43 protein-coding genes, 1 tRNA gene, 1 rRNA gene and 2 pseudogenes are annotated in these 56304 nt (G+C 64.5%); 17 read left to right on the forward strand and 30 right to left on the reverse strand.

What is annotated here, in order from left to right; all coding sequences use genetic code 11:
• Positions 1-111: 111 nt before the first annotated feature.
• Positions 112-188, reverse strand: a tRNA-Arg gene (locus tag LU684_RS28220).
• A gap of 270 nt (positions 189-458) precedes the next feature.
• Here LU684_RS28220 and folD point away from each other — a divergent pair.
• Entirely contained in the window at positions 459-1313 is an 855-nt protein-coding gene (folD, locus tag LU684_RS28225) for a bifunctional methylenetetrahydrofolate dehydrogenase/methenyltetrahydrofolate cyclohydrolase FolD (protein WP_016485882.1), read from the forward strand.
• A gap of 115 nt (positions 1314-1428) precedes the next feature.
• Here the strand turns inward: folD and LU684_RS28230 are convergent, their stop codons facing one another.
• The 3 genes and pseudogenes from LU684_RS28230 to LU684_RS30890 form a co-directional block, all read right to left on the reverse strand.
• Positions 1429-3117: a putative bifunctional diguanylate cyclase/phosphodiesterase gene (locus tag LU684_RS28230; RefSeq protein WP_016485881.1), complete on the reverse strand. Its 1689-nt coding sequence runs from the start codon at positions 3115-3117 to the stop codon at positions 1429-1431.
• Between the two features lie 13 nt (positions 3118-3130).
• Positions 3131-3616, reverse strand: a pseudogene (locus LU684_RS30885) (methyl-accepting chemotaxis protein); the annotation flags it as partial.
• 798 nt (positions 3617-4414) lie between these two features.
• A pseudogene (locus tag LU684_RS30890) lies at positions 4415-4696 on the reverse strand (PAS domain-containing protein); the annotation flags it as partial.
• Positions 4697-5154: 458 nt separating this feature from the next.
• Between LU684_RS30890 and LU684_RS28240 the strand changes: the two are divergent.
• From LU684_RS28240 to LU684_RS28255, 4 genes are all read left to right on the forward strand, one after another.
• Positions 5155-6468, forward strand: a complete 1314-nt coding sequence (locus tag LU684_RS28240) for a C4-dicarboxylate transporter DctA (protein ID WP_016485879.1) — start codon at positions 5155-5157, stop codon at positions 6466-6468.
• 44 nt (positions 6469-6512) lie between these two features.
• Positions 6513-7217, forward strand: coding sequence for a FadR/GntR family transcriptional regulator (locus tag LU684_RS28245; protein WP_016485878.1), 705 nt, complete (start codon positions 6513-6515; stop codon positions 7215-7217).
• A gap of 16 nt (positions 7218-7233) precedes the next feature.
• The gene (locus LU684_RS28250) at positions 7234-7902 is read left to right on the forward strand and encodes a GntR family transcriptional regulator (RefSeq protein ID WP_016485877.1); all 669 of its coding nucleotides are present in this window, start codon (positions 7234-7236) and stop codon (positions 7900-7902) included.
• 122 nt (positions 7903-8024) lie between these two features.
• Positions 8025-9086, forward strand: coding sequence for a hypothetical protein (locus tag LU684_RS28255; RefSeq protein ID WP_016485876.1), 1062 nt, complete (start codon positions 8025-8027; stop codon positions 9084-9086).
• Positions 9087-9101: 15 nt separating this feature from the next.
• On the opposite strand, the gene LU684_RS28260 is transcribed toward LU684_RS28255, so the two are convergent.
• Positions 9102-9530, reverse strand: a complete 429-nt coding sequence (locus tag LU684_RS28260; RefSeq protein ID WP_016485875.1) for a PACE efflux transporter — start codon at positions 9528-9530, stop codon at positions 9102-9104.
• A 99-nt stretch (positions 9531-9629) separates the two neighbouring features.
• Between LU684_RS28260 and LU684_RS28265 the strand changes: the two genes are divergently transcribed.
• Both LU684_RS28265 and mcpA read left to right on the forward strand, forming a co-directional pair.
• Positions 9630-10508 carry a LysR family transcriptional regulator gene (locus LU684_RS28265; RefSeq protein ID WP_232895273.1) on the forward strand — a complete coding sequence of 293 codons (879 nt, stop codon included), beginning with the start codon at positions 9630-9632 and terminating at the stop codon, positions 10506-10508.
• 142 nt (positions 10509-10650) lie between these two features.
• Positions 10651-12537 (forward strand): methyl-accepting chemotaxis protein McpA, encoded by a 1887-nt coding sequence (gene mcpA / locus LU684_RS28270; protein ID WP_023047831.1) that lies wholly within the window; start codon positions 10651-10653, stop codon positions 12535-12537.
• Positions 12538-12621: 84 nt separating this feature from the next.
• On the opposite strand, the gene LU684_RS28275 is transcribed toward mcpA, so the two are convergent.
• Entirely contained in the window at positions 12622-12999 is a 378-nt protein-coding gene (locus LU684_RS28275; RefSeq protein WP_016485872.1) for a RidA family protein, read from the reverse strand.
• 297 nt (positions 13000-13296) lie between these two features.
• Between LU684_RS28275 and LU684_RS28280 the strand changes: the two genes are divergently transcribed.
• A complete protein-coding gene (locus LU684_RS28280; RefSeq protein WP_016485871.1) occupies positions 13297-14082 on the forward strand; it encodes a sulfite exporter TauE/SafE family protein in 786 nt (261 codons plus the stop codon).
• A 3-nt stretch (positions 14083-14085) separates the two neighbouring features.
• Here LU684_RS28280 and LU684_RS28285 read toward each other — a convergent pair whose 3' ends face one another.
• From LU684_RS28285 to LU684_RS28305, 5 genes are all read right to left on the reverse strand, one after another.
• On the reverse strand, positions 14086-14625 hold the full coding sequence (locus tag LU684_RS28285; RefSeq protein WP_209953162.1) for a histidine phosphatase family protein: 540 nt from the start codon (positions 14623-14625) through the stop codon (positions 14086-14088).
• A 111-nt stretch (positions 14626-14736) separates the two neighbouring features.
• Positions 14737-15075, reverse strand: coding sequence for a DUF3325 domain-containing protein (locus LU684_RS28290; protein ID WP_016485869.1), 339 nt, complete (start codon positions 15073-15075; stop codon positions 14737-14739).
• Entirely contained in the window at positions 15072-16592 is a 1521-nt protein-coding gene (locus LU684_RS28295; RefSeq protein ID WP_232895274.1) for a PepSY-associated TM helix domain-containing protein, read from the reverse strand. The genes LU684_RS28290 and LU684_RS28295 overlap by 4 nt, the downstream gene beginning before the upstream one ends.
• Complete coding sequence (locus LU684_RS28300) at positions 16589-16876, reverse strand: hypothetical protein (RefSeq protein ID WP_060518994.1); 288 nt, start codon at positions 16874-16876, stop codon at positions 16589-16591. The genes LU684_RS28295 and LU684_RS28300 overlap by 4 nt, the downstream gene beginning before the upstream one ends.
• A gap of 157 nt (positions 16877-17033) precedes the next feature.
• Positions 17034-19274 carry a TonB-dependent siderophore receptor gene (locus LU684_RS28305; protein ID WP_232895276.1) on the reverse strand — a complete coding sequence of 747 codons (2241 nt, stop codon included), beginning with the start codon at positions 19272-19274 and terminating at the stop codon, positions 17034-17036.
• Between the two features lie 289 nt (positions 19275-19563).
• On the opposite strand from LU684_RS28305, the gene LU684_RS28310 reads away from it, so the two are divergent.
• A complete protein-coding gene (locus LU684_RS28310) occupies positions 19564-20847 on the forward strand; it encodes an arsenic transporter (protein WP_232895277.1) in 1284 nt (427 codons plus the stop codon).
• A 72-nt stretch (positions 20848-20919) separates the two neighbouring features.
• Here LU684_RS28310 and LU684_RS28315 read toward each other — a convergent pair whose 3' ends face one another.
• The 7 genes from LU684_RS28315 to LU684_RS28345 form a co-directional block, all read right to left on the reverse strand.
• Positions 20920-21996: a 3-keto-5-aminohexanoate cleavage protein gene (locus LU684_RS28315; RefSeq protein ID WP_016485864.1), complete on the reverse strand. Its 1077-nt coding sequence runs from the start codon at positions 21994-21996 to the stop codon at positions 20920-20922.
• A gap of 62 nt (positions 21997-22058) precedes the next feature.
• Positions 22059-23699, reverse strand: coding sequence for a fatty acid--CoA ligase (locus LU684_RS28320; RefSeq protein ID WP_060518998.1), 1641 nt, complete (start codon positions 23697-23699; stop codon positions 22059-22061).
• Between the two features lie 43 nt (positions 23700-23742).
• A complete protein-coding gene (locus tag LU684_RS28325) occupies positions 23743-26268 on the reverse strand; it encodes an efflux RND transporter permease subunit (RefSeq protein WP_060519000.1) in 2526 nt (841 codons plus the stop codon).
• 30 nt (positions 26269-26298) lie between these two features.
• Positions 26299-27375, reverse strand: a complete 1077-nt coding sequence (locus LU684_RS28330) for a WD40/YVTN/BNR-like repeat-containing protein (protein WP_016485861.1) — start codon at positions 27373-27375, stop codon at positions 26299-26301.
• A 64-nt stretch (positions 27376-27439) separates the two neighbouring features.
• A complete protein-coding gene (locus tag LU684_RS28335) occupies positions 27440-28798 on the reverse strand; it encodes a DUF1329 domain-containing protein (RefSeq protein ID WP_232895278.1) in 1359 nt (452 codons plus the stop codon).
• 33 nt (positions 28799-28831) lie between these two features.
• Positions 28832-30697, reverse strand: coding sequence for a DUF1302 domain-containing protein (locus LU684_RS28340; protein WP_016485859.1), 1866 nt, complete (start codon positions 30695-30697; stop codon positions 28832-28834).
• An 82-nt stretch (positions 30698-30779) separates the two neighbouring features.
• Positions 30780-31346: an RBBP9/YdeN family alpha/beta hydrolase gene (locus LU684_RS28345; RefSeq protein WP_016485858.1), complete on the reverse strand. Its 567-nt coding sequence runs from the start codon at positions 31344-31346 to the stop codon at positions 30780-30782.
• A 245-nt stretch (positions 31347-31591) separates the two neighbouring features.
• Here LU684_RS28345 and LU684_RS28350 point away from each other — a divergent pair, with 245 nt between their 5' ends.
• Positions 31592-32647, forward strand: a complete 1056-nt coding sequence (locus LU684_RS28350) for an AraC family transcriptional regulator (protein ID WP_232895279.1) — start codon at positions 31592-31594, stop codon at positions 32645-32647.
• An 18-nt stretch (positions 32648-32665) separates the two neighbouring features.
• Here LU684_RS28350 and LU684_RS28355 read toward each other — a convergent pair whose 3' ends face one another.
• From LU684_RS28355 to LU684_RS28400, 10 genes are all read right to left on the reverse strand, one after another.
• Entirely contained in the window at positions 32666-33676 is a 1011-nt protein-coding gene (locus LU684_RS28355) for a YeiH family protein (RefSeq protein ID WP_016485856.1), read from the reverse strand.
• The gene (locus LU684_RS28360; RefSeq protein WP_016485855.1) at positions 33673-34335 is read right to left on the reverse strand and encodes a DsbA family oxidoreductase; all 663 of its coding nucleotides are present in this window, start codon (positions 34333-34335) and stop codon (positions 33673-33675) included. The genes LU684_RS28355 and LU684_RS28360 overlap by 4 nt, the downstream gene beginning before the upstream one ends.
• Positions 34332-35666: an MFS transporter gene (locus LU684_RS28365; RefSeq protein WP_016485854.1), complete on the reverse strand. Its 1335-nt coding sequence runs from the start codon at positions 35664-35666 to the stop codon at positions 34332-34334. Before LU684_RS28365 ends, LU684_RS28360 begins: the two co-directional genes overlap by 4 nt.
• Positions 35667-35763: 97 nt before the next feature.
• Positions 35764-36612 (reverse strand): TauD/TfdA dioxygenase family protein, encoded by an 849-nt coding sequence (locus LU684_RS28370; RefSeq protein WP_016485853.1) that lies wholly within the window; start codon positions 36610-36612, stop codon positions 35764-35766.
• Positions 36613-36625: 13 nt separating this feature from the next.
• A complete protein-coding gene (locus tag LU684_RS28375) occupies positions 36626-37606 on the reverse strand; it encodes a quinone oxidoreductase family protein (RefSeq protein WP_016485852.1) in 981 nt (326 codons plus the stop codon).
• Positions 37607-37763: 157 nt separating this feature from the next.
• Positions 37764-38522 carry an SDR family NAD(P)-dependent oxidoreductase gene (locus tag LU684_RS28380; protein ID WP_232895280.1) on the reverse strand — a complete coding sequence of 253 codons (759 nt, stop codon included), beginning with the start codon at positions 38520-38522 and terminating at the stop codon, positions 37764-37766.
• Complete coding sequence (locus LU684_RS28385) at positions 38519-39697, reverse strand: acyl-CoA dehydrogenase family protein (protein ID WP_016485850.1); 1179 nt, start codon at positions 39695-39697, stop codon at positions 38519-38521. The genes LU684_RS28380 and LU684_RS28385 overlap by 4 nt, the downstream gene beginning before the upstream one ends.
• Positions 39698-39726: 29 nt before the next feature.
• Entirely contained in the window at positions 39727-40446 is a 720-nt protein-coding gene (locus LU684_RS28390; protein WP_016485849.1) for a histidine phosphatase family protein, read from the reverse strand.
• Complete coding sequence (locus LU684_RS28395; protein ID WP_016485848.1) at positions 40439-40801, reverse strand: DUF6285 domain-containing protein; 363 nt, start codon at positions 40799-40801, stop codon at positions 40439-40441. The genes LU684_RS28390 and LU684_RS28395 overlap by 8 nt, the downstream gene beginning before the upstream one ends.
• Complete coding sequence (locus LU684_RS28400) at positions 40798-41847, reverse strand: phosphotransferase family protein (RefSeq protein ID WP_095114673.1); 1050 nt, start codon at positions 41845-41847, stop codon at positions 40798-40800. Before LU684_RS28400 ends, LU684_RS28395 begins: the two co-directional genes overlap by 4 nt.
• 275 nt (positions 41848-42122) lie before the next feature.
• Between LU684_RS28400 and LU684_RS30550 the strand changes: the two genes are divergently transcribed.
• The 7 genes from LU684_RS30550 (at position 42123) to LU684_RS28440 (ending at position 53910) form a co-directional block, all read left to right on the forward strand.
• Complete coding sequence (locus LU684_RS30550; RefSeq protein WP_016485846.1) at positions 42123-44780, forward strand: LuxR C-terminal-related transcriptional regulator; 2658 nt, start codon at positions 42123-42125, stop codon at positions 44778-44780.
• A 110-nt stretch (positions 44781-44890) separates the two neighbouring features.
• The gene (locus LU684_RS28415) at positions 44891-46678 is read left to right on the forward strand and encodes an acyl-CoA dehydrogenase C-terminal domain-containing protein (protein WP_232895281.1); all 1788 of its coding nucleotides are present in this window, start codon (positions 44891-44893) and stop codon (positions 46676-46678) included.
• 172 nt (positions 46679-46850) lie between these two features.
• The gene (locus LU684_RS28420; RefSeq protein ID WP_024717595.1) at positions 46851-48953 is read left to right on the forward strand and encodes a 3-hydroxyacyl-CoA dehydrogenase NAD-binding domain-containing protein; all 2103 of its coding nucleotides are present in this window, start codon (positions 46851-46853) and stop codon (positions 48951-48953) included.
• A 34-nt stretch (positions 48954-48987) separates the two neighbouring features.
• Positions 48988-50172, forward strand: coding sequence for an acetyl-CoA C-acyltransferase (locus LU684_RS28425; RefSeq protein ID WP_016485844.1), 1185 nt, complete (start codon positions 48988-48990; stop codon positions 50170-50172).
• Between the two features lie 15 nt (positions 50173-50187).
• Positions 50188-50961 (forward strand): SDR family NAD(P)-dependent oxidoreductase, encoded by a 774-nt coding sequence (locus LU684_RS28430; RefSeq protein WP_191087455.1) that lies wholly within the window; start codon positions 50188-50190, stop codon positions 50959-50961.
• Positions 50962-50991: 30 nt separating this feature from the next.
• Positions 50992-52632 carry a propionate catabolism operon regulatory protein PrpR gene (prpR, locus tag LU684_RS28435; RefSeq protein ID WP_016485842.1) on the forward strand — a complete coding sequence of 547 codons (1641 nt, stop codon included), beginning with the start codon at positions 50992-50994 and terminating at the stop codon, positions 52630-52632.
• A gap of 75 nt (positions 52633-52707) precedes the next feature.
• Positions 52708-53910, forward strand: coding sequence for an MFS transporter (locus LU684_RS28440; protein ID WP_232895282.1), 1203 nt, complete (start codon positions 52708-52710; stop codon positions 53908-53910).
• 10 nt (positions 53911-53920) lie between these two features.
• Here the strand turns inward: LU684_RS28440 and LU684_RS28445 are convergent, their stop codons facing one another.
• Together LU684_RS28445 and rrf are read right to left on the reverse strand one after the other, a co-directional pair.
• Positions 53921-55729, reverse strand: a complete 1809-nt coding sequence (locus LU684_RS28445; RefSeq protein ID WP_232895283.1) for an ABC transporter ATP-binding protein/permease — start codon at positions 55727-55729, stop codon at positions 53921-53923.
• A gap of 326 nt (positions 55730-56055) precedes the next feature.
• Positions 56056-56171: ribosomal RNA gene (rrf, locus tag LU684_RS28450) — 5S ribosomal RNA — on the reverse strand.
• Between the last annotated feature and the right edge of the window lie 133 nt (positions 56172-56304).

The raw sequence follows: 56304 nt of genomic DNA on the forward strand, positions 1-56304 counted from the left end.
GACGATGGGAATCGAACCCACGACAACTGGAATCACAATCCAGCGCTCTACCAACTGAGCTACGCCCACCATATTGCATTACAACTTTACTTGCTTGCCCAAGCTGCCTAATGGCGCACCCGGCAGGACTCGAACCTGCGACCATCCGCTTAGAAGGCGGATGCTCTATCCAGCTGAGCTACGGGCGCTTAAGCTTGAAGCCTAACCGAACAAGTCATTAACAGGTAACTGCTAAACCACTCATTCTGCCCGACTTAGCCAACCAGTGCTAGGCTGTGCCCGACAAGTGCGGCGAATCTTATAGGCGACCCCGAAAGTCGTCAACACCTTTTTCAAAAAAATTTAAATTATTTAAGGGGTTAGGGGATTTGCCCGACCACCCGCCTTTGCCCTTGGCGCGTGTCGTGCGAGAATACGCGTTCTTTATTGTTTCCTTCTCGATGGTTAATCACGCGTCTATGACTGCACACCTAATCGATGGCAAGGCGATCGCCGCCAGCCTGCGCAAGCAGATCGCTCAACGTGTCGTGGAGCGTCGCCAGCAAGGCCTGCGTACGCCGGGCCTGGCAGTGATCCTGGTCGGCACCGACCCCGCCTCGCAAGTCTATGTCTCGCACAAGCGCAAGGACTGCGAAGAGGTCGGTTTCATTTCGCAGGCATTCGACCTGCCCAGCGACACTTCGCAGCAGGCCCTGACCGAGCTGATCGATCGCCTCAACGACGACCCGGCCGTAGATGGCATCCTGCTGCAACTGCCGCTGCCGGAGCACCTGGACGCCTCGCTGCTGCTCGAGCGCATTCGCCCGGACAAGGACGTGGACGGCTTCCACCCGTACAACGTAGGCCGCCTGGCCCAACGCATCCCGCTGCTGCGCCCATGCACACCGAAAGGCATCATGACCCTGCTGGAAAGCACTGGTCAGGACCTGTACGGCATGGATGCGGTCATCGTCGGCGCCTCCAACATCGTGGGTCGCCCGATGGCCATGGAGCTGCTGCTGGCCGGCTGCACCGTGACCGTCTGCCACCGCTTCACCAAGGACCTGGCTGGCCATGTCGGGCGTGCCGACCTGGTGGTTGTGGCTGCCGGCAAGCCGGGCCTGGTCAAGGGGGAGTGGGTCAAGGAAGGCGCCATCGTCATTGACGTGGGCATCAACCGCCAGGAAGACGGCAAGCTGGTGGGCGACGTGGTCTACGAGACCGCCCTGCCGCGCGCTGGCTGGATCACCCCGGTGCCGGGTGGCGTCGGGCCGATGACCCGGGCCTGCCTGCTGGAAAACACGCTGTATGCGGCGGAAGAGCTGCATAAGTAACAGTACGTGATGTGAAAACGGCACCTCTGGCAGGTGCCGTTTTTTTTGCCCATAAGCAATGCGCTGGCAGCACGCTGGCAGGCCTGAGTCTTTACCACCCTCCGCGGGTGGCCGCTCAGGGCTGGCGCCACTGCACCGGCTGCCGGTAGGCCTGCGCCCAGGCTTGCACTTCGCCGGCCGGCATCGGCCTGGCAATGCAATAACCTTGCGCCAGCTCGCAGCCCAGGCCCATCAGCACCCTGCCGTGCTCCACACTCTCCAGCCCTTCGGCTACCACCTCGCGACCGAAGGCTCGCGCCAGGCCGATGACGGCGGCGGTCAGCGCAAGGTCGTCCTGGTCGTGCAGGATGTCGCGCACGAACGACTGATCGATCTTGATCGTCTGGGTGGGCAAGCGTTTCAGGTAACTCAACGACGAATAGCCGGTGCCGAAATCGTCCAGCGAAAAGCGCACGCCCAGTGCACGACAGGCATCCAGGCAGCGGCTGACGTGCTGCAGGTTGTCGATGGCCACTGACTCGACGATTTCCAGGTCAAGCCGGGACGGGTTCACCTCCGGGTACTCTGCCAACAGCTGCTGCAGCCGCTCGGTAAAGTCACTGCGCTGTAAATGCCGCGCCGCAATATTCACACTCAATGACCAAGGCTGCCCCTGCCGCCCCCAGGCCTGCAACTGACTCAGCGCCTGGCCGATCACCCACTCGCCGATTTCAACGATCAGGTCGGTCTGCTCAACCCAAGGCAAAAAGTCGCCGGGCGGCACCACGCCCCGGCCAGGCCGCTGCCAGCGCAGCAAGCCCTCGAAGCCCAGCACCTGACCACTGCGCAGGTTCACCTTGGGCTGGTAATACAGGCACAGCTCGCGGTCGGTCAGTGCCCGTCGCACCCGCGCCACCGTCTGGTGGGTAGCCTTGAGCTCCTGCTCCTGCGATACGTCGAACAGGTGATAGCGGTTGCGCCCGCGCTGCTTGGCCAGATACATGGCCTGGTCGGCGTGGCGTACCAGCGTATCGGCATCTTCGTCATCCTGCGGGTACAGGGTCACGCCAATACTGGCGCTGAGCGACAGCGTGTGTTCACGTACCACACAGGGCGCCGCCAATGCCCGCAACACCCGCCTCAGGGCTGCATGCAGCTGGCGCTCATCATCAACATGGCGCAGGATCAGCACAAACTCGTCACCCGACAACCGGGCCACGGCATCACCCCCTCGCAGGATACCCTTCAAGCGCTGCGCCACTTCCACCAGCAGCAGGTCGCCCACGGCATGCCCGTAACCGTCGTTGACCGCCTTGAAGCCATCCAGGTCGAGCATGCACACCGCCAGCGAGATGTCTTCGCGGCGTGAGTAGGCCAAGGCCTGGTTCAGCAGGTCGGAGAGGTAGGCACGGTTGGGCAGGCCCGTCAGCACATCGTGACCCACCCGCCACTGCAAGGTATGCAGCAACTGGCGCTTCTCGGTGACGTCAAAGCGGATCGACACATACTTGCGCACCTGGCCAGTCAGCGGATCGACCAGTGGCACCATGGTGCTGTCGACCCAATACAGCGAACCGTCTCTGGACCGGTTGCAGATCTCCCCCTTCCACACCCGCCCGGCGGCGAGGGCGCGCCACATGCCGACAAAGAATGCCGGCTCGTGCAGGCCGGAGTTGAGGATGCGGTGGTTGGCGCCCAGCAGCTCCTCACGGCTGTAGCCCGAGATGCTGCAGAACTGCTGGTTGACGTAGGTGATGTTCCCACGCAGGTCGGTTTCGGAAAAGATCGCGGCCGCATCTACGGCCGCGCGATAGTTATCATCCATAAAGCATCCTGCCTTAGCGGTTGAAGCGCTCCACCAGGGCGCGCAATCCGGCGCACACCTGTTCCAGTTCGGCGCCGCGCGAGGCGGCGGCGTTGGCGCTGTGAGCGCTATGCTGGGCAATTCCGGCTACGCCGTTGATCTGCCGCGAAACGTCTTCTGCCACCGCCGACTGCTGCTGCGAGGCGGTCGCCATCTGCTGGCTCATGTCACTGATACGCTGCACCGCGTCACGAATGCCATGCAATGCCTGCCGGGCTTCCTGGACCTGAGCAACACCTTGCTCGGCGCCAATGATGCCTTGGCTGGCAATGGCCACGGCCTCCTCGGCGCCAGTGCGCAAGGTGTCGATGATGGCCTGGATGTGCAGTGTTGACTGGCGGGTCTTGTCAGCCAGTGCACGTACCTCGTCGGCAACCACGGCGAAACCACGGCCTTGTTCGCCCGCACGCGCAGCTTCAATGGCTGCGTTGAGGGCCAGCAGGTTGGTCTGTTCGGCAATACCGCGGATCATCCCGGCAGCTTCGGCGATGGCACCGGTCTGACCGGCCAGGTGGCTGACCGCCTGGTTGATCTGGGTTACGGTGCTGGCCAAGGTGCGAATCGCCGCGCCACTGGCATCGGCCACCTGGCTACCCTGTTCGGCCAACTGGTGCGCAGTGCGGGCTTCGGCAGCAGTCAAGTGCACGTGGTTGGCCACTTCACCGATGGAGGCCGCCATCTGGTTCATCGCTGTGGCACTCAGATCGGTTTCTGCGCGCTGCTCCAGCGACGCCGCCTCAGTGCTGCGTGACAACTGCCCGGCATCGTGGGCCGCCACGGCCATTTGCCCGGCCAGGTCGCTCAACCGCGTCAACGCGGTTTTCAGGCGCGCTTCTTCGCTGATCAGCATCAGTTGCAGTTGCCCGGCAGCGCCAGGCAGGTCGCTGTAGGTCAAGGCCGCGACCGGGTCGGCGAAGGTACCTTCGGCCCCCTCGACCACCTGTTGCATCCGGCGTCCGATGGCGTTGTGCGCCCACAGCCCGTAGGCCAGGAACAACCCCACGGTCAGCCCCTGCCCCACCAGGCCAGGCCACAGCTGGTTGGCGCCCAGCGCCAGCAGCCCACCGGCCAGTGGCAAGGCCAAGGCCTGCACCAGCATGCTCAGCCGGCGCGGTACCGACAGTGCCGCCTGGCCGGCACGCATCCGCGCATACAGGGCCTCGGCGCGTGCCACCTGCTCACGCGTGGGGCACACCCTTACCGACTCATAGCCCACCACCCGCCCACCTTCGAGGATCGGCGTGACATAGGCGTTGACCCAGTAGTAGTCGCCGTTGCGGCAGCGATTCTTGACGATACCCATCCAGCTCTTGCCAGCCTTCAGGTAGCGCCACATCAGTTCGTACACCGCCGGCGGCATGTCCGGGTGGCGCACCAGGTTGTGCGGGCTGCCGATCAGTTCAGCGTCGCTGTAGCCGCTGATGGCGGCGAATTCGGGGTTGCAATAGGTGATCAGGCTGGCGGTATCGGTAGCGGAAATGAGCCGCTGATCAGAGGGAAAACGTTGCTCGACCGGGGTTACCGGCAAGTTGAGACGCACAGTGAGACTCCATTCATGGGGGGTGCCAGGCGGCTGCTACCGAGCGTTTTGCGGGATAAATAATCCCGCAAACACCTGCTTGGTGACTGCCCAGTCAGGCGCGGATTCTACGAGCCCCAACACATAAAGCAAATAAACCTTACGGATCATGGCGTTATCTATTATTCAAGGCCCTTGGCTGGGCTTGGCAAGCTGATTGCAAAGCCCTTGAGGCGCTGGTCAAGCCCTGCACAATTTCGTACGCGCCACCTGCATGGCGCGCACCGAACTAGAGCCTGGCAAGCCAGAGCGCCCCATAACTGGTCAGACCGGTAAGGCCAAAAACCCTTGCAATGTCGGATTTTTCGCGCTTTTATGGCTTCGCGCTGAACAAACCGGTAAGACCACAATAATTAAGTCCTGCGCTCTTTCGCCCCGTGCGGCTACCGAAGCAAGGACACCGATCAGAGACTCCCCCCATGCTCAAATGGTGCTCGCGTTCGATATTCCTGCAAGTCGTGCTCGGCCTTGCCCTCGGCATCGCCTGCGGTCTCAGTTTTCCCGACCTTTCCCTGCAACTCAAACCCCTCGGCGACGGGTTCATCAAGCTGATCAAGATGCTCATCGGCCTGATCGTGTTCTGTGTGGTGGTGAGCGGCATCTCGGGCGCGGGCGACCTGAAAAAGGTCGGACGCATCGGCCTGAAGTCGGTGATCTACTTTGAAGTGCTGACCACTCTGGCGCTGGTGATCGGTCTGGTGTTCGCTTTCAGCAGTGGCATCGGCAGCGGTGCCAACATCCACCTGGACCAGTTATCCAGTGCCGATGCCAATGGCCTGGCCGAGCGCGGCCAGCACATCCATGGCGCCACGGCGTTCTTCATGGACCTGATCCCCACCTCCGTGGTAGGTGCCTTCGCCGACAACAACATTCTTCAGGTACTGCTGTTCTCGGTGCTGTTCGGTAGTGCACTGAACCTGGTAGGTGACTCGGCCGCCGGTATCTCGCGGCTTATCAACGAGCTGAGCCATGTGATCTTCCGCATCATGGGCATGATCGTACGCCTGGCCCCCATCGGCGTATTCGGCGCCATCGCCTTTACCACCAGCAAGTACGGCCTGGAATCGCTGCAACACCTGGGCGGCTTGGTGGCATTGTTCTACCTGACCTGCGCCGGCTTCGTGCTGATTGTGCTGGGTACGGTGATGCGCCTGTCGGGGCTGAAACTGCTGCCGTTGATCAAGTACCTGCGAGAGGAGCTGACCATCGTCCTTGGTACCGCGTCTTCCGACGCTGTGCTGCCCCAGATCATGCGCAAGCTGGAGCACCTGGGCATTGGCAGTTCCACGGTCGGCCTTGTAATCCCCACCGGCTACTCGTTCAACCTCGACGGTTTCTCCATCTACCTGACCTTGGCCATCGTGTTCATCGCCAACGCGACCGGCACGCCGCTGGAAATGACCGACCTGCTGACCATCCTGCTGGTGTCGCTGGTGACTTCCAAGGGGGCTCATGGCATCCCAGGCTCGGCACTGGTGATCCTCGCCGCCACCCTGACTGCCGTGCCGGCAATCCCGGTGGTAGGCCTGGTGCTGGTGCTGGCGGTGGACTGGTTCATGGGCATCGGCCGGGCGCTGACCAACCTGATTGGCAACTGCGTGGCCACCGTGGCCATCGCCCGCTGGGAAAAGGATATTGACCTGGAACGCGCGCAGAACGTGCTCGACGGCAAGCTCGGCTTTACCCCAACCCCGCGCAAACAGCCCAATACGCACCATCAACAGGAATTTTGACCGAAAGTGGCCGGCGATGACGCCGGCCCTTGCAGGAGCGAACCGTGATCAGCTCATCGACCGTCGTCAACTCAGTGGTGGAAAAACTGCGCCAGGCCCTGGCCCGGGGCCAATGGCGCACCGGCGACATGCTGCCGGGCCAGCGCGAGCTGGCCGAACAGCTGGGCATCAGCCGGCCCAGCCTGCGCGAAGCGGTGACCGTACTGGAAACCTTGGGCCTGGTGCGCTCGCTGCCGGGCAAGGGCGTCCTGGTGCTGGATGCCGACGCCGTCACTCAGGAACAGGGCATGGACACCGGTGCTGCGGCCAGCCTGGCCGATGTGCTGGAGCTGCGCTACACCCTCGAGCCTTTCATCGTCGGGCTGGTGGCGCAGTCGGCCAATAGCCAGGACGTCGGCCAGTTGCGCCTCACCTTGATGGACATGCGTGAAGCGCTGGAGGCCGATGACAGCGAAGCCGGGGTAAAAGCCTACATCGCTTTCCATGAGGCGCTGTTCACCCTGACCACCAACCCGATCTTCCAGAGCGTGGTGCAACAGACCGGTAATGCCTTGAAGCAAAGTGCCGACATGCTGCGCAATTCGCCCGAACACCTGGCAGCACGGCTCAAGGAAAACGAAGCCGTGGTACGCGCCATTCGCGAACGCAACAGTGCCCAGGCCAGCGCCCAGATGCGCCAGCACATTCTGGCCGAAGGCCAACGCATGGGCATCCCGCTGAACATCCCGGACGAACACCCGCGCCCATGACCCCAGGAGAGCGACCATGAATGCCGCCCCCCACCTGCCAGCCCTGCTGGCTGCTGGCGAAACCCGTCTGTCGGCCGAGCAAATCTACCCTCGGCTGTTCGACGCCATTCTCGAACAGCGCCTGCCACCGGGCGCCCTGTTGCCCGAGCAGGCGCTGGGCCATGCCTTTGGCGTCAGCCGCACCGTGATACGCCGTGTGCTTGGGCGCCTGTCCGACCAGCAGGTGGTGGTGCAGCGGCCCAGCCACACCGCGCACCTGGCGGCGCCCGACCCGGACCAGGCGCGCCAGGTACTCAGTGCCAGACGCCTGGCCGAAACCACGCTGATCACCTTGGCCGCCCAACGCGCTCGGCCGGCGCAGGTGCGCCAGCTGCGGCAACTGGTGGAACGCGAACGCCAGCACCATGAAAGCGGCGAACGGTGCGCGGCAATCCGCCTGGGCGGCGAGTTTCACCTCAAACTGGCGCAGGTGGCAGCCAATGCGCCACTGGCGCGGTTTCTCAACGGCCTGGTTCCAATGACCTCGCTAATCATTGCCCGCTACGAATCGCCGTGCTGCGACCACTGCGCCTGGCAAGAACATGCGGCGATCATCGATGCCGTGGAGCAAGGCGATGCCGAGGCGGCGCTTGGGCTGATGCACAAGCACCTGGACCGCCTGGAACAAAAGCTCGACCTGAACTAGCCGCTCATGCTGACGCGGTCCCTGTAGGACCGCGATGACCGGGCGATGGGCTGCACAGCAACCCCACTCACCCGGCCCTATACTGCGAGAACCACCCCAGCCTCTACCAGGGAGGCGGCCGCGTGAGTTCTCGAATCCTTCTGTTGCTGTGCCTTCTGCTGGCCCTCACCGGTTGCGCGGGCAAGCGCCCACCAGCCCCGCCGCCCCCTGCGGTGCTCACCCCGGCCACCTGGCAACGCATCGATCAGGAACTGATCGACGCCTCGGTCGGCGCAGCCGGCTCGGCCAATGACTATGCACGGCGCTCCATGCGGGTGTGGCGGGAACAGGTACAACAGCGCACCGAAAGTGACTTCATCCCCTGGTTCACCGGCTACTGGACCCAACAGTGGCTGACCCTCAAGGTGGCCTGGTACAAACTCGACAGTGGCACAGGCCGGGAGCCGGCAGAAAAGCGCCTGGCCCTGTACCTGCAGGAGCAATACCACGTGCGGGTGATCGAGCCGGTGGCCGAACAGATCAACCCCGAGGGCATCCGTGACCGGGCCTGCGAGCTGTACCTGCAACTGTTCGGCCAGCAACTGCCAGCCATCATCAGCCGCTACAACGCGCCGCCCGAGCAGCTCAGCCAGCGCCTCAACCGCATCCCCGCCATCGCCCTGGGGCCACCGGATGCCCGCAATGCCAGCCTGTATCAACTGCTACGGGCCAAGCCGCTGGACCAGCAGCCGGCCTGGCAAGCCATGCGCCAGCACCTTCATCAACTGGCCAGCAAGGGCCCCGGGAGAACCGATGTCGGGCTTAATTCGGTGGCCACCCAGGCGAGCGACAAGCTCGGCGCTACCCTGGCCCCACGCGGCATCGCCAGCGCCGTCGCATCAGCAGTCGGCAAAGTGGCGGGAGCGATGATTTCAATCGCCGCGGCCGGCTACGGCATGATGACCCATGACCGCGAACAGCCGCAGATGGTCGAGCAGTTGCGGGTGATCCTCAACGTGGCACTGAACCAGGAATGGCAGGAGTTGATGGAGAACCGCCAGAGCGGGGCAATGGCGGGGGTGTATTACCTGTCGGGGCAGGTTGAGGACAGCTTGCTCGCCAGCGCACCACGTCCAGTTGAACAACCGGTGGAACAGCAGGTAAAGCAGCAGCAAGAACCTTTGATCATCCGCCTGCCGCCTTAGTGGGTACAGGCTGGATCAAGCAGCAGCCATGGCAGAACGTGGCAGCCCAAAGACCCGGTCGAACGCCCAGTTGTAGGCGAAGGTGTAGCACGGCACCAGAATGATGAACGCCATATCGACCAGCAACGCCTCCATCAGCGTCATGTCCAGCCACCAGGCAATCAGCGGGATCAGGTACACCACCAAGGTCAGCTGGAAACCGATGGCATGCGCCACTCGGCGCGCCACGCTGCGCCCGCGCCTGGCCTGGCGGCTCTCCCAGTACTCGAACAGGGTGTTGTAAATCAGGTTCCAGAGCATGGCGATGGTGGTGATCATGACCGCCAGTGGCCCGGTATGCGACGCCTGGGTGTCCGACAGGTAGGCCAGGCCGAGGGTCGACATGCACAGCCCAATCAGCTCATAGAAAGTCACGTAGACCAGTTTGCGTTTTAGTCCCTGCATCGGGATTACTCCAATGACAAAAGCGATGGGCGCGATCATGCGTCATCATGCTTGACAGCAAAAGTCAGCGGCTGTCAGATCTACTGACAGGAGGCTGCCATGAATTTTTCCAGCGACAACATCCAGCTGTTTCTTGCCGTACTCGACCGCGGCTCGTTTTCCGCCGCCGCACGCGCCCTCCAGCGGGTGCCTTCGGCCGTGAGCATGGCCATCGGCAATCTTGAGGCCGAGCTGGGCTACAGCCTGTTCGAGCGCGGCTCAAGTGAGGTTCGCCCTACCGCAAAGGCTTTGGCCCTGGAGCCACACGCCAGGCTGATTGCCGAACAACTGGGGCTGCTACAAGTGCATGCCCTGGAGCTGTCCCAAGGGTTGGAAAGCAGCCTGAGCGTGGCCGTTGTGCCAGACATCGACCACCGCCCGTTGCTGGCGGCCATCGCCAGCCTGGGCGAGCGCCACCCGTTGCTGGATAACGCCCTGCTCAGCGCCCCGCAGGAAGAAGCCCTGCACTTGCTGGACAGCGGGCGGGCCGACCTCTGCGTGGCCTTTGCCGGCCTGCAGGTCGATGCCCGCCGAAGCTTCCAGCACATCGGCGTGGAGTCGCTGGTGGCCACGCTGTCGCCCACCCACCCGGCCTTGCGCGAGGGGCGCATTCACTACCTCGAAGACCTGACCCGGGTGCGTCAGATTCTGGTGCGCAGCCGCGACCTGCCGCTGGCTGACCCGCGCCCGCTGATCGGCGCCACACACTGGTCCACCGACAGCTTCGACCTGGCGTTGCAAATGGTGGAAGCCGGCCTGGGCTGGGGCGACCTGCCACTGTCGCGGGTCGCGCCGCGGCTGGCCAACGGGCGCTTGGTACGCCTGGATTTTCGCAATACCCGCAACGAGTTGCAGTTGCCGGTACACATTTTGTGGCGCAAACAACAACCGCTGCAGCAGGCCGCACGGCTGTTGATCGAACAGCTGACGAATCAGTGACTGCCGTCTGTCGAAACGCCCAGAAGAAATTACTGTAAGTGCTTCAATCTTTTACCCCTTGAGCCGATATCTCGGTCGACAGGCACCGCATCGCGTCATGAGCGTGCTGCGCCCTCCCCTCATTGGCTCAAGGTCTCGAAACATGAACCTGAAATTTCGCCACAAGATCCTGCTCAGCGCCTGCGGCGTCGTGGTCCTGGCATTTGCCCTGTTCACGCTCTACAACGACTACCTGCAACGCAACACGATCCGCCAGAACATCGAAGCCTCGGTACAGCAATCCGGCGCACTGACTGCCAGCAGCGTGCAAAACTGGATGAGCGGGCGCATCCTGGTGCTGGAAAACCTGGCCCAGGATATCGGCCAGCAAGGCACCGGGGAGACCCTGGCCGGGCTGATCGAGCAGCCTTCCTACACGCGCAATTTCCTGTTCACCTACCTGGGCCAGGCCAACGGTGTGTTCACCCAGCGCCCGGATACCCAGATGCCTGCCGGTTACGACCCTCGCCAGCGCCCGTGGTACGGCGCCGCCGCCAGCGCCGGGCAGACTGTGCTGACAGCCCCCTACCAAGGCGCTGTCGGTGGCCTGATGGTGACCATCGCCACCCCGGTGAAGCGCAAGGGCGATGGTGAACTGATGGGTGTGGTCGGTGGCGACGTGACTTTGGACACGCTGGTCGAGATCATCAACTCGGTCGATTTCGGCGGCATCGGCCACGCCTTCCTGGCCGACGCCAACGGCCAGGTGATTGTCAGCCCCGACAAAGACCAGGTGATGAAGAACCTCAAGGACATCTATCCGGGCAGCAACCTGCGGGTTGCCGCCGGCATGCAGGATGTCATCCTCAACGGCCAGGACCGCATCATTTCCTTCGCCCCGGTGGCCGGCCTGCCGTCGGCACAGTGGTACATCGGCCTGTCCATCGATAAAGACAAGGCTTACGCGGCGCTCAGCCAATTCCGCACCTCGGCGATCATCGCCATGCTCATTGCCGTGGCTGCCATCGCCGGCCTGCTGGGCCTGCTGATCCCGGTGCTGATGCGCCCGCTGACCACCATGGGCCGCGCCATGCGCGACATCGCCGAAGGTGAAGGCGACCTGACCCGCCGCCTGACCGTGCAAAACAAGGACGAATTCGGCGAGCTGGCCACCTCGTTCAACCGCTTTGTCGAACGCATCCATGCCTCCATCAGCGAAGTGTCCTCGGCCACCCGCCTGGTGCATGACCTGTCGGAAAAAGTGGTCAGCGCGTCCAACGCGTCAATCAGCGGTTCTGAAGAACAGAGTATGCGCACCAACAGTGTGGCCGCGGCCATCAACGAACTGGGGGCTGCCACACAGGAAATCGCCCGTAACGCCGCCGATGCCTCGCAGCATGCCAGCGGCGCCAGCGAGCAGGCCCACGGCGGGCGTGCAGTGGTCGAGGAAGCGATCAGCGCCATGACCGCCCTGTCCCAGCGCATCAGCGAGTCCTGCGCGCAGATCGAAACGCTTAACGCCAGCACCGACGAAATCGGCAAGATCCTCGATGTGATCAAGGGCATCTCGCAGCAGACCAACCTGCTGGCACTGAACGCCGCGATCGAGGCCGCCCGTGCCGGTGAGGCCGGCCGTGGTTTTGCCGTGGTGGCCGACGAAGTGCGCAACCTGGCACACCGCACCCAGGAATCGGCAGAAGAGATCCACCGCATGATCACCAGCCTGCAGGTAGGCTCGCGCGAAGCGGTGCACACCATGAACACCAGCCAGGTTTCGAGCGAGCAGACCGTGCAGGTGGCCAACCAGGCCGGCGAACGCCTGGCCAGCGTGACCCAGCGTATTGGCGAAATCGATGGCATGAACCAGTCGGTGGCGACCGCCACCGAAGAGCAGACTGCCGTGGTCGAGAGCCTCAACCTGGACATCACCCAGATCAACGCCCTGAATCAGCAAGGCGTCGAGAACCTGAACGAGACACTGCTGCACTGCGATCAACTGGCTCAACAGGCTGGCCGCTTGAAGCAGCTGGTAGGCAGCTTCAGGATCTAAGCCCTGTCATAGACGGCAACAGCCACTGCCTGTTGCCGCCTCTTAGAAAACATGGGTTATTGATTTGCCAGGGACTCAGCCCGGTCAGGCTTCGCCGACAAACGCCTGCACTTCAATTTCCACATCCACCCCCAGCGCCAACGCCGAGGCCACAGTCGAACGCACTGGCAGCGCCGCGCCAAAAAACTCCTTGTAGACCTCGTTGAAACCGGCAAAGTGGCTCATGTCCGACAGCCATACCGTGGCCTTGACCACTTGATCGAAGCGCGCGCCGCAGGCCGCCAGGCTTTCGGCGATGCGCTCGCAGGCTGCGCGGGTCTGGGCCTGGATATCACCGCGCACTACTTCACCACTGGCGCTCATCGGCACCTGGCCGGAGAGGAACAGAAACCCCCCGGCCTTCACTGCACGGGAAAACGGAAACGGCAGGCTACTGGGGAAACGCTGGATGTCATTGCTCATGGGATGCTCCTTTCGAGGTTGCTGGAAACGGGTCGGCGAAGGTGGGGGCGCTGCGCCGGCAAGGTGACAGGCCGACCCTCACCATGCCGCACTGAATCGGCTCCGGTCCAAGCCCGGATTATCGCCCGCGAACGGGCGCCAGTTCTACGATTTTATCTGCAACCCCGGGCAAACGTTCGCCCGGGGCCTGAACACATGCCGGTTATAACCTAATAACGAACAAGTCTATTTGGCTATAAAAAAATCTATATGCTGGCTGCATCCGATAACGGGCAAAGATGGGCAGTCGAGTAGCGTATGGATGTAGGTTCTTTCGGTTTCACCATTGCGGGCCTGGTCGTGGGTTTCATCGTCGGCATGACCGGCGTCGGTGGCGGCTCGCTGATGACCCCGATCCTGTTGTGGTTTGGCATCAACCCGGCTACGGCCGTTGGTACGGACCTGCTCTATGCAGCCATCACCAAGGCCAGTGGCGTCTGGGTGCATGCGCGCCACAAGAACATCGACTGGAAGATCACCGGGCTGCTCAGCCTGGGCAGCGTGCCCGCCGCAGCACTGACCCTGTGGTTCCTCAGCACCCTGCACACCGACACCTCGGCGCTTAACGCCATCATCAAGCAAGGCCTGGCAGTGGTGCTGATCCTCACCGCGCTGGCCATTCTGTTCAAATCGCGTCTGCAGGCCTTTGCCAGCCGCCATGCCAGTGACCACTATCACCTCAGCGACCGCAGCCTGAACACCCTCACCGTAGTCACCGGCGTGGTGCTGGGGGTTATGGTCACCCTCACCTCCATCGGTGCTGGCGCCCTGGGCACCGTGGCGCTGTTCCTGCTGTACCCGTTTCTGGTCACCCGCCGCCTGGTCGGTACGGAAATCGCTCACGCGGTGCCGCTCACCCTGGTAGCAGGGCTGGGCCACGCGGGCATGGGCAACATGGACTGGTCGCTGTTGGGCTACCTGCTGCTGGGCTCGCTGCCGGGCATCTACCTGGGCAGCCACCTCACCGGACGGATCTCGGACCGCGTACTGCGCCCGTGCCTGGCGGCGATGCTGCTGCTGATCGGCTACAAGCTGGCGTTCTGACCCTCAGCCCAGGCGCAGGCGCCACTGCCCGGTAAAGCTCAACTCAAGGCGCGAAAGCGGCGGCACGTCGATACGCTGGCTAGCCTGCATCGGGCACCCCAACACCTCTACCAACACGGCGCGCATCACCATCGGGTGAGTCACTGCCAGCCACTCACCCGGCGTGTCGAAGGCCGCCAGCCAAGCGGCCACCCGCTGGCATACTCTCGCGAAAGATTCCCCCCCATGCACCGCACTGGCCGGGTCCTGCAGCCACTGCGCCAACGCCTGCGGTTGTTCGGTTTGCAACTGCTTCAGCGGCAAACCCTGCCAACGCCCCAGGTCGCAATCGGCCAATGCCGGCTCGATCTGCACCGGCCCCGACCACCACGCCGCCGTCTCGCAGGCTCGCCGTTCTGGCGCAGTCAGCATTTGCACGCCGGGCACGATGGCGTCGGGCTCTTGGGTCAACGGCAAGATGGCGTCATCTGCACGGTGCAGGCGCCCGGTCTTCTGGGCCTGGGTCAGGGCATGGCAGATCAGGGTCAGGCGGACGGCTTTCACCGGGGCTCTCTCGCAGCAGGCAGGGGCCCATGGTTTAGCATGCTGCGAGGCGTTTGGCTGCAACAATGTCGCCGCCCGCACAAACGCGTATCCCTTGTAGGCGCGCTCAGTTCATAGATAGGTAACCACCTGCGCCAAACCCCACACCGGCAGCGCCCCCACCAATCCCACCGCCAGCCGTGGCCAGTACGGCAGTAACATCACCAGCACCAACCCCGCCAGCGACAACACGCCGAACCAGGCCACCGGCCCCATGGCCCAGCCCCAGGCCTGGGCGCACAGCGTCAGGCTCGCCAGCAACGCCAACCAACCGGCACTGCGCAGGCTGATACTCCACACGCGCGGGCAGGTGCGGTTCCACACCTGTTTGTAATGCCGCTCCAGCCCCTGGCACAGCCCGAGCATACCGGCATAAGCGAACAGCACTGCGCCTGCAATCCACATCATCATGCCTCGGCCTCCTGTTGCCGGCCTGCCCGGGCCTTGCGCTGCACCGGTTGTACTTGCCGCACCCGCCAGGCCACCAGCCCAATCAACACGCCCAGCACCAACGCACAGGCCGCTACGCCCAGGCGCATGGCGTCTTCGAGCCCGCCAAACGCACCCAGGCCGATGCACAGCAATGCCGTCAGCAACAGTTGCTCGGCCCATGCACGGCGTGCCGGCCTGACACCCGCATGCAACAGCGCCAGCAGCCATACACCAAAGAACGCACGTACTTCCCAGCTCTCCCGCTGTAGCAGTTCCACCGGCAACAAGCGGCTGGCCCACAGCAGCCCGACGCATGCCAGTAGCAAACCGCTGATGAAGCTCACGTTGCACACCTCGGCCACCCGGTACCAGCGCCGCGCCGAAGCATCGGCAGTGGCACTGACATACTTGCGCCCGCGCTTTACGCAGAACAGCACCAGGCCGCTGGCGATCATCAGGCAGCTGACCAGCCCGCACACGAAGTACAACCAACGCATCGGGTAGCCGCCAAATTGGGCAAAGTGCAGCCCGACCATGACCCGCTGGGTCAAAGGCACCGCGCGCCACTCAGGTACGTCGCTGAGCAGTTGCCCGCTGACGCCATCGAAGACCATGGCCTGCCCCTTGGCCAGGGCAATCCGGTTGCCCAGCTCGGGGCGGATTTCAACGCGCGCCGCCGCCGTGTTCGGGTTGCGGATGTTCAAGCCGCCGATCGGCCCCAACCGCGCCTCGGCCTGGGCCAACAGCGGGGCTACATCCACCAGCGCGGCCGGCTGCCTGGCCAGGCCACGGGGCTGTTCCACGCGAGCATTGCCTTGGGCCTGGAAGTAGGCGCGTGCGTCGCCGGCAAAGAGCGCATCGACCCCGGCGGGGATGTAGATGAGCATGAAGATCACCAGGCCGGTGTAGGTGATCATAAGGTGGAACGGCAGCAACAGCACCGCGCTGGCGTTGTGGAAATCCAGCCACGAGCGCTGGCCCTTGTTCGGCCGGAAAGTAAAGAACTCCTTGAAGATCTTCTTGTGGATGACGATGCCGGTCACCAGTGCCGCAAGCATCACCAGCGCCAGCGCACCGACCACGAAAATACCCCAGTTGCGTGGCAGGTCGAGGGTGAAGTGGAAGCGGAAGAAGAAGTTGCCGCCGACACTGTCACGCACCTCGATGGCCTCGCCGGTGCGCGGGTCGAGCTGCACGCCACCGCCGTGGCGGCGCTCGCCCGTAGACACGCGCAAGCCAGGCGCGCGTTCGCTCGGCAGGCTGATGCCCCAGTTGCCTGCTTTTGGTTCATGGGCCTGCAGGTAGTCGATAGCGCGCCGGGCAGCGTCGGCCTGGGGCACCTGGGTGGCCGGGATTTCCGGCTGCATCCAGTGGTTGAGCTCCTTGTCGAACACCGCCAGGGTGCCGGTGACGAAGATGGCGAACAGCAGCCAGCCGAAGATCAGCCCGGCCCAGGTGTGCAGCCAGGCCATCGATTGGGTGAAGGTGTTCTTCATGCCAGCCGCTCCATTACCTGCGACCAGAAGCCGATCAGGGCAAGGGGCACGGCCAGTGCCAGCGGCGCCCAGGCGCGCAAAGCATCTCGGCAGGCGAAGGCCCAGAGGATGGCAACGGTGTAAAAAATGAACGCCGGCAGGGTCGCGACGATGACCGCATCGGCGGCAGATAGCGGCAGGATGCGGGCCAGGCAGGCACTGGCGGCGTAGCTGAGGGCGTAACCGCCGAGCAACGCGGCGGCGCTGCGAGAGAGTAGTTGTAGCCAGGCAGGGGCTTTGATCATCGGAGGGTTCCTTGAGGTCCGGTGATGAGGCCAGGGCTGTGCGCAGCCCAATCGCCGGCAAGCCAGCTCCCACAGGCCCCGCACAGCATCCGAGGGCTGTGCGGTACCTGCTGGAGCGGCCTTGTGTCGCGATCGGGCCGCGAAGCGGCCCCCGCTGTCAGAAGTTGATATTCAGCGCAGCAAACACCGCCCTGCCCGGCTGGTTATACGTGTTGGCCCCCGAACTGCTGGCGTTGCCGCCACGCAGGATCTGCTTGTCGAACACGTTGTTCACGCCCACCCGCACGTCGTAGTTGGCGTTGAACTTGTACCCGGCGCTCACATCCACCAGGCCATAGGCCTCGACGTCCTGCTGCGCGGCCTTGTCGTAGTCTTGCTGGGTGCGGTAGTTGTAGGTCGGCGATTTCTGCTTGCCAAAGTAGGTGCCCGCCACCTGGAACGACAGCTGCTCGGTGGCGCGCCAGTCCAGGGTGGTGTTGACGGTATATTCCGGGATCACCGACAGCGGTTCGCCAGTCTCGCGATTGTCGTTGTCGAGCATCCAGGTCAGGTTGGTGTTCCAGTCCAGGGTCGGCGTCAGCTCGATGAAGACGTTGCCTTCGATCCCTTCCACCCGCGCCTTGCCGGCGTTTTCCCACTGGGTCACGCGGCGGCCGCTGTTAATGGCATAGAGCACATCGGTACCGCCGATGATCTTGTTCTTGTAGTCATTGCGGAAGTAGGTGGCGCTGGTACGCCAGGTGCCGCGGTCGTACAGCAGGCCAATCTCCTTGTTGACGCTGATTTCCGGCTTGAGGTCGGCGTTACCCTGCAGGTAGCAACCACCGGAGTTGGTCTGCTCCACACTGCAACCTTGGCCGCGGCTGTAGAGCAGGTAATTGGGGTTGGACTGGTACAGGTTCGGCACCTTGTAGGCGCGAGCAATGCCGCCTTTGACCGACAGCGCCTCGGTGAGCTTGTGCGACAGGTTCAGGCTGGGGCTGAAGTTGTCGCCAAACATCTCGTGATGGTCAAAACGCAAGCCAGGCGTCACCGTCGTGTCGCCGATGACGATATTGTCCTCGACGAACAACGCGTAGCTTCTGGCGGTCATCTTCGATTCGCTGCGGTCGAAACCGCTGATCGCGTCATTGCCCGACCCACTCGGGTCGAAGCTCTGCGGACGGAACGAGCCCTGGTCGTTGAGCGACTCGTACAGGTACTCGCCCCCCAGGGTCAGCACATGCTCGGTGCTGCCCAGGGCGAACGGCAAGTTGACCTCACTGTTCAAGCGCGTGTTACGCAACCGCGACATCGCCGCGCCACTGTCGTTGATCGCCCCTTCCGGGCCACCGGCCAAACCCTCGTTGAGGCGCCAGTTGCGCACGTATTCGTAGGCCAGTGTGGTCTTGCTGGTACCCCAGGTGAAGTCGCCCAGGTGGGTCAGGTCGTAGGTGCTGCGCTGCATGACGTTGGTTTCGTGGCCATACAGGCTGGAAATCAGTGCGACGTCGCTGCCGCCGTTGCTGTTCATGGTGTCGCCCGCGTAGATATTGCCTTGGCGGCTGTAGCCGGCACTGGCTTCGAAGCGGTGCTCGTCGTTCAACTTCCAGCTGAGCAGGCCGTTGATGTCCTTGTTGCGCACCCCCTCGCGCCCGGCAACCAGTGCGCTGTTGGCGTGGCTGGCGTTGATATCGAGGTCGTCAGCGTCAGTCTTGGCCAAGCCGCCGAACAGCCGGAAACCAAGGTTATCGGTGAGGCCGCCACCGAGGTTGAAGTTGGCGCGGCGGCTGGCACCCTCGGCACCGTCTTCCGGCAACTGGGTGAACAGGCTGACGCTGCCCTTGAGCTCGTCGGTGGGGCGTTTGGTGATGATATTCACCACCCCGCCCATGGCGCCGGAGCCGTAGCGAGCGGCGGCTGGGCCACGCAAGATCTCGATACGCTCGACGGCCTCGGCGGGCACCCAGTTGGTTTCACCACGGGTATCACGGTCACCGTTCCAGCCATAACGCACAGCGTTGCGGGCGCTGGAGGGCTTGCCGTCGATGAGGATCAGGGTGTTTTCCGGGCCCATGCCGCGCAGGTCGATCTGGCGGTTGTTGCCGCGCGCGCCGCTGGCGCTGTTGCCGGTCAGGTTGACGCCGGGCTCGCGGCGGATGATATCGGACAGGTCATTGGACGGCGGGTGGCGCTTGATGTCGTTGGCGGTGATGATCGACGAACCCAAGGCCTGACGCGCCTCGCGCTCGGCGGTGATCAGGGTGTCCTGAATCACCAGCGCGTTGTCGGCAACCGGCACTTCCAGCACCTCACCCGTACGCTGCTCTTCAGCCTGGGCCGCGGTGGCCACCATGGCCGGTGACGCCAGCGCCACGAACGCCAGGGCCAGGCTGTTGGGTGAAGTTCTGCACTGCATGGGTACATCTCCTGCGATTCATGAGCGAAACGGCACATCCCTGTCGCAAACCGGGAGCCCTCGCCCACCGGCCTCGCAAACACAGTCTGGTGGCCAACAGGGGTGGTAAATATAGGGAATTGCAAATGAGAGTAAATCGTATTTACGAAGTTTACATGTTTGTAACCGAACTTTGCTGAAGCGCGCGGTAGAGCGCCGTATTCCCGCTCACACAGAATCCTGGCCATGCTGCAGTAATTGGCTGCTGCACTGGCTACACTGGCCTTCCTCTAACCCGAGCCATCTGTTCATGCTCCCAGCCACGCTGATTTTCCTGTTCACCCTGACCCTGGTCATCTGGCAACCCAAAGGCCTCGGCGTCGGCTGGAGTGCCACCTTCGGTGCGCTTCTGGCCCTGCTGTGCGGCGTGGTGTCACTGCACGATATCCCCACCGTCTGGGCAATCATCTGGAACGCCACCGCCACCTTCATCGCCCTGATCGTCATCAGCCTGTTGCTGGACGAAGCCGGTTTCTTCGCCTGGACGGCGCTGCATGTGGCGCGTTGGGCCCGAGGCGACGGGCGTCGCCTGTTTGCCTTCATGGTGCTGCTGGGGGCAGCGGTATCCGCGCTGTTCGCCAACGATGGCGCAGCCCTGATCCTCACCCCCATCGTCATGTCGATGCTGCTGGCGCTGCGCTTTTCCCCCACGGCAACCCTGGCCTTCGTGATGGGCGCCGGTTTTATCGCCGACACCGCCAGCCTGCCGCTGGTGGTATCGAACCTGGTCAACATCGTGTCGGCGGACTACTTCGGGCTCGGCTTCAACGCCTACGCCGCCGTGATGGTGCCGGTGAACCTGGTGGCGGTCGCGGCCACGCTGCTGGTGCTGTGGCTGTATTTTCGCCGCGACATCCCGCTGCGGTACGCCACCGACGACCTGCAAGTGCCTGCCCTGGCAGTGCGCGATCGCGCCACGTTCCGTGCGGGTTGGGTGGTACTGGTGGTGTTGCTGGCCGCGCTGTTCGTGCTGGAGCCGCTGGGCATCCCGGTCAGCGCCGTGGCCTCGGCCTGCGCCGCCGTGCTGTTTGCCGTGGCCGCCCGCGGCCACGTGATTTCAACCCGCCGCGTGCTGCGCGAAGCACCGTGGCAGATCGTGGTGTTCTCACTGGGGATGTACCTGGTGGTGTACGGGCTGCGCAATGCCGGCCTGACCGACGCCCTTGCCGGGGTACTGGACTGGCTCGCCGGGCATGGGCTGTGGGGGGCTACGCTGGGCACCGGGCTGATTGCAGCGCTGCTTTCGTCACTGATGAACAACCTGCCCAGTGTGCTGATCGGCGCCTTGTCGATCCATGCCAGCGAAGCTCAGGGCGTGGTGCGCGAGGCGATGATCTACGCCAATATCATCGGCTGCGACCTGGGGCCGAAGATCACCCCGATCGGCAGCCTGGCCACGTTGCTGTGGCTGCATGTGCTGGCGCGCAAAGGGGTGGTGATCGGCTGGGGGTATTACTTCAAGGTCGGCGTACTGCTGACCGTGCCGGTGCTGCTGGTGACCTTGGCGGCCCTGGCACTTTGGTTGAGTGTTTGAGGTTGCCGAGCAGCTGGCTCCAATCCCTGGAGCACAGCTTCAGCCAGCGCAAAACCTCTCGTCAACCAATGCTCAGTTGCCGTCAGCGGTTTCAGCCGTCTTGCGCAAGAAGCCCTGCTGGCCACCGTTGCGGTTTGGCGCGAACCCATTGGCCTGCAGGCTTTCTTCGACGGTGTCGTAGAACACGCCGATCTTGCTGATTTCGCGGGCTTGCCTGGCGGTGGCGATCGGCCGACCGAACTCGCGCGACATGCGCACCAGCTGCTCGATCTGCTGCACCGTGGACATCTTCTCGGTCTGCGCCTGGTTCCACAGGTTGTCCTCGATGCCGCAGCGCACGTGCAGGCCCATGGCGATGCCCATCATGTTGATCGGAAGCACGTTGCGCATCGAGCTTTCCACGGTGAGCACGGCGCCGTCCGGCACGGCCCGCACGATGTTGGCGAGGCTGTAGATGTTCGGCACGTCCATGCCGCCGCCGATGGCCACCCAGTTCATCACCAGCGGGCCTTTGTAGATGCCACGACGCATCAGGCGCTCGACCGACTCGAAACTGTTCAGGTTGTAGCACTGGAAGGCACTCTGGATACCCGCGGCGCTAAGGCGGCGCACGTGCTCCTCGACCCAGCCGGGCTGCGCGGGCACGGTCATTTCCTTGTAGGCCTCGTACACCGCCGGGTCTTCCATCGAAGTCCCGCGCACATCCTGATAGCCCCAGTGCTCGACCACGTTCATCTGCGAGGTGTTGACCGTCACCGTGACCTGATCGGGCTTGGGATCGAGCTCGGCCAGCATGTGGCGAGTATCGTCGCTCAGCCACTTGGCCGCAGCGCCTTCGGTCTCGGGGGCAAAGCTGATCGAGCCCCCCACCTGGATGATCATTTCCGGTACCGCTTCACGCACACCGGCAATCAACTCGTTGAACTTGGACAGGCGCTTGGAGCCCTTGCCATCCAGCTCGCGCACATGCAGGTGGAGCACCGTGGCACCGGCGTTGTAGCAATCCACGGCCTTCTGTACCTGCTCGGCCATGGTCACCGGGATGTCCTCGGGGAAGTCGGACGGCACCCAGGAAGGCGCATAGGGCGCTGCGGTGATGATCAACGGCTGCTGGTTCTCGGTGAACAGGTGGCCATCAAGGAAGTTCATGGGGTGTTCCTTATATTGGGATTGTTGGAAAGGTGTCGGTACAGACCGACGGCTATTGGGTTTCAGCAATGCATCTCGCGGATCAGCTTCTTGTTGATCTTGCCAACACTGGTCTTGGGGATGTCCGCCACGAAGTGCACCTGGCGCGGAATCGCCCACTTGTTGATCTGGCCACTGTCGACAAACTGCTTCAGGTGCGCTTCGAGCCCTACCTGATCGAGGCTGTCACCCGGCATGCACACCACCAGCGCAATCGGCCGCTCGCCCCAGTGCTCGTCGGGAATGCCCACCACCGCCACGGCATTGACCGCAGCGTGCTGGCTGATCAGGTTCTCCAGCGCCAGCGAGCTGATCCACTCACCCCCGGTCTTGATCACGTCCTTGATGCGGTCCTTGATCTCCAGCACCCCGTGGCGGTCGATCGAGCCCATGTCGCCGGTGTGCAGCCAACCGTCCTGCCACAGTTCGGCACCCTTTTCCGGCTCGTGCAGGTACCCCTGGGTCAGCCACGGCGAACGCACCACGATCTCGCCCAGCGACTCACCGTCGTGGGCCACCTCGACGCCCGCCGCATCAACGATGCGCAGGTCGACCATCGCCACCGGGGCGCCGGTCTTGATCCGCTGCGCCACCTGTTCGCACATGGGCAAGGCCAGGTCTTCGTCGTGCAGGTGGGTCAGGGTCAGCAGCGGGCAGGTTTCCGACATGCCGTAACCGCTGAAGATCAGCATGCCGCGCTCGCTGGCCTGACGCGCCAGGCCATGGGTAAGCGCGCTGCCGCCGAGCAGGATCTTCCAGCGGCTGAAATCGGTGTGCCGGCCTTGCTCGCTGTCGAGCATCATCTGCAGCAAGGTGGGTACGCAGTGGGAGAACGTCACCCCCTCATCGCGGTACAGGCGCACCAGCTTGTCCGGCTCGTAGCGGCCCGGATACACCTGCTTGATGCCCAGCATCGTGGCCGTGTAGGGCACGCCCCAGGCGTGCACATGGAACATCGGGGTGATCGGCATGTACACGTCGCTGGATCGCAGCAACGGCTGGCCGTCGTAGGCGGCGAAGGTGCCTAACTGGTTCAGGGTGTGCAGCACCAGCTGGCGGTGCGAGAAGTACACCCCCTTGGGGTTGCCGGTGGTGCCGGTGGTGTAGAACAGCGTGGCCACCGACTGCTCGTCGAAGTCCTCGAACTCGGCCTCGGGGCTGGCTGCATCCAGCAGCGCTTCGTACTCGCCGAGCACCGGCAGCGACGTGGCCGCAGCCTCCCGGTCCGTCAGTTGCAGGTAGCCTTTGACCTTGCCCAACTGGCCGTGCAGCTGCTCCAGCAGCGGCACGAAGTCGTCATGCACCAGCACCAGGTCATCCCCGGCGTGGTTCATGGTGTAGGCCACCTGCTCCGGCGACAGGCGAATGTTCACTGTGTGCAGCACCGCGCCAATCATCGGCACGGCGAAGAAGCATTCCAGCGAACGGTGGCTGTCCCAGTCCAGCAGCGCGACGGTGTCACCGGCCTGCACGCCGGCCGCGCGCAGCACGTTGGCCAGGCGCCGCACCCGCTGCTCGAGCTCGCGGTAGGTGTAGCGCAGCGTGTCGGCGTAGACGATCTGCTGGTCCGGCTGGTGTTGCACACCCGACATCAGCAGGCGTTTGATCAGCAAGGGGTAGGCATAGGCGCCGGCTGCCGGCGGCATTATTTTTGTCTTGGCCATGACGTTGGTTCCAGTTTCCATGTTCGAATCGACTAAGAGCTGACTACGCCTGCACCCGCGCTTGCGCGCGTGGTACCTGGGCACTGTCACGGGGCTGTGGTGCGGCTTCGCAATGCGCGGGGGCCGCCGCGACAAAGCGCTTGTCCGGCAGCAGGAAGTGCGACAGGGCCGGGATCAGCAGCAGTGCGCCGAGCATGTTCCAGAGGAACATGAAGGTCAGCAGGATGCCCATGTCGGCCTGGAACTTGATTGGCGACCATGCCCAGGCGACCACGCCGGCAGCCAGGGTGATACCCACCAGCCCGACCACCCGGCCGGTGAAGGCCACGGCGTTCTGGTACGCCTCGCCCAGGGTGCGGCCCTGCCGCTGGTAGTGCAGCTGCACACTGAGCAGGTACAGCGCGTAGTCCACGCCGATGCCGACGCCCAGGGCGATCACCGGCAAGGTGGCCACTTTCACGCCAATGCCCATGGCCACCATCAGCGCTTCGCACAGCACTGAAGTCAGCACCAGAGGCAGCAGCGCCACCAAGGTCGCGCGCCAGCTGCGGAAGGTGATCAGGCAGAACAGCGTGACCGCCAGGTAGACGAACAGCAGCATGGTGCGGTTGGCTTCGCGCACCACGATGTTGGTGGCAGCTTCGATACCGGCGCTGCCGGCGGCCAGCAGAAACTGCCGGTCGGGGCTGCTGTTTTCGCGGGCGAAGCGGTCGGCGATGGCCACCACGTCGTCCAGGGTCTGGGCCTTGTGGTCCTTGAGGTAGGCGATCACCGGCATCATCGAGCAATCGGTGTTGAACAGCTCCGGGGCGTTGACCGAAGCCTGCTGGGCGGCGTAGTTGAGCATGTCCTGGTTGCGCTGCAGGCTGCTCATCTTCGGGTTGCCTTCGAAGGCGCCTGCGGTGATCTGGCGCACGGCGTTGACCAGCGACACTGTGGTCTGCACCCCGGGGTACTGCTGCAACTGCCAGGCCAGGCGGTCGGCGAGGATCAGCGTCTTGTAGCTCAGGCAGCCTTCCGGCGGGGTCTTGATCATCACCGCGAACAGGTCGCTGGACAGCGCGTAGTGGCTGGTGATGTAGGCGTTGTCGCGGTTGTAGCGCGAATCGGCGCGCAGCTCCGGCGCGCCGCTGTCGAGGTCGCCGATCTTCAGCTGCAGGCTCACCCAGAAACCGCCCAGGCCCAGCAACGTGGCTACCAGCAACGCGCCGGTGGCCCACTTGCGCGTGGTAAAGCGGTCGAGGGCGTCCCACAACTTGCCAAAGCCCCGGTGCTCGGCGGCGCGCTGGTCGATACGCAAGGCACGCTCCGACGCCTTGCGGCCAACGCCAACGTAAGACAGCGACACTGGAATCAACAGCAACGAGGTGAAGATCAATACCGCCACGCCGATGCTGGCGGTGATCGCCAGGTCCTTGATCACCGGAATGTCGATCAGCATCAGCACGGCAAAGCCCACGGCGTCCGCCAGCAGCGCCGTAACCCCGGCCACGAACAGGCGGCGGAAGGTATAGCGCGCCGCCACCAGCTTGTGGGTGCCACGGCCGACGTCCTGCATGATGCCGTTCATCTTCTGCGCCGCGTGCGACACGCCGATGGCGAAGATCAGGAACGGCACCAGGATCGAGTACGGGTCGATGGCATAGCCGAGCCAACCGACAATGCCCAACTGCCACACCACCGCCGCCAGGGAGCAGAACACCACCAAGAGGGTACTGCGCACGCAGCGGGTGTACAGGAAGATAATCACCAGCGAGGTGACCACCGCCAGGGCGAAGAACATCATCACCTGGATCAGGCCGTCGATCAGGTCGCCCATCAGCTTGGCAAACCCGATGACCCGCACCTTGTACTTGCCCTCGCCTTCCTTGCCAGACGCGCGCGCCTTGCTGTCGCCGCCGTATTCGTACGTGTCGCGCAACTGCTGTTCGAGCATCTGCGAGAACTGCCGGTAGTCGATACCGCGCCCGGTAGCCAGGTCGTGGTCGAGCAGCGGCACCACCAGCATGCTGGACTTGAAGTCGCTCGCCACCAGGCTGCCGACAATACCGGCACGGTTGATGTTCTGGCGCAACTGCTCGATGTCGGCCGGTTTGCCCTGGTAGTCATCGGGCATCACCGCGCCACCCTGGAAGCCCTCCTCCGTGACCTCGGTCCAGCGCACGCCTGGGCTCCACAACGACTTCATCCAGGCACGATCGACGCCCTGGGCAAGGAACAGCTCGTCGTTGATCTTTTTCAGCACGTCCAGGTATTCGGGGTCGAAGATATCGCCCTGGGTGTTCTCCACCACCACCCGCACCGAGTTGCCCAGGCCGCGCAGCGACTTGCGGTTGTCGAGGTAGTTCTGGATGTAGGGCTGGCTCTGCGGGATCATTTTCTCGAAGCTGGGCCGCAGTTCCAGGCGAGTGACAGCCACATAGCCGAGCACCAGCGTGGCCAGCACCATGAACAGCATGAACAGCGGGCGATAGTTGAAGATCATGCGTTCGAGCAGGTTGCCGGAACGTGGATCGAAATCCCGCAGGTCGCGGATCACCGGCATGGTGTCTTGCTTGATGTTGGCCATCACGAGGCTCTCTTGGAATACTTGTGGGTCTTAGCGGGCTGGCAGCACGCGCACGCCGCGCTCACCTACCAGCACGGTGCCGTTGCCGCGGGTCTGCAGGGCAGCCGCCACAGGTGCCAGCGGCACCTGCGGTTGCAGGGCGAAGCTCTGACCGCCGTCGTGGCTGCGCAGCACATGCCCGGCCTGGCTGAACAGCCAGTAGTCACCCTGGCTGTCGAGGCTGGCGGCGGTGATGCTCTGGCCCAGCCCGGTGTCCACCTTGGTCCAGCTCTGGCCGCCGTCGAGGCTGCGCGCCACGTGGCCACGCAGGCCGTAGGCAAGCACTTCGCCGGGCTTGCCGAGAATGCCGAACCAGGTGCCCTGGTAAGGGCCAGGCAGGGCGACGAAGCGCTGCTGCCGGGCATTCCACTTAAGCAGCAGGCCCTGTTCGCCGGCCACGTAAAGGTCATCGCCGACCGCCCGGATGGCATTGAGGTGCAGGCCTTGCGGGTTGTCGGTGCGGTCCTGCATCGGCACCCAGCTTTCGCCACCGTCGTCGGTGCGCAGGATCAGGTTGAACACGCCCACCACATAGCCGTGCCGGGTGTCGGTGAACCACACACCCAGAAACGGCTTGTCGGCACCCTCCTGCTCCAGGCGCTGGCCTTCGGCGGCGAACTGCGGCCATTGCGCATCGTCGGGGTGGGCCTGTGCCAAGGCCTGGTAATGGGCCGTGACCAGTGCACCGATCTTCCGGCCATCGAGCTGCACGGCCCAGTTCACACCGCCATCACGACTGTGCAGCACCACGCCATCGTTGCCTGCCGCCCACCCTTCCTGGGGGGTTGGGAACGCCAGGGCATTGAGGTCGGCGCTGACTGGCACGCTGGCCTGGCGCCAGTCCTGGCCCTGATTGTCGGAATACACGATGTGCCCACGGGGCCCCACCGCGACCAGCCGCTCGCCGGCCCGCACCACATCGCGCAGGGCGCTGTGCACCGCTAGCGCGCTAGGCTCGGCCGGCAGGTCCAGCACATCGACATAGGCCGCCTGGGCCACACCGCAGCTGCCGCCCAGGGCGAGCGTGATTGCCAACGCCCACGGCGCATACTTGTTCAAAGAAGCCATGCCACATCCTCTGCAAAACCTGACGGCGGCCACTTGCGGGCCGCCGCCAGACGGGTCATCGGGGTCAGCGAATGCCGGCGCCGGCCAGTGCTTCCGGTGACCACTGCGCCTTGGACAGAGGGGCGATGTACTCGATACCGCCGTGCGGGCCGATCAGGCCGTTGACGTTGTAGGTGCCACCGACCAGGTCGTAGACCACGTGCGGGTTGTTGTTGGGAATCTGCACGTCGTAGCTCTGGGTGAAGAAGCTGAACGAGCCGCGATACAGCTGGCCACGGGCGTCGTACTGGTCAGAAGCCAGTGCAAACCAGCTGTCCTCGTCAAGGTAGAAGCGGCGCTTGGCATAGATGTGGCGGGCATTGCCCTTGAGGGTGCCTTCCACTACCCAGACACGGTGCTTTTCCCAGCGCACCTGGTCGGGCGAGAGGTGGTTCGGCGTGGTCAGGGCCTTCGGGTCGTGGATGTAGGTGAGCTTGTAGGTGTTGTACGGCACGTACATTTCTTTCTTGCCGAGCAGTTGCCAGTCGTATCGGTCCAGCGCACCGTTGAACACGTACACGTCGTCGAAGGTACCGGAGCCTGCGGTGCCTGGGTTGGGTGTGTCGTAGGCCAGGTTCGGCGCCAGCTTCACCCGGCGCTGCCCTGGCAGGTACTGCCAGGCGCGGCGCTCTTGTACCAGCGGGTTGGCGGCGTCCTTGAGCATCATCGACTCACCGGCGCGGCGCGCCGGGCCTTCGAAGTACAGCTTGGTCTGGAAGTAGATGTCCTTGGGTTCGATGACTTTGTTCATGTCTTCGTAGATCGGGTAGGCGTTGTACGCCAGGCCCGTGGTGGCCAGGGCCGCGACACCGGCGGAGTCGACGTTCCAGGAGTCATACTTGGCCTTCTGGGCCACACCCTGGTAGCGCAGCAGGTGGTTCCACATGGCCTCGGCGCCCGACTGCGGGATCGGGAACGGCACGCCGGGCAGCACATTTTCGATGGCCATGCCGTCCTGCAGGGACTTGGCATTGGCGGCATTTTTCAGGGTGTTGTCGAGCAGCACCTTGGGCAACGCCGCGGTGCGGTGGCTCGGGTACACATCGATGTGGAAGCTCGGGAAGCGCTTGGCCAGCTCCACGGTGGTAGCGGTCAGCGAATCCTTGTACTGGTCGACGTTCTTGCCGTCGATCACCAGCAGCGGTTTCTCCGAGGCGAAGGGGTCCGGGCGCAGGGTATCGCCCTGCTTGAAGCCGGCGGGCGGGGTGTTCAGGCCACCCTGGTAGGCCGGGATCGCGCCGTCGGTACTGGCGGCCTTGTCGGCGCCGACCATGGTCAGGTCCTTGCCCAGCCGGGCGACGTCCTGGGCCGGGGCGGCCGCATGGGCACTACCGGCAATAACGACCGCAAGCGAGGCCGACAGCAGGCTATTGAGATACTTCATCGCGTTTCTCCGCTTGTTGTTGTACTAGGAGCTTCAGAAGGTGGTCTTGAACGAGGCCGTGACCATGCCGCGATCTTTCAGCAGCGGTGCAAGCCCAGCCTGCGAAGTGATCTGCCCGGGGATGCACTGGTAGCGCCCGTTGGTGCCCGGGGTGTTGTTGTCGGTGCCGGTTTCGCAGGTATCGAACTTGCCGAAGGAGTCGACGTACTTCAGGTCGAACTTGTACTTCTGGTAGACGTCGGCGGCGATCCCGATCGAGTAGCTGCCGGCGTCTTCGTTACCGCCCAGCTGCACGGCCGAGTTGCCCTTGAGGCCAACGTTGTAGGACAGCGGCAGTGTGATATCGACCCCTGGCAGCGCCTGGAACCAGGTCGGGGTGAAGTTGACTGCCAGGGTGTAGGCGTTGGTGGTGACCTTGTCGACGCCTTCGTAGCTGGCGTCGCCCTTGAAGGTTTGCTCGCCCTTGTCGACGCTGACCAGATGGGTCATGGCGCCTTCCACGGCCAGCGACGAAGCGTTCCACAACGGCGTGGCGCCGAACGACACCAAGCCGTTGAGTACCACATGCAAGGTCTTGCCGCGGGCCAGCCCGGTTTCACCGTGGCCTGGCACTTCGCCGATCAGGTTGGTGCCGCCGGCGGTGCCGGCCAGGGCACCGTACAGCGGCCCGTTGATCGTGGTGAAGTTGCTGATCAGCGGCATGTTTTCGCGGTAGTTGACGTCCAGCCCCACGCTCACCGGACCGACGCTCTTGGCCAGGCTGATGCCGTAGATATCGATATCGTCGGCATAGGCCGTCATGTAGCTAGTGCCTTCCAGGCTGCCCGTGTGCAGGTTGGGGGCATTGATCAGCACCGCGGGGGTCGGGTCGGAGGTATTGCGGTAGTAGAAGCCCAGGGTGCCGTCGAGCCATTCCGGGCTCCACTTGGCCATTACACCGAAGTCGCCGCTGTTGTGCGGGCGGATGTCATGCCCGCGGGGTGCGCCATAGAAGGCACCGGCACCGCCGACTGCGTTGGGCACCGGCAGCCAGAAAATGTCGGCACCGTCGCCAAGCATGTCGTAGGCGCCCATGTAGGTGCCCCCTTCAGGCAGGCGCGAGTTTTCGAATTCGAGAAAGTACTGGGCCGCCAGGGTCAGTTCCGGGTTGATCGTGTAGCTCAGCGACAGCTGCTTGCGCGGCAGGAACAGTTCCTTGGTTTCGGTGCCGGGCACGTTGTACAGCTTGGCCAGGTCCAGTGCCGACTGGCCATAGTTGATGCCGTTGGCGGCGTTGAACAAGGTCTCGCCCCAGTACAGCGAGTGCCAGCCGAGCTTGCCGCTCACCATTGACTCGTCACCGATTTCGGTGCTGTAGAACACAAAGGCATCGAGGAATTCGCCAGACGGGCCGTTGTAGTACCGGTCGCTGTAATTGCTCAGGCCATGGCGCCTGGACGGGCCGCCCTGCAGCACAGTGCCAGCCGGCAGGCCACCGGCCGGGCGCGCCAGCACCAGGTTGCCGGCATTGCCCGCCTGGCCGGGAAACGGGTTGGAATTGGAGCCCACGTCGTCATAAGCGTGGTCGTACCAGCTCGCAGCACTGACACGCATGCCCATGTTGCCCTGGTACACCACGTCCAGTTCGGTCAGCAGGTCGACCCGCTGGGTCACCGCGCTGCCGACGCTGAAGTTCTTGTCACCGTCGTTGAGGTTGGCGGTGCGGGCGACCTTGGCGTTCTGGCCCTCGACGCGCTGGCCGTAGCTGAGCTTGGCGGTGTTGTCGAAGCGCACGTTCCAGTCAGGGTCGGCGAGGTCAAGCTGAAATGCCTGGGCAGCCGGCGCGCCGGCGACCAGCACCAGCGTGGCCAACAGATTGCGGCGGTGAAGGCAGAAGAGAACGTTCTTATTGTTGTTCATGCGGTATCTCTGCTTGGGATGTGCAAGGTGCCAGCAACGATCGGGCGCCGGCCTGACCCTGAGTGCGCGTGCCCCGGGCGGTTTAGCGATCGAGTTGCTGGATCAAGGCCTCGGCGTGTGGCCATGGGCCGAAGCCCGAGGCTGGGTTGAGGTGGCCAACGGCGCCGAGATCGACCAGCTCGCTGCCCCACTCGTCGGCCATGCGGGCGACGGCTTCGAAGCTCGCCAGGTGGTCGTTGCTGCTGGCCGCGACCAGGCTGGGGAATGGCAGCCGGCCGCTTGGCAGGGGTGCCCAGCCGTTGGCGCGCAGGCTGTCGGGGGTGGGATAATTGGCCGGCCAATCGGTATCCAGGTCCGGTGGGGCGGCCAGCAAGGCGCCCTTGATCGGGCGTTGGTAGCGGGCGGCCCAGTGCGCCACCATCAGCACACCGGCGCTGTGCGCGACCAGGATCACCGGGCCGTCAATGCTGGCCAGTTCGCGCTCGATCGCTTCGACGCGGGCGCTGCAACTGAGCTTGTCGGTTTCCAGCGGTGGTACCGAGCGCACCTTGCCCAGGCGCGCTTGCAGCAGGGTTTGCCAATGTTCGGGTACATGGTCGCGCAAGCCAGGCACGATCAGCACGGTTGCGGCGGTTTGCAGTTTTTCCACGTCAGGGCCCTTGCTCTGGTCAACTTGGTCGATTGCCGACTGCTTGAAGCCAGAGTAAAGAGTCGCCCTGCCAGCCGCTTTACATTGCGCGTCACGAACTTTTCAGTTGATGACACGGCTGCCGTGCCGCCCGGCCCCGGGCTCCGCTGCTCGGAAATGGCTTTGCATCTGACGACACAACCGCTATATAAAGACCACCCGCCAGCGCAGCGGAAGCTCATCAAGATCACGTGGAAAACAATAAAATGACCGTGCTCGCCCGTGCTGCAACCCTCACCAATTACCTGGAAGTTTCACGCCATCTGGGCCTCAACGGCCATGGCCTGCTGGCTCAGGCCGGCCTCAGTGCATCGCTGCTGGAAACCCCCGATCAACGCATCCCGGTGGCCGCTGCCATCAACGTGCTGGAGGAGTCGGCGCGGCTGAGCGGCTGCGAAGGCTTCGGCCTGCGCATGGCCGAACTCCGCCAGTTGTCGGACTTTGGCCAGGTCAGCCTGCTGATCAGCCATCAGCACTCGCTGCGCGACGCCCTGCAGGTGATCGTGCAGTACCGCCACCTGCTCAACAACGCACTGGCCATCCACATCGAGGAAATCGGCAAGACGGTGATCATCCGCCAGGAGGTCATCACTGACCAGCCGATGCACAGCCGCCAGGCTATCGAGCTGGCCATCGGCGTGATGCACCGCTTCTGCTCGGCGCTACTGGGCTCGCACTGGCACCCGATCAGCGCCAACTTCACCCACGCCGCCCCCGCTGACTTGGCCATCCACCGGCGCATCTTCGGCTGCAAACTGGAGTTCAACACCGACTTCAATGGCATCGTCTGCTCGGCATCCGACCTGGACACCGCCAACCCCCAGGCCAACGAAGGCATGGCGCGGCTGGCGCAACGTTATGTGGGGTTGCTGCAGGACGAAAACCTGCCATCACTGACGCTGGAAGTGCGCAAGGCGATCTTCCTGCTGATGCCCATGGGCCGCGCCACCATCGAGCACATCGCCCAGACCCAGGGCATGAACGTGCGCAGCTTGCAGCGGCGCCTGGAAGAAGAAGGCGCGACCTTCAGCGAGCTGGTCAACGGCGTACGCCGCGACCTGGTGGTGCGCTACCTGGAAAGCCCTGGCTATTCGCTGGGGCGCATCGCCGACATGCTCGGTTATTCCATGCACAGCTCGTTCACCCGCTGGTTCATCAACCAGTTCGGCCAGCCGCCAGCCACCTGGCGTGCGCAGCATGAGCCGCACACACAAACCAGACGCAACCGCAGCGCCGCCCAGGCGACCACCAGCGCACGCTGACGGCCCTGGGCCTCTGGGCTACAGGCCGACGTGCATCAGGCCCAGCACCAGCAGCACCAGGAACACCGTCTCGCCCACCATCAGCAAAATCGGCTTGATGCCTACGGCGGCCAGCTCCTTGAGCTGGGTTTTCATGCCCAGGGCTGCGATCGATACCACCAGGCACCCACGCGACAGTTCGTTGATACTGCCCTGCACCGCCAGCGGCACCCAGCCGGTGCTGTTGACGCAGGCAAGGATCATGAAGCCGACCGCGAACCATGGCAGCAACGGCGGGCGCTTGCCGGTACTGTCGATACCCTGGCGACGCGCGATCATGGCCGCGACGACGATCACCGGCACCAGCATGGCCACGCGCATCAGCTTGACCACCGTGGCGGTATCACCGGTTTCGGTGGACATGCTGTAGCCGGCCCCCACCACCTGCGCGACATCATGGATGGTGGCGCCGAGGAACACGCCGGCGGCTTGCGGCGACAGGCCCAGGGCATTGGCGATCATCGGGTAGAGGATCATCGCCAGGGTCGACAGCGCCGACACGCCGATCACCGTGAACAGCGTCGCCCGTTCCTTCTGCGGGTGGCTGGGCAGCGCAGCAGCCAGCGCCAGCGCCGCCGAAGCACCGCAGATCGCCGTGGCGCCGCCTGTCAGCATGCCGAACAGGCGCTGGAAGCCCATGGCCTTGGCCGCCACCATCGACACGCCGATGGTCACCACCACCAGGATCACCACCAGCGCCACCGCCTTCCAGCCAAGGCCAGCCATCTGCTCCAGGGTGATGCGCATCCCCAGCAGCGCGACGCCCAGGCGCAGCACGCTGCGCGCGGTAAACTCGATGCCGGCCTTGCACTTGCCGTCCGCGCTCAGAAAGTTCAGCGCCAGCCCCAGCAACAGGGCGAACAGCATCACCGGCGCGCCGTAGTGTTCGGCCAGGAAACTCGCCGCACCCGCGGCGATCAGGCTGACGATCAGGCCCGGGGCCAGGTCGCGCACCCGGTTGTTGACCCAGGCAAACGCCAGCGTGCTCATGCCTCCCTCTCCGCCAGGCCCGACACCGCCAGATGCATGGCCTCCAGCAAGGCCTCGGCCGGCTGCGCACCAACCACTTGCAGCCGGTCATCGAAAACGAAGCACGGCACGCCACGGCCGGCGATGTCGGCGCCGGCACTGACGAACGGCAGGCCATCGCCACGCACGCTGCCGGCCAGGGCCTCGGGGGCAAAGCCGCACTGCTCGGCGATGCACAACAGCGTAGCGCGGTCGCCCAGGTCTTCACCCTGCTTGAAATACGCAGCCAGTAACCGCTCCAGCAGTGCCTCTACCTGTGCTTCATTGCCCAGCTCACTGGCGTGAAGCAACAAGCGATGGGCGTCGGCGGTATTGGGCATGCGCTCGATGCGGCTGAATTCGATCTGCTCGCCGACGGCGCTGGCCGCTTCGCGCACCTGGGCCTGACGTTGCCGCACGGCCTGATCGCTGCCCAGGCGTCGCCGGTAAAACTCGGCGAACGGCTGGCCGTCAAATGGCAGCTCAGGCAACAGTTGCACGCCCTGCCAGGCCAGGTTGACCTCGACCTCTGGCTGCGCTGCCTTGAACTGCACCAGGGCGGCTTGCAATTGCCGGCGGCCTATCAAGCACCACGGGCAGATAAAATCGAAGTACACATCAATCGACAACAAACGCTTCACGAACGGGCCTCCAGTTCTGGCTGGACAGGTGCCTGGGCGGTTTCACCGAGCTGCAGGCGCGCCATGTCCAGGTGATAGTGACGCTTGGCATAAATGAACACCGCTGCTGCGCCGATGCTGATCAACGGCACCAGCTGGAATGCCGACTGCAAGCCGATCAGGTCAGACACCTTGCCGGTGATCAGCGGGCCGGTGGCCAACCCGAGCAGGTTGTTGCACAAGGTCAGCGTGGCAAACGCGGTGCCGTGCACCGTGTAGTGGGTGAGGTTGGCGACCATGGCGCTGGACGGGCCATTGGTGCCGGCGGCGATCATCATGCCCAGGCAAATCAGCACCAGTTGCGGCATGCCCGGCGGCAAGGCAAAGGCCACTGACAGCAGCACACAACTGCCCAGGCAGTAGGCGATGGCCAGGCTGATTTTGTGGTCCGGGCGCTTGCGCCCCATGCGGTCGCAAAGCATGCCGCACAGCACGATGCCCACCCCGCTGCACAGCACGATAATCGCAGCCACGGCGCCGGCGCGGTCAGTGCTCATGGCGTAGTAGCGGTTCAGGTAGCTGGGGAACCACACGATCACCGTGCCACCGACGAACAACTGCAAACCGCTGCCGACATAGGCGCTGATGACCGAGCGGCTTGAATACAGGGTACGCAGTGGCCGCATTGCCTTGAGCGCAGCCTTGTCGGGCGTTGCCGCCAGGCCTTTGGGGGCAATGCGCGCCTCGCGCACGATGAGCGGATACAGCAGCGCCAGCGCCAAACCAAAGAAGGCCATGCCGGCGAATGCCCAGCGCCACCCCAGGTGCTGGGCCATCACACCGCCCAGGCCCATGCCCAGTACCGAACCGAACATGCCACCGGCCATGAACGAGCCGGCCAGGGTGGCGCGCATCTCACGCGGGAACACCGCCACCACCACGGCAATACCGACGCTGCCGTAGGCCGCCTCGCCGACACCAACCAGAAAGCGTGCGATGAACATCTGCTGGTAGTTTTCCGCCAGGGCGCAACCCAAGGTCGCCAGGCTCCACATCACGGCCATGAACGTCAGGCTCTTGATCCGGCCAATGCGGTCGGCCAGCAACGACAGGGGGAAGGTCAGCAAACCGACCATCAGCGCGACGATGCCGCTGAGCAGCCCCAGCTGGCTGTCGCTGAGCTGCCATTCCTGCTTGAGCAGCGGGAATACGGCGTTGAGCACTTGCCGCGACATGTAGTCGGAAATCAGCAGGCCGAAGGTCAGGGCGAAAACGATCCAGGCGTAGCGCCGTGGAATGCCGAGCGAAGTATCAGTGCCTGGTTCTGCCGCACTGGCGTGATAGGTGGCCATGCTGCCTCCTCGGATATCTGAGTTTTATTGTTGTTATTGCTTACAGGCTATCGCGTAGCGATTGGGGCCGCATTGCGGCCCCAACGTGTCTGGCGGGTCAGAAAGTCGCATCCCCCATGATCCCGGCGCGCTCCATCTTGCGGTGGCAGGCGGGGTAATCCATGACGGCGTAATGCTGGGTACTGCGGTTGTCCCAGATGGCAATGCTGTTGGGCTTCCAGCGCCAGCGCACCTGGTACTCGGGGATGTAGGCCTGGCTGATCAGGTAGCGCAGCAATTCGCCCGCGCCGGGGTTGGCGTCCTGGCCGAAACGCACGCGCTCGGGGGTGTGGTAGTTGCTGAAATGGGTGGCGAAGGCGTTGACGAACAGCACCTTCTCGCCGGTTTCCGGGTGGGTACGCACCACCGGATGCTCGGCATCGGGAAAGAGGGCCTTGAGGGCAAGGCGCTTTTCGATCGGCATGGCGGCGCCGAAGCTGGCCTCGATGCTGTGCCGGGCACGCAGGCCCTCGATGCGCGCCTTGATCTCGGTAGGCAGGTTGTCGTAGGCCAGCACCATGTTGGTCCACAGGGTGTCGCCGCCCACCGCAGGGCTTTCCACGCAGCGCAGCACGCACCCCATCGGCGGTGCTTCACGCCAGGTGGCATCGGTGTGCCAGGCATTTTCATAGCGGTCTACCGGCGTTTCCGGCGATTTGTAGATCCGCACCAGGCCGGGGTGGTCCGGGTCGCTGCCGACCACGGGGTGGTCCTCCAGCTCGCCAAAGCGGCGGGCGAACGCCACGTGGTCGGCGCGGCTGATGTCCTGGTCGCGCAGGAACAGCACCCGGTGCTTGAGCAACTGGGCACGGACCTCTGCAAACAGGCCGTCATCATGAATCGCATCGGCCAGCCTGACGCCAAGCAGTTCAGCACCGATGGCGCAGGTCAATTGTTCGACTTGCATGGCAGTGCCCTCCTCAGATGACGAAGATCGACGAACCGGTGGTCTTGCGCGACTCCAGATCACGGTGCGCCTGAACTGCGTCCTGCAAGGCGTAGTGCTGGTTGATCTCGATCTTGATGCGGCCACTGGCCACATGGCCGAACAGCTCGCCTGCCAGGGCGGCTTTCTCAGCCGGGTCGGCGATATAGTCGGCCAGTGCCGGGCGGGTCAGGAACAACGAGCCCTTCATCGCCAGGATCTGCGGGTCGAACGGTTCGATGGTGCCAGAAGCGGTGCCCACGCAGACCATCAGGCCACGGCGCTTGAGCGAGTCCAGCGAGCCCATGAAGGTAGTGCGCCCGACGCTGTCGAACACCACGTTGACGCCAACCCCATCGGTCAGCTCGCGCACGCGCTTGGCCACGTCTTCGTGGCTGTAGTTGATGGTGTGGTCGCAACCATGGGCACGCGCCAATTCGGCCTTGGCGTCGGTGGACACGGTACCGATCACGGTCAGCCCCAGCAGCTTGGCCCACTGCGAGACGATCAAGCCGACACCACCCGCAGCGGCGTGCAGCAGGATGCTGTCACCCGGTTTGAAGTCGTACAGGCGACGCATCAGGTACGAGGCCGTGAGGCCGCGCATGGTCATGGCCGCGGCCGTTTCGAACGCGATGGTTTCCGGCAGCTTGATCAGCGGCGCGGCAGGGATCAGGCGCTCGGTGCTGTAGGCGCCGAGGGTATTCATGAAGCCGGTGTAGGTCACCCGGTCGCCGACCGCTACGTCGCTGACCCCCTCGCCCACCGCCTGGACCACGCCGGACGCTTCCACGCCCATGCCGTTGGCCAGCGGGATCGGGTAGGTGCCGTTGCGGAAATAGGTGTCGGCGTAGTTCAAGCCGACCGCCACGTGCCGCAGGCGCACCTGCCCAGGGCCCGGTTCGCCGACTTCGACGTCTTCGTAGCGCAGGACCTCAGGCCCTCCGGTTTCGTAGAAACGTACCGCTTTGGCCATGCCAATCTCCCTTCTTGTAGTTTTTGTTGAACAGCAACATGCGTCTTGAAGGGCAATTTAGGCCGTTGCGCAATACGCCGCTTATCATCGGACGACAACGGTTTTTCAGTTCATGACAGCGCCCCCGGTTTCAGTGCCGGGGCGCGGCTGGCATGGCTCAGAACGCCGAAATACCGCCATCCACGGCGATCGCCTGGCCGGTCATGTAGCTGTTTTCACGGGCGCACAGCATCAGCATGGCCGCCACGATTTCGTCGGGGGTACCCAGGCGCTTCATCGGCGAGCCCTGGGCGAGAAACGCCTGTTCCTCGCCCACATCGCTCCCGGTAACCATGGGCGTGGCGCTGTAGAACGGGCACAGCGCATTGACGCGGATGCCTCGGCGGGCGTATTCGACCGCTGCGGTTCGGGTCAGCCCGACCACCGCATGCTTGGCCGCCGCATAGGCGGCCAGCTTGGGCGCACCGCCGAGCCCGGCCATGGAGGCGATGTTGAGGATCACCCCGCCGCCTTGCGGCAACATCTGGCGCAGCTGTTGTTGCATGCAGAAGAAGACGCCCTTGGTGTTGACCGCGTGGCTGCGGTCCAGCTCTTCTTCGGTGGTGTCGACGAAGCGCTTCATCGGCATAAGTATCCCGGCGTTGTTCACCCCCACATCGAGGCGGCCGAAGGTGGCCATGGCCGCGTCCACCAGCGCCTTGACCTGCACCTCACGGGTCACGTCGCACGGCACCGCCAGCACTGTGGCGCCGGCCTCGCGCAAGGTGCCGGCCACCCGCTCCAGGCCCGTCACGTTGCGGTCGCCGAGCACCAGGTGGGCGCCCAACCCGGCCAGGCGCTCGGCCAACAATGCGCCAAAACCGCTGGCGGCGCCGGTGATCATCACCACCTGGTTGCGATAGCTGTCCAGGTTCATCCGGCCACCCCCGGCGCGGTACGGGCGAGGATCTTCTTCGCCAGGCTCATGCGGTGCACTTCGTTGGGGCCGTCATAGATGCGGAAACTGCGCGCATCGCGGAAAATCCGCTCGACGATCGACTCGCCGGTAACGCCCTGCCCGCCGAGCACCTGCACACAACGGTCGATCACCCGCCAGATGGCCTCGGAGCTGAGCACCTTGGCCATGCTCGACTCGAAGTTGCCGCGCTCGCCCTGGTCCAGTACCCAGGCGCAGTGCCAGATCGACAGGCGCGTGGTGTGCAGGTCCATATCGTTGTCGGCGAGCATGAAGCCTACGCCCTGATGCTCGCCCAGCGGCTTGCCGAACGATACCCGGTGGTTGGCGTAGCGGCAGGCTTCGTCATGGGCACGACGGGCCTGGCCGAGCCAGCGCATGCAATGAGTCAGGCGCGCCGGGGCCAGGCGCACCTGGGCGTAACGGAAACCTTTGCCCACTTCGCCCAGCACATCGCTGGCGGGAATGCGCAGGTTGTCGAAGCGCAGCACCGCGTGGCCGCCGGCGAAACAGCTGTCGAGCGAGTCCATCATGCGCTCGAGGATGAAACCGGGGCGGTCGGTGTCGGTGAGGAACATGGTCGCGCTGCCGTCTTCCATGCGCGCCATGATGATTGCCACTTGCGCGCCTTCGGCACCGGTGATGAACCACTTCTGGCCGTTGATGATGTAGTCGTCGCCGTCGCGTACGGCCTGGGTGGTGAGCATCGAAGGATCGGAGCCGGCGCCCGGGCTTGGCTCGGTCATGGCGAAGCAGGAGCGGATCCGGCCCTGCACCAGCGGCTTGAGCCAGCGGTCTTTTTGCGCAGGCGTTGCCACTTGTTCCATCAGGTGTATGTTGCCTTCGTCGGGGGCATGGATGTTCAGGGCTACCGGCCCAAGCGGCGAATAGCCGGCCTCTTCAAAGATGATCGCCTTCTCGATGTGGCTCAGTCCCAGCCCGCCCATCTCACGCGAGGCATGCGGAGTCAGCAGGCCGTGTTCACGGGCGCGCTCGATCAGCACCTGGCGCAGCTCGGGCGACGGACCGTGGGGGGTCTGGCGCCGGTCGCGCTCCAGGGGGATGACGACGTCAGCGACGAACTGCCGTACTTTGGCTTGCAGGGCAGTCAACTCGGCAGACAGGGCGAAATGCATGGCGGTATTCCTTAGCAGGGTCATCAGGGTCAGGCGAGCAGGCGACGTGGGTCGATGGAGGCGTGCACATGCTCCATGACGGTCTGGTCGATCGTTGCCTTGGCAGGGTCGTAGGCTGAGTAGTTGAGGGTGCGGATGTAGGCACGCAGCGCCTGCGGGCCCGCCATGTCGATGTCGACGATGTTCAGGCAGGCCGGGTCTTGCTCGAAGGCAGCCAAGGCACCAAGGCCGGCGCCGCAGGCCCAGGCCAGAAGAATGCGGTTGACCGCATCGTGGCTGACCAGCAGCAGCGCGTTCCAGTCAGGTGCTTCCAGCAACTGCTGGAAGCTGCCCAGCACGCGTTGCTGGAACGCGGCCCAAGGCTCACCGCGCAAGAAGGCTGCGTCGGGGTGATCGGCGAGCTGGTAGGCCTGGGCCACTTCACGGTGCAGGTATTCACGGGGGATTTCCCGCAAGCGGCCGGCACGGATCTCACGAAACCCGGCGTGCTCTTCCACAGGCTGGACGCGGCCGCCCAGGAGCTGGTCGAGGGTTTGCCGGGTGCGCGGGTAGTCTGAGCACACGGCGCGGTCGAATGGCGTGTGCGCCAGCACCTGCCCCAGCGCCTGGGCCTGGGCTACGCCGTTGGCCGACAACGCCACGCTGCGCGGGTCGAGGGGACGGCCGCTGGTGTCGAAGTAGTCGACATGGCCATGGCGGACCAGGTAGCAGCGGCGGCGGCGCACCGGCTGGGCAGGCTGTTCAGTCATGGGCCAATACCTTGGGGTTGGTGATGCTCAGTTGTGCACGGTTGATGGTGCGCAGTGCCGCCAGCAGGTGGGCGCGGGGCTCGCCGGCCTGGTCGAAGGCACCCAAGCGAATACGCTGGGCGAGTTCGCTGCGGGCTTGCTCGAGCGAGGCCTGGCCTTGCACCAACCCGGCCATAGCCTGGCGTTCGATGTCGGCACAGGCCGCACCCTGGGCAGCCTCGCGGCTGGCGATCAGCAAGGCGCTGGCCACCATCCGCGCCTCGTAGTGCAAGTGTGCCGGCAATGCGGGCAACAACTGTCTGAGCAGGGCGTCACGCGCCGTCAGCAGCAAGTCCTGGGCATCGGGCGGGTTCATGCGCGGCCTCCTTGGGTGAGCAACAGCAGTTCCTGTTCGAGCTCGCTGACCATGCGCCCGGTCAGCGCCAGTTCCAGCGAGCGTTGCTGGCCTGAGGCATGGCGTTCGGCCTGCTGCAGGGCGATCACCGCCCAGCGCAGGTGGGCCATGACCTGCCAGAAACGCAGCGTTTCGCTGTCCAGGTCGAGTGGCGAGACGCTGCGGTAGCCGGCGAGCAGGTCGTCCAGGCGGCCGATGCCGCCCGCCGCCAGGTCCGGCCGGGCAAACCGCCAGCAGCGTGCGGTGAACCAGCCCAGGTCTTCGCGGGGGTCGCCCCAACCGGCAAATTCCCAGTCCAGCACGCCGCAGAGCTCACCTTCCTCGACCATGTAGTTGCCTGTGCGGTAGTCGCGGTGGATCAGGCAAGTGGCAAGGGGGGCAGGCTTGTTCAGCTCGCACCAGCGCAGGCCCCATTCGATGATCGGGTGGCTACCCGGCAAGGCATCGAGGAACAGGCGGTACTGGTCGACGCTGGCCTGCACGGCATCGGCCACCGGTGCAGGCAGGAACGCCAGCGCCGATTGCGGCGGGCGCAGCTGGTGCAAGCGTGCGAGGTTGGCCCCAAGCGCCCGGCACAGCCCCGGGTCGCCCTCGGGGGCGCCTTGGCTGCTGGTCAAGTGGTGGCCGCCAGCGTGGCCGGCCAGGGCCTGCATGATGAAGAAATCGCGCCCGATCACTTGTGGCATCTGGCACAGCCACAGTGGCTCGGGCACCTTCACACCCACTTGGTGAGCGGCGCTGAGCACGGCGAACTCCTGCGCGCGGCTCATGCTGGCGGCCACGGCGGAAGCCGCATCGGTACGCAGTACCCAACGTTGCGGCACACCGGCAACCTCGGCCTTGATCAACCAGTTCTCCTGGATGGCGCCACCCGACAATCGCTCGCTATGGGTAATGCGCACCGGCTGGCCGTGAAGGCGCTCCTGTAAATAGGCAGACAGCACCTCATGGGCGTCTGCGACGTCGATGCGAGCACTGGATTGCTGCGCTAAATGACTGCTTGGCATGGTCGGTCCAACTCACTGTTCACGAGTGCCGTGGCTCTAAGCAAGATGGTTGCCAGCTTCCTATGAATTAAATATTCGCTTAAAAATCAATAAGTTGTATCTAATCTTTCAGCGCACTCAACGCCATTCAAATCAAACTTGAACAGCGCCATTGCACAGCTGAAACCGCCGTTCAATTCTGCACAGCAAGCCACTGCCCTCCCCCAGCAGAATTTCCCCGCGCCGGGCGTGCGCTCGGCTAGGATGTCTGGCCAAACCGATGGAACCTGCTAGCCATGCATCTTCCCGCGCTCAAACCGAACCAGCTTCGCCCGCCCGCCGAGCCGACCAGGGGGGTGGTGCGAGCGCGGCTGCTCGACCAGTTGGCCAACGCCCTGGACGAAGGCAGCGTCGTGCTCCTGCAAGCACCGCTGGGCTATGGCAAGAGCACACTGCTTGGCCAGTTCACCCGCAGCCTGGCCGGGCCTTGGGCATGGCTGCGCCTGACCCGCGCCGAGAACCAGCCACTGGCCCTGCTGCTGCACCTGCACGCTGCGCTGCAACTGCCTGCGCAACAACGCGATACACCGCAGGCCGAGCACCTGTGGAGCCTGATTCTGGCCGACCTGGAGGCCCGCCAGGCGCCGCTGACGCTGCTGCTCGACGACCTGCACCTGCTCAACGCCGCGCCCGCCTGGCAGTACCTGGACACGCTGCTGCATGACCCGCCGCCTGCGCTGCGCCTGGTCGCCGCCAGCGAAGGACCGCCCCCGCTGCCGCTGGCCCACTTGCGCCGCGAGGGTCGGTTGATTGTGCTGGGCGCCCGTGACCTGGCCCTGGACAGCGAAGAGACGCGCCAGTTGGCACAGGCCCGGGACGTCAACCTGGGCAGCGATGCGCTGTACCAGCTGCGCGCCGGCAGCGAAGGCTGGCTTAGCGGTGTGCTGTTCTGGTTCGAGGCCTACCGCGAGGCGCTGCACAGCACCGGCCAGGCCCCCGCTGACCTGCGCCCGATCACCCGCCAGGCCTATGCCCATGCCCGGCAGTTTCTTGAGGAAGAACGGCTGCAGCGCTTGCCCGTGCCGTTGCGGATATTTCTGGAACACACCGCCGTGGCCCAGGTGTTTGATGCAGGCCTTGCCAGCGAACTGGCCGCCGATGCCGACGTGCCCGCCGCGCTGCGCCAGCTGCAGCGCCTGGACCTGATCATCGAAGTCCCCCAGGGCAGCCACGCCGAGTACCGCTACCACCCTGCCCTGCGCAACAGCCTCTACCAACGCCTGGAACAACGCGACCCCCAACGCCTGCGCCAGCTGCACCGCCAGGCTGCCAGCTGGCTGCTAGCCCAGCGCCGCTACACCGAGGCGATCTACCAGTTCGGCCGGGCACGCGACCTGGATGCCGTGCTCAACATCGTCGACCGGCACGGTTTCGAGCTGCTGCGCGAGGGCAAGGTCAACACCCTGGTCGATGTGCTCGACGAGGTCGCTGGCCACGCTGGCAACGACAGCTTCACCTTGGCGGTGACCGAGGCCTCCACGGTGATGGTCACCAACGATATCGCCCAGGCCTGCCAGTGCCTGCACCAGCTACACGCCTTGCAGCGCCGCCAGGCAGTGCCGCGCCACCCCGAGCGGGTGCAGCAGACGGTAATGTTCTTGCGCAGCCGCCTGGCCTACCTGGGCGGCAACCTGGGGCACGCCCTGGCCCTCGCGGCGCGGGCACTGCAGCGGTTTCCCCAGCACAACGCAGCGCGCTCGGTGCTGTATTTCGACCGCGCCAACTGCCTGGCGGCGCTCGGCCAACTGGAGCAGGCCCACACCGAAGGCAGCCGCGCCCTACGCGAGCTGCAGGGCTTTGGCCTGAGCGGCTACACCAACCTGCTGCAACTGTTGCTGGCGCAGATCGAACTGGCCCAGGGTGCCAACGATGCTGCCTGGGCGCGCCTGCAAGGCATGGCCGAGCTGCCTGCCGCCGGCAGTTCGGGGCGCTTCTATGAACTGTTCCGCCACCTGGGCAAAGGCCTGGCACTGCTGCAAGCCAACCGCCTGGCCCAGGCACGCCAAGCCCTGGCCCAGGCCGAGGTGCTGGCACTGGGCTTCCCCCACAGCGCTGCGCTGCCCTGGGTGTTTCACCACCAGGCATGCCTGCACTGGGCGCTGGGCGAGACCGGCCAGGCCAGGGCACGCTGGGCAGAGGTACGCCGGCTGGCCCGCCAAAACCGTTTGCTTACCCTCTACCGCCAGGCCGGCGCCTGGCTCGCGCGCCTGGCCTTGCGCGACAATGACCAGGACTACCTGCCCGACTGGCTCGACCAATGGCACTGGTGCCGGCGCCAATATGGCGAGCAACTCTTACCGGAAGAGTGGCTTGCCTATGCCTGGGTGCAACGCCACCTCGGCCAGCGCGACAAGGCCTGGCAGATCCAGCAGAGCTTGCAGGCTCAAGCGCAGGCCCAAGGCAACCGCCGCCTGCTGGTCGACGCACTGCTGCTCCACGCTGCCCTGCTACAGGACCGTGGCGCCCGCGACGACGCCCTGCTCAGCCTCGAACAGGCGCTGCAACTGGCCTGCACCTACGGCTTCGGCCAACTGCTGCAGTATGAAGGTGACGTCTGCCTGGAGGCCCTGCGCCAACTGCTGCTGCCCCAGGTGCGCCAACGCCTGGGCCTGCAGGCCCCAGCGCCCTTGCGCGAGCACCTGAATGCCCTGTTCCGGCCATTGCTGGCAAACAAGGAAAACGTGGAAAGCGCCCTGATCGTGCCGCTCTCGCGCCGTGAGCTGGAAGTGCTGCAGCGCATGGCCCGCGGGCAGAGCAACGGGCAGATCGCCGAGGCGATGTTCATCAGCCTTAGCACGGTCAAGACCCACATCAACAACCTGTTCCGCAAGCTCGACGTGGCCGACCGCGACAGCGCCCTGTGTTCGGCGCGCGAACTGCAACTGCTGGGCTGACCTCCACCTGGCCCTCGCCGCGATTCCACCCGCCATTCCACCCCGGGGTGGACGCGGTGCCCGGGCCTGCCTGTTACAACATGCCGAGTCCACCCAGCCAGGAGTTCGGCATGCCCAGCTACACCGCCCCATTGCGCGATATCACCTTTGTTGCCCAAGAGCTGCTCGGCCTGAGCCGCCACTACCAACAACTGACTGGCTGTGAAGCCCCGGACGCGGCTACCTTCGCCGCCATCGTCGAAGAAGGTGCCAAATTCGCCGAACAGCAGCTGGCCCCGCTCAACGCCGTGGGCGACCAGCACGGCTGCCAGTGGCAGGACGGCAAGGTCACCACCCCGCCCGGCTTTGCCGATGCCTACAAACGCTTCGCCGACAACGGCTGGCTGGGCCTGGACAAGAACCCGGCCTTCGGTGGCCAGGGCCTGCCGCCGTCGCTGGGGTTCGTCAACTACGAGATGGTGTGCAGCGTCAACCACGCCTGGGGCATGTACGGCAACCTCGCCGGAGGCGCCATCAGCACCCTCAGCGAGCACGCTGACGAAGCCCTGCAGCAGCGCTTGCTGCCACCGATGATCGCCGGCCGCTGGGGCGGCACCATGTGCCTGACCGAAGCCCACTGTGGTTCGGACCTCGGCCTGCTGCGTACCAGCGCCAAGCCTCAAACCGACGGCACCTACCAGGTCAGCGGCAGCAAGATGTTCATCTCCGCCGGTGAGCACGACATGACCGAAAATATTATCCACCTGGTGCTGGCGCGCATCGAAGGCGCGCCGGCGGGGGTCAAAGGCATTTCGCTGTTCGCCGTGCCGAAGATCCAGGTCGATGCCCAAGGCCAGCTTGGCGCGCCCAACGGTGTGAGCTGCGGCTCCATCGAGCACAAGATGGGCATCCACGGCAACGCTACCTGCGTGCTCAACTTCGACAGCGCCACAGGCTACCTGCTGGGCGAGGCCAACCGTGGCCTGAACGCCATGTTCACCTACATCAACGAGTCGCGCCTGGCGGTGTCCCAGCAGGCCCAGGCTCACGCCGAAGCGTCGTTCCAGGGTGCCTTGGCCTATGCCCGGGACCGCGTGCAGATGCGCGCCACACCCCGCCTGCGCAGTGACCAGCCAGCCGACCCGATCATCGGCCATGCCGATGTACGGCGCATGCTGCTGACCCAAAAAGCCTTTGCCGAAGGTGGCCGCATGCTTGCCTACACCTGCGCCAAGGGCGTCGACCAGTTGCACCACGGCGCCAGCGCCGGCGTGCGCGAGGCGGCGGCACGCCGCCTCGCGCTGCTCACGCCGATTGCCAAAGGCTTCCTCACCGAAACCGGCAACGAGGCCGCGCAACTGGGTATTCAGGTATTCGGTGGCCACGGCTACATCCGCGAGTGGGGCATGGAGCAGATTGCACGCGACGTGCGCATCACCGCGATTTACGAAGGTACCAACACCATCCAGGGCCTCGACCTGCTGACCCGCAAGGTGCTCGCCGATGGTGGCGAAGCCCTGGGCGAACTGCTCAGTGAAATCGAAGACTTCACCCAGAGCACAAGTGCCCCGACCCACCTGGCCCAGGCCCTGCTCAAGCAAGTGATTGCCTGGCGCGAAGTCAGTGCCTGGCTGAGTGACGCCAGCGCAGGCGATGCCAACCTGATCGGCGCCAGCGCCTACGACTACCTGATGCTCAGCGGTTACACCCTGCTCGGCTACCTCTGGCTGCGCGCTGCGTGCGTGGCCGAACGGGCACTGGCTGCCGGCAGCGACGAGGCGGCCTTCTACCAAGGCAAGCGCGAGACCGCACGCTTCTACCTGCAACGCCTGCTGCCACGCGCCAACCTGCACGAAACGCTGATTCGCACCGGTAGCAACAACCTGATGGACATCAGCGAGGCCGCATTCGCCCGCTGATATCAGCGCGCCGGTCAAAACCCCGGCAAGCGGCGCTTTACCCTGTGGGAGCGGGCTTGCCCGCGAAGAAAACACCGCGGTGCATGGCACCGGCTTCGCCGGTGTTCGCGGGCGAGCCCGCTCCCACCGGGTCGGGCGTGCGCCCACGGCCCACTAACAGGAAGGTTACCCCATGCAACTCATCGACTATCGCCGCGAAAACCAACTGGCCCTGATCGGCCTGCGCCACGCGCCGGTCAACGCCCTTGGCCATGACTTGCGCCAGGCACTGATGCAGGCCTGCAGCCGGGCCGCTGCTGACCCCGAAGTGCAGGCCATTATCCTGCACGGTGAGCAACTGCCGTTCAGTGCCGGTGCCGACATCAGCGAGTTCGGCAGCCCACGCACCTGGGAGGCGCCGGCACTGCCCGAACTCCTCGATGCCCTGACCCGCATCGAAAAACCCCTGATTGCCGCCATCGACGGGGTGGCCCTGGGCGGCGGCCTGGAACTGGCCCTGGCTTGCAGCCATCGTCTGGCTACCGCCACCGCACGCCTGGGGCTTCCCGAAGTCCGCCTGGGCCTGCTGCCCGGTGCTGGCGGCACCCAGCGCCTGCCGCGCCTTATCGGCGTGGCCCCGGCGTTGGAGATGATGCTCAGCGGCGACCCGATCGATGGCCGCCAGGGCCTTGCCCTGGGTCTGATCGATCGCCTGGTCGAAAGCCGACAGGACTTACTCGAAGCAGCCTGCACTTTGGCTCGCGAGCAACTGGCCCAACCGGCCCTGCCAAGCGCCCCTGCAACACCTTTGGCCGACGGCCTGGAAAGCGACTTCTTCGCCAGCCGCGAGGCACAGCTGATCGCCCGCAAGCCCGGCCAGACTGCGCCCCTGCGCGTGCTCGCCGCGGTCCGCGCCGCCTGCGAGATGCCCCTGGCCGAGGGCCTGGCCCGCGAGCAGGTACTGTTCCGCGAAGCCCTGCAAGACCCACAGGCCACCGCCCTGCGCCACCAGTTCTTCGCCGAGCGCGAGGCGCTGCGCGTACCCGGCATCGACGCCAGCACGGCGCTGCGCGGCATTGACCGGGTAGCGGTGATCGGCGCCGGCACCATGGGCGCCGGCATCGCCATGAACTTTATCAACGCCGGTATCCCGGTACGCCTGCTGGAGCTCAAGCCCGAAGCGCTGGACCGGGGCCTGGCGCAGATCCGCAAGACCTACGAAGGCAGCATCAAGCGCGGCAAGCTTGGCGCCGAGCAGCTCGATCAACGTATGAACCTGCTGCAAGGCACCCTCGACTACGCCGACCTGGCCGACGCCGACCTGGTGATCGAGGCGGTGTTCGAGGACCTGTCGATCAAGCAGCAGGTGTTCCGCACCCTGGACCGGGTGTGCAAGTCGGGCGCGATTCTCGCCAGCAACACCTCGACCCTTGACGTCGACCGCATCGCCGCCTGTACCCGCCGACCGCAGGACGTGGTCGGCCTGCATTTCTTCAGCCCGGCGAACGTCATGCGCCTGCTCGAAGTGGTGCGCGGCCGGCTGACGGCGCCCGACGTGCTGGCCACCACGTTGCAGGTCGCCAAGCGCATCGGCAAATTGCCGGTGGTGTCGGGCGTGTGCTTTGGCTTCATCGGCAACCGCATGCTCGAACCCTATGCCCGCGAAGCCCACCGCCTGGTGCTTGAAGGCGCCTCGCCAGCCCAGGTGGACAAGGTCCTCACCGGCCTGGGCCTGGCCATGGGCGTGTTCGCCATGTACGACCTGGCCGGCATTGATGTCGGCTACCTGGTGCGCCAGGCACGGCGCAGTGAAATCGCCCACGACCCGAGCTACTTCCGCCTGGCCGACGAACTCTACAGCCTGGGCCGCTACGGCCAGAAGAGCGGGCGCGGGTTCTACCGCTACGAAGGCCGCGAACGCATCGAAGACCCGGAAGTGGAGCAGATTGCGGTGCAACTGGCGGCCAGGCTGGGCATCACCCGGCGCACCATCAGCGACGCCGAAATCCACGACCGCTGCCTGTTCATGCTGATCAACGAGGGCCTGCAGGTGCTCGATGAAGGCATTGCCCTGCGCAGTGGCGACATCGACCTGGTGTGGACCAACGGCTACGGCTTCCCGGCCTGGCGTGGGGGCCCACTGCACTATGCCCGCGAGCTCGGCCTGGACAACGTGCTGGCGGGCATCGAGCAACAGCGCGAAGCGCTCGGCGCCTATGGCCACATGTGGCTACAGCCAGCCCCGTTGCTGCGGCGCCTGGCTTCCAGTGCGAAGTTGCGCACGGCCAGCCTATGAGCCGTTCTCCCCTGTTCATCAAGGAACCCCGGACATGAAAGAAGCCGTCATTCTCTCCACCGCCCGTACCCCGATCGGCAAGGCCTTTCGCGGCGCGCTGAACAACACCCGCTCGCCGAGCCTGGCCGCGCAGGCCATCCAGGCGGCGGTGGTCCGCGCCAGCATCGCCGGTGATGAAATCGAAGACCTGATAATGGGTACCGCGATGCCCTCCGGCACCGCTGGCTGGAACCTGGGCCGCATGAGCGCGCTGGCTGCCGGCCTGCCGGTGTCGGTCAGCGGCCAGACCCTGGACCGCCAGTGCGCCTCCGGGCTGATGGCAATCGCCACCGCCGCCAAACAGATCATGGTCGATGGCATGCAGGTGACCGTCGGCGCCGGCCAGGAAAACATCAGCGCGGTACAGGCGCGTAACCTGGAATGGGCATTGGCCGAGCAGGACAGCCGCGTGATTCAACGTGTCCCACATGCCTACATGCCGATGCTGCAGACTGCCGAGCACGTGGCCAAGCGCTATGGCATCAGCCGCGACGCCCAGGACGCCTACGCCCTACAGTCACAGCTGCGCACCGCCGCCGCCCAGCGCAACGGGTTGTTCGAGACCGAAATCGTGCCCGTGACAGCGCAGCAGTTGATCAAAGACAAGCAGACCGGCGAGGTCAGTTACCGCGAGGTGACCCTGACGCAGGACGAAGGCAACCGCCCGCAGACACGCCTGGAGGACCTGACCGGCTTGAAACCCGTGCTCGAAGGCGGCTGCATCACCGCCGGCAATGCCAGCCAGCTGTCCGACGGTGCCAGCGCCTGCGTACTGATGAACGCGCGCCTGGCCGAGCAGCGCAACCTTGAGCCGCTGGGCCTTTACCGGGGCATCGCGGTGGCCGGCCTGGCCCCGGAAGAGATGGGCATTGGCCCGGTATACGCCGTGCCGCGCCTGCTCAAGCAGCATGGGCTGAAGGTGGGCGACATCGGCCTGTGGGAACTCAACGAAGCGTTCGCCTGCCAGGTGCTGTATTGCCGCGACAAGCTGGGTATCGACCCCGCGCGGCTGAACGTCAACGGCGGCGCCATCGCCATCGGCCATCCCTATGGCATGAGCGGTGCGCGGATGGTCGGGCATGCCTTGCTCGAAGGCAAACGGCGCGGGGAGCGGTTCGTGGTTGTGACCATGTGCGTGGGCGGTGGCATGGGTGCCGCCGGCCTGTTCGAAGTACTTTGACCAAGGGCCGACAGCATGCTTGCAAACACATTTTCCTTGACTGGCAAGACCGTGCTGGTCACCGGGGCCTCCAGCGGCCTGGGCGCGCATTTCGCACGCCTGGCCCAGGCTGCTGGCGCCCGGGTGGTGCTGGCAGCGCGCAGGGTCGAGCGCCTGCAGGCGCTGGCCGAAGCACTGCAGGCCAACGGCGGTGAAGCACTTGCCGTGGCACTGGACGTGACCCGCCGCGACAGCGTCGAGCAGGCCTTCGACCAAGCCGAGGCACGCTTTGGCGTGGTCGACGTGATCATCAACAATGCCGGTATCGGCGACCCCGGGCGCTTTCTCGATATGAGGGAGCAGGACTGGCAACGCATGCTCTCGACCAACCTCGACGGTGTGTTTCATGTTGCCCAGTGCGCAGCCCAGCGCCTGGTCAAGGCCGGGCAGCCAGGCAGCATCGTCAACATCGCCTCGATCCTCGGCCTGCGGGTCGGCAGCGGCCTGAGCCACTACTGCACGGCCAAGGCCGCCGTGGTGCAACTGACCAAGGCCATGGCACTGGAGCTGGCCCGCTACCGGATCCGCGTCAATGCCATTGCCCCAGGCTACTTCAGGACCGAGATGAACGAAGACTACTTCGACAGCGAGGACGGTCAGGGTTACATCAAAAACCACGTGCCGATGCGCCGCCTGGGGCAACTGCACGAACTGGACGGCCCTTTGCTGTTGCTGGCCAGTGATGCCGGCGCATTCATGACCGGCAGCATCGTGGCCGTGGATGGCGGGCACCTGGTAAACCCTCTGTAATGCCCCAATTGCTGTAGACAAGGAGCCTGTATGCCCGTCACCGCTTACCTGCCCCGCGTGGTTGCGCTGGTTACCCACCTGCATCGCCCCGCCGCTCCCAGCCGCATGGCGCAACTGATCGAGCAAGTAAGCGCCGACTACCGGCAACAAGCCCGTATAGAGGTCATCGAAACCAGCCTGGCCGACCTGCTGCCACTGGCGCGCAAGCTGGAAAGCCACCAGCAGGCAGACGTCATTCTGTGTTCCGGGGCTGCCGCCGATTACTTGCGACATCACCTGATTACCTCGGTGCGAACCCTGCACCTGGGCGAGTTCGACCTGATCCGTGCCCTGGTGCAGGCCCGCGACCGGGCCAGCCGGGTGGGTATCCTCAGTTTCGCCCAGCCGTACCCGGAACTGGCGGCGATGCAGGCGCTGTTCACCCTGCAGATTCGCGAACACACCTACACCAGCCTGGAGCAGGCCCGGGATCAGGTCGAACGCTTGGTCGCGGATGGCTTCGAGGTGATCATCGGCTCGCCAACGGTATGCCAGTTGGCCGACGCCGCGGGTGCCCAAGGCGTGCTGGCGCTGGATGCCGAAAGCCTGCGCCATACATTCGACAGCCTGGTGACCCTGAGTGCCAAGGCTGGTGAGCCCCCCACACACCGCCTGCCACGGCGCGGCCGTGAACAGCCCGATGCGCGCCCGTTCAAGGCGCGCCATCGCTTCGAGCAACTGCTCGGTGACGCGCCGGCATTTCGCGCCATCCTGAGCCTGGCTCAGCGCTACGCACAGGCCGACGCCACGGTGCTGATCACCGGCGAGAGTGGTACCGGCAAGGAGTTGCTGGCGCAAAGCATGCACCACGCCAGCCCGCGCCAACAGGGGCCGTTCGTGGCGATCAACTGTGCGGCGCTGCCCGAGTCGCTGCTTGAAAGTGAACTGTTCGGCTACGAGGACGGTGCCTTCACCGGTTCGCGCAAAGGCGGCAAGCCCGGCCTGATCGAGCTGGCGCACACCGGCACCTTGTTCCTCGACGAAATAGGTGACATGCCGGTGGCCCTGCAAACCCGCCTGCTGCGGGTGCTGCAGGAGCGCGAGGTGCTGCGTTTGGGCGCCTGCCAGCCGAAGGCAGTGGATATCCGGGTGATTGCCGCCACCCATTGCGACCTGCCCGCGCGCATCGCCGACCAGCGCTTTCGCCAGGACCTGTATTACCGCCTGAATATCCTGCGCCTGGCCGTACCGCCGCTACGCGAGCGGATCGCAGACATCGTGCCGCTGTTCAATGCCCTGCTTGCGCGCCACTGCCGAGCCAGGGGCTTGCCGCCTTCAAGTGACGAGCACGTGCAGCACATTCTGCCATTGATGCTGCGCCACCCTTGGCCGGGCAACATGCGTGAGCTGGAGAACATCGCTGAGCGCGCGGCCTTGTGCCTGAGTCCGCAGGGCCACGATGACAAGGTCGACTTGGCCACGTTGTTCCCGGAGTTCTTCGAGGCCGGCGCGGCTGCAGCGGCGAAGCTGCCCCATGCCGCCACCGACAACCTGCGTAGCCTGGGCAAAGCAGCCGAAACGGCCCATGCGCGTCAGGTGCTGGCTTGCTGCGACGGCGACATGGACGAGGCCGCGCGGCGCCTGGGGGTCAGCCGCAGCACCGTCTGGCGGCGGGTGCGCAGCTTGGCCTGACCGGTCGTGGTTCCGGTTTGCATCCTGCGCGTGGGCTCCTACAGTTTGAACGTAGCAACGCTGACGAGACCCCAGATGCGCAGCAATGAAGAAAGCGGCGCCGTTAATGCCAGCCGAACCTTGCCAAAGATCCCGCGCAGTGTCTGGGCGCTGGGCTTCGTGTCGATGTTCATGGACATTTCCTCGGAGATGATCCACGCCCTGCTGCCACTGTACATGGTCACCGTGCTCGGCACTTCGGTGGTTGCTGTGGGCGTTATCGAAGGTATCGCCGAGGCAACCGCCTCGATCACCAAAGTGTTTTCCGGCGCGCTCAGCGACCGGCTGGGCAAGCGCAAGCTGCTGACCGTGCTCGGCTACGGCTTGGGCGCGCTGACCAAGCCAGTATTCCCCATGGCCTCCGGGCTGGAGTGGCTGATCGCAGCACGTTTCGTCGACCGGGTCGGCAAAGGCATACGTGGGGCGCCGCGTGATGCGTTGGTGGCTGATGTCACGCCCCCCGAGTTGCGTGGTGCCGCCTTTGGCCTGCGTCAGGCGCTGGATACGGTTGGCGCTTTCCTCGGGCCATTGCTGGCGATCGTGCTGATGTGGCTGACCGCGAGCCACTTCCAGAGGGTGTTCTGGGTGTCGGTGATCCCGGCGTGGGGGGCGGTGTACATCCTCATCGCCTTCGTGCGCGAACCTGAAACGCCTGCCACGACACCGCCCGTGCGCGCACCGCTGGCGGTGCACGAACGGGTACGCCTGGGCCCGGCCTACTGGCGGCTGATCGGCCTGGCCACCTTGTTCACCCTTGCCCGCTTCAGCGAGGCCTTCCTGCTACTGCGCGCCCAGGACATGGGCCTGGCGCCAATGTGGGCGCCTGCGGTGCTGGTGCTGATGGCGCTGGCCTACTCGGTGTCGGCCTACCCTGCCGGGGTAATGTCGGACCGTCTGGGGCGCCGCGGCGTGCTGATGACGGGGCTGGGGCTGCTGATCGCCGCCGACCTGTTGCTGGCCCTGCTGTCTGGCTGGGCGGGGCTGGCCTTGGGGGTTGCCGCCTGGGGCCTGCACCTGGGCTTCACCCAAGGCATCTTCGCGGCCATGATCGCCGACAGCGCACCGGCCAACCTGCGCGGGACCGCCTTCGGCCTGTTCAACCTGCTGACCGGGGTGGCACTGCTGACGGCCAGCGTGGTGGCAGGGTTGTTGTGGGATGGTGCGGGGTTCCAGGCAACCTTCCTGGTCGGCGCAGGGCTTGCCAGCACCACCCTGGTGGGGGTGATGCTGTTACGTTGAGCATACCGGACTAGGCCAACGCCGGCTCCTGCTTGAGCAACGACCAGCCCCCGTGCCCATCCACCTCCAGCCGGTGAGTATGGAACCCCGCCAGTGTGCTGCGATGGCCAACACTGACCAGCAGCGCACCCGGCATTTCCGTGCGCAGCAGCGAATACAGGGCGTGCTCGAGCCCTTCGTCCATCGCCGAAGTGGACTCATCGAGGAACACTACCTGAGGCCGGTTGAACAGCACCCGTGCGAACGCCAGGCGCTGCTGCTCGCCCACCGAGAGAATATGCGACCAGTCGCAACTGACCTCCAGCCGCTCCGCCAGATGAGCCAGGTTGACCTGGCGCAAGGCCTGTTGCATACGTCCTTCGTCCTCGGGCTTGCTGGCTGCCGGGTAGGCGATGACCGCCCGCAAGTCGCCCAGCGGCAGGTAGGGGCGCTGCGACAGGAACAACGCCTGATGGCCTGGCGGGCGCCTGACCTTACCTTCAGCGTAAGGCCAAAGGCCCGCCAGGGCTCGCAGCAGGGTAGTTTTACCACTGCCCGACGGGCCCTTGATCAACAATGCCTGACCGGCGTGCAGGCTCAGGCCAAGGTCAGCGACAAGGGCATGCCCGTCTGGCCGCAGCACCTGCAGATCAATGATTTCCAGCCCATGCTGCTGAGTCTCGAGGGTGACACGCGGCAAGGCGCTCGCCTGCTGGTTGGCATCAAGAAAACTGGTCAGACGGTCGAGGGTGGCCCGGTATTGAGCGAACGCATCGTAAGATTCGCGGAAGAACGACAATGAATCCTGCACCTGGCCAAAGGCCTGGGCGGTCTGCATCACGTCACCCAACTTGATCGCACCGCTGAAGAAGCGTGGCGCCTGGAGTATAAACGGGAACACCACGGCAACCTGGCTAACACCCAGGTTGAAACCACTGAATTTCAGGTTCCGGAACACCAGCGCCCAGGCATTGACGATCAAGGCGCCAAAGCGGCCCAGTAACGTGCCACGCTCCACCGAGGCGCCTTGGTAGAAGGCAATGTTCTCGGCATTCTCGCGCAGGCGCATCAGCGCATAGCGAAAGTTGGCGGTGAGTTTTTCATTGAGGAAGTTCAGACGGATCAACGGGCGCCCCAGGCGGAAGGCAATCCAGGTGGCAACGATGACATACAGGTACACGGCAAACACCATCGCCCGGGGGACTTCCACACCGGCAACCGCCAGCGGTGCCGACAGCGACCAGAGGATCCCGGTGAAGGCCACCAGCGACACCAGTGCACTGACAGCACCCAAGGCCAGGGTGACCGAGTTGGTGACAAATGCATTGGCATCCAGTTCGATACGCTGGTCAGGGTTGTCCACCGGCTCGGCCAGAAACTGACCACGGTAGTAGGCATCGCCATGCATCCAGTCGTGGGTCAGACGCTCGGTGAGCCAGACCCGCCAACGAATGCTGAATGCCTGGGTTACATAGAAGGTGAACAGCGAACGCAGTACATGGATGGTGGCCAGTACGGCAAAGACGCCGAGCATGTACCAGAAAGCGGATTGATCCAGGCCTTGCAAGGCACTGTAGAAGCCGTTGTACCAGAACGAGAACAGTACGTTGAGGCGCACCGAGAACAGCGTCAACACCAGCAACAGCGCAAACACCAGCAGTGGCCGCCAACTGCGCCTGAAACTGAAGTAGGGCCCGGCAAGCTGCCAGAACTGGCTGCCCCAGCGCGTGCAACGTACAGCCAGTGTCGCGGCAGCGGTAAAGCAGACAAGGGTGATGAACGAAGCGATTGCCAGCCATCGCAGGCTCTCTTGCAGGGCCTGGTGCCAGTTCATGTCCATGGTGGGTATCCGTGCTGAGTATTTCCGCGAGCGTAGCATTGCCCTACGTTTCATCAGGCATAGATGACGTACATTTCATGATCCTGACCTGTTGCCACAGACCCTGCAGGAGCGGCCTTGTGTCGCGATCGGCGACTTACCACAGACCCCTGTAGGAGCAGCCTTGTGCTGCAAAGAGGCCATTGCAGCCGAAGATAATCTTTAGCCTTACCGGCCTCTTCGCAGCACAAGGCTGCTCCTACAGGGGTTCGGGCAGGGCTGATTTTTTTTGCCCACAAAGACAAAACCCCTACCTGCATGCGCAGATAGGGGTTTTGCGAAATGAATCTTGACGATGACCTACTCTCACATGGGGAAACCCCACACTACCATCGGCGATGCATCGTTTCACTGCTGAGTTCGGGATGGGATCAGGTGGTTCCAATGCTCTATGGTCGTCAAGAAATTCTGTAGCCAGAATGTCCAGATGGACAGCCCAGCGAATTCGGATATGCGATATTTGTGGTTCGTTGCGAACTTTCGGTTCGTATCATCTTCACCACCGCAATCTGCGCTAGCAAATTGCTTGGGTGTTA

The organism is Pseudomonas sp. NMI542_15 (genome assembly GCF_021283425.1).
Lineage (GTDB): Bacteria > Pseudomonadota > Gammaproteobacteria > Pseudomonadales > Pseudomonadaceae > Aquipseudomonas > Aquipseudomonas fortuita.

Bases quoted from the DNA above. Each gene is read 5' to 3' on its own strand.
- folD (WP_016485882.1), top strand. From the start codon at position 459: ATGACTGCACACCTAATCGATGGCAAGGCGATCGCCGCCAGCCTGCGC.
- LU684_RS28230 (WP_016485881.1), bottom strand. From the start codon at position 3,117: ATGGATGATAACTATCGCGCGGCCGTAGATGCGGCCGCGATCTTTTCC.
- LU684_RS28240 (WP_016485879.1), top strand. From the start codon at position 5,155: ATGCTCAAATGGTGCTCGCGTTCGATATTCCTGCAAGTCGTGCTCGGC.
- LU684_RS28250 (WP_016485877.1), top strand. From the start codon at position 7,234: ATGAATGCCGCCCCCCACCTGCCAGCCCTGCTGGCTGCTGGCGAAACC.
- LU684_RS28260 (WP_016485875.1), bottom strand. From the start codon at position 9,530: ATGCAGGGACTAAAACGCAAACTGGTCTACGTGACTTTCTATGAGCTG.
- LU684_RS28265 (WP_232895273.1), top strand. From the start codon at position 9,630: ATGAATTTTTCCAGCGACAACATCCAGCTGTTTCTTGCCGTACTCGAC.
- mcpA (WP_023047831.1), top strand. From the start codon at position 10,651: ATGAACCTGAAATTTCGCCACAAGATCCTGCTCAGCGCCTGCGGCGTC.
- LU684_RS28275 (WP_016485872.1), bottom strand. From the start codon at position 12,999: ATGAGCAATGACATCCAGCGTTTCCCCAGTAGCCTGCCGTTTCCGTTT.
- LU684_RS28280 (WP_016485871.1), top strand. From the start codon at position 13,297: ATGGATGTAGGTTCTTTCGGTTTCACCATTGCGGGCCTGGTCGTGGGT.
- LU684_RS28290 (WP_016485869.1), bottom strand. From the start codon at position 15,075: ATGATGATGTGGATTGCAGGCGCAGTGCTGTTCGCTTATGCCGGTATG.
- LU684_RS28295 (WP_232895274.1), bottom strand. From the start codon at position 16,592: ATGAAGAACACCTTCACCCAATCGATGGCCTGGCTGCACACCTGGGCC.
- LU684_RS28300 (WP_060518994.1), bottom strand. From the start codon at position 16,876: ATGATCAAAGCCCCTGCCTGGCTACAACTACTCTCTCGCAGCGCCGCC.
- LU684_RS28305 (WP_232895276.1), bottom strand. From the start codon at position 19,274: ATGCAGTGCAGAACTTCACCCAACAGCCTGGCCCTGGCGTTCGTGGCG.
- LU684_RS28310 (WP_232895277.1), top strand. From the start codon at position 19,564: ATGCTCCCAGCCACGCTGATTTTCCTGTTCACCCTGACCCTGGTCATC.
- LU684_RS28315 (WP_016485864.1), bottom strand. From the start codon at position 21,996: ATGAACTTCCTTGATGGCCACCTGTTCACCGAGAACCAGCAGCCGTTG.
- LU684_RS28320 (WP_060518998.1), bottom strand. From the start codon at position 23,699: ATGGCCAAGACAAAAATAATGCCGCCGGCAGCCGGCGCCTATGCCTAC.
- LU684_RS28325 (WP_060519000.1), bottom strand. From the start codon at position 26,268: ATGGCCAACATCAAGCAAGACACCATGCCGGTGATCCGCGACCTGCGG.
- LU684_RS28330 (WP_016485861.1), bottom strand. From the start codon at position 27,375: ATGGCTTCTTTGAACAAGTATGCGCCGTGGGCGTTGGCAATCACGCTC.
- LU684_RS28335 (WP_232895278.1), bottom strand. From the start codon at position 28,798: ATGAAGTATCTCAATAGCCTGCTGTCGGCCTCGCTTGCGGTCGTTATT.
- LU684_RS28340 (WP_016485859.1), bottom strand. From the start codon at position 30,697: ATGAACAACAATAAGAACGTTCTCTTCTGCCTTCACCGCCGCAATCTG.
- LU684_RS28350 (WP_232895279.1), top strand. From the start codon at position 31,592: ATGACCGTGCTCGCCCGTGCTGCAACCCTCACCAATTACCTGGAAGTT.
- LU684_RS28355 (WP_016485856.1), bottom strand. From the start codon at position 33,676: ATGAGCACGCTGGCGTTTGCCTGGGTCAACAACCGGGTGCGCGACCTG.
- LU684_RS28365 (WP_016485854.1), bottom strand. From the start codon at position 35,666: ATGGCCACCTATCACGCCAGTGCGGCAGAACCAGGCACTGATACTTCG.
- LU684_RS28370 (WP_016485853.1), bottom strand. From the start codon at position 36,612: ATGCAAGTCGAACAATTGACCTGCGCCATCGGTGCTGAACTGCTTGGC.
- LU684_RS28375 (WP_016485852.1), bottom strand. From the start codon at position 37,606: ATGGCCAAAGCGGTACGTTTCTACGAAACCGGAGGGCCTGAGGTCCTG.
- LU684_RS28380 (WP_232895280.1), bottom strand. From the start codon at position 38,522: ATGAACCTGGACAGCTATCGCAACCAGGTGGTGATGATCACCGGCGCC.
- LU684_RS28385 (WP_016485850.1), bottom strand. From the start codon at position 39,697: ATGCATTTCGCCCTGTCTGCCGAGTTGACTGCCCTGCAAGCCAAAGTA.
- LU684_RS28390 (WP_016485849.1), bottom strand. From the start codon at position 40,446: ATGACTGAACAGCCTGCCCAGCCGGTGCGCCGCCGCCGCTGCTACCTG.
- LU684_RS28395 (WP_016485848.1), bottom strand. From the start codon at position 40,801: ATGAACCCGCCCGATGCCCAGGACTTGCTGCTGACGGCGCGTGACGCC.
- LU684_RS28400 (WP_095114673.1), bottom strand. From the start codon at position 41,847: ATGCCAAGCAGTCATTTAGCGCAGCAATCCAGTGCTCGCATCGACGTC.
- LU684_RS30550 (WP_016485846.1), top strand. From the start codon at position 42,123: ATGCATCTTCCCGCGCTCAAACCGAACCAGCTTCGCCCGCCCGCCGAG.
- LU684_RS28415 (WP_232895281.1), top strand. From the start codon at position 44,891: ATGCCCAGCTACACCGCCCCATTGCGCGATATCACCTTTGTTGCCCAA.
- LU684_RS28420 (WP_024717595.1), top strand. From the start codon at position 46,851: ATGCAACTCATCGACTATCGCCGCGAAAACCAACTGGCCCTGATCGGC.
- LU684_RS28425 (WP_016485844.1), top strand. From the start codon at position 48,988: ATGAAAGAAGCCGTCATTCTCTCCACCGCCCGTACCCCGATCGGCAAG.
- LU684_RS28430 (WP_191087455.1), top strand. From the start codon at position 50,188: ATGCTTGCAAACACATTTTCCTTGACTGGCAAGACCGTGCTGGTCACC.
- prpR (WP_016485842.1), top strand. From the start codon at position 50,992: ATGCCCGTCACCGCTTACCTGCCCCGCGTGGTTGCGCTGGTTACCCAC.
- LU684_RS28440 (WP_232895282.1), top strand. From the start codon at position 52,708: ATGCGCAGCAATGAAGAAAGCGGCGCCGTTAATGCCAGCCGAACCTTG.
- LU684_RS28445 (WP_232895283.1), bottom strand. From the start codon at position 55,729: ATGGACATGAACTGGCACCAGGCCCTGCAAGAGAGCCTGCGATGGCTG.